The 57,032-nt window shown below is 59.9% G+C and carries 54 protein-coding genes and 1 rRNA gene; 17 read left to right on the top strand and 38 right to left on the bottom strand.

The window, feature by feature from the left end; all coding sequences use genetic code 11:
• Positions 1-37: 37 nt before the first annotated feature.
• From OP494_RS02975 to gorA, 7 genes are all read right to left on the bottom strand, one after another.
• Positions 38-1,000: an alpha-L-glutamate ligase-like protein gene (locus OP494_RS02975; RefSeq protein WP_246921929.1), complete on the bottom strand. Its 963-nt coding sequence runs from the start codon at positions 998-1,000 to the stop codon at positions 38-40.
• 1 nt (position 1,001) lies between these two features.
• Positions 1,002-2,510 (bottom strand): inactive transglutaminase family protein, encoded by a 1,509-nt coding sequence (locus OP494_RS02970; protein WP_280539235.1) that lies wholly within the window; start codon positions 2,508-2,510, stop codon positions 1,002-1,004.
• Between the two features lie 79 nt (positions 2,511-2,589).
• Positions 2,590-3,426 (bottom strand): ATP-dependent zinc protease, encoded by an 837-nt coding sequence (locus tag OP494_RS02965; protein ID WP_280539234.1) that lies wholly within the window; start codon positions 3,424-3,426, stop codon positions 2,590-2,592.
• Positions 3,427-3,773: 347 nt separating this feature from the next.
• On the bottom strand, positions 3,774-4,169 hold the full coding sequence (locus OP494_RS02960) for an ectoine synthase (RefSeq protein WP_246895256.1): 396 nt from the start codon (positions 4,167-4,169) through the stop codon (positions 3,774-3,776).
• Between the two features lie 114 nt (positions 4,170-4,283).
• Positions 4,284-5,555 (bottom strand): diaminobutyrate--2-oxoglutarate transaminase, encoded by a 1,272-nt coding sequence (gene ectB / locus OP494_RS02955; RefSeq protein ID WP_280539232.1) that lies wholly within the window; start codon positions 5,553-5,555, stop codon positions 4,284-4,286.
• Positions 5,556-5,575: 20 nt separating this feature from the next.
• Positions 5,576-6,154 (bottom strand): diaminobutyrate acetyltransferase, encoded by a 579-nt coding sequence (gene ectA / locus OP494_RS02950; protein ID WP_040241148.1) that lies wholly within the window; start codon positions 6,152-6,154, stop codon positions 5,576-5,578.
• A 284-nt stretch (positions 6,155-6,438) separates the two neighbouring features.
• The gene (gorA, locus tag OP494_RS02945) at positions 6,439-7,803 is read right to left on the bottom strand and encodes a glutathione-disulfide reductase (RefSeq protein WP_280539231.1); all 1,365 of its coding nucleotides are present in this window, start codon (positions 7,801-7,803) and stop codon (positions 6,439-6,441) included.
• 128 nt (positions 7,804-7,931) lie between these two features.
• Between gorA and can the strand changes: the two genes are divergently transcribed.
• From can to OP494_RS02905, 8 genes are all read left to right on the top strand, one after another.
• Positions 7,932-8,570: a carbonate dehydratase gene (gene can / locus OP494_RS02940; protein ID WP_280539230.1), complete on the top strand. Its 639-nt coding sequence runs from the start codon at positions 7,932-7,934 to the stop codon at positions 8,568-8,570.
• A gap of 148 nt (positions 8,571-8,718) precedes the next feature.
• The gene (locus tag OP494_RS02935) at positions 8,719-10,305 is read left to right on the top strand and encodes an ABC transporter substrate-binding protein (RefSeq protein WP_280539229.1); all 1,587 of its coding nucleotides are present in this window, start codon (positions 8,719-8,721) and stop codon (positions 10,303-10,305) included.
• Between the two features lie 121 nt (positions 10,306-10,426).
• On the top strand, positions 10,427-11,476 hold the full coding sequence (locus OP494_RS02930; protein WP_280539228.1) for an ABC transporter permease: 1,050 nt from the start codon (positions 10,427-10,429) through the stop codon (positions 11,474-11,476).
• A complete protein-coding gene (locus tag OP494_RS02925) occupies positions 11,473-12,414 on the top strand; it encodes an ABC transporter permease (protein WP_280539226.1) in 942 nt (313 codons plus the stop codon). Before OP494_RS02930 ends, OP494_RS02925 begins: the two co-directional genes overlap by 4 nt.
• 5 nt (positions 12,415-12,419) lie before the next feature.
• The gene (locus OP494_RS02920) at positions 12,420-13,421 is read left to right on the top strand and encodes an ABC transporter ATP-binding protein (RefSeq protein WP_040241137.1); all 1,002 of its coding nucleotides are present in this window, start codon (positions 12,420-12,422) and stop codon (positions 13,419-13,421) included.
• Positions 13,418-14,482: an oligopeptide/dipeptide ABC transporter ATP-binding protein gene (locus OP494_RS02915; RefSeq protein ID WP_280539225.1), complete on the top strand. Its 1,065-nt coding sequence runs from the start codon at positions 13,418-13,420 to the stop codon at positions 14,480-14,482. The genes OP494_RS02920 and OP494_RS02915 overlap by 4 nt, the downstream gene beginning before the upstream one ends.
• A gap of 121 nt (positions 14,483-14,603) precedes the next feature.
• The gene (locus OP494_RS02910) at positions 14,604-15,521 is read left to right on the top strand and encodes a LysR family transcriptional regulator (protein ID WP_247621390.1); all 918 of its coding nucleotides are present in this window, start codon (positions 14,604-14,606) and stop codon (positions 15,519-15,521) included.
• Positions 15,522-15,605: 84 nt separating this feature from the next.
• Positions 15,606-16,634 (top strand): hydrolase, encoded by a 1,029-nt coding sequence (locus tag OP494_RS02905; protein WP_178998661.1) that lies wholly within the window; start codon positions 15,606-15,608, stop codon positions 16,632-16,634.
• A 24-nt stretch (positions 16,635-16,658) separates the two neighbouring features.
• Here OP494_RS02905 and msrA read toward each other — a convergent pair whose 3' ends face one another.
• A complete protein-coding gene (gene msrA, locus OP494_RS02900) occupies positions 16,659-17,294 on the bottom strand; it encodes a peptide-methionine (S)-S-oxide reductase MsrA (RefSeq protein ID WP_280539224.1) in 636 nt (211 codons plus the stop codon).
• Between the two features lie 14 nt (positions 17,295-17,308).
• On the opposite strand from msrA, the gene OP494_RS02895 reads away from it, so the two are divergent.
• Positions 17,309-17,788, top strand: coding sequence for a YchJ family metal-binding protein (locus tag OP494_RS02895; RefSeq protein WP_280539223.1), 480 nt, complete (start codon positions 17,309-17,311; stop codon positions 17,786-17,788).
• Here OP494_RS02895 and OP494_RS02890 read toward each other — a convergent pair.
• From OP494_RS02890 to OP494_RS02880, 3 genes are all read right to left on the bottom strand, one after another.
• The gene (locus OP494_RS02890) at positions 17,757-21,770 is read right to left on the bottom strand and encodes a translocation/assembly module TamB domain-containing protein (protein ID WP_280539222.1); all 4,014 of its coding nucleotides are present in this window, start codon (positions 21,768-21,770) and stop codon (positions 17,757-17,759) included. The two genes, OP494_RS02895 and OP494_RS02890, sit on opposite strands and share 32 nt — an antisense overlap.
• A complete protein-coding gene (locus OP494_RS02885) occupies positions 21,734-23,560 on the bottom strand; it encodes an autotransporter assembly complex family protein (RefSeq protein WP_280539221.1) in 1,827 nt (608 codons plus the stop codon). The genes OP494_RS02890 and OP494_RS02885 overlap by 37 nt, the downstream gene beginning before the upstream one ends.
• Before the next feature lie 135 nt (positions 23,561-23,695).
• Positions 23,696-24,520 carry a hypothetical protein gene (locus OP494_RS02880; protein WP_280539220.1) on the bottom strand — a complete coding sequence of 275 codons (825 nt, stop codon included), beginning with the start codon at positions 24,518-24,520 and terminating at the stop codon, positions 23,696-23,698.
• Between the two features lie 156 nt (positions 24,521-24,676).
• On the opposite strand from OP494_RS02880, the gene OP494_RS02875 reads away from it, so the two are divergent.
• On the top strand, positions 24,677-25,258 hold the full coding sequence (locus OP494_RS02875) for a Fe-Mn family superoxide dismutase (RefSeq protein ID WP_280539219.1): 582 nt from the start codon (positions 24,677-24,679) through the stop codon (positions 25,256-25,258).
• A gap of 69 nt (positions 25,259-25,327) precedes the next feature.
• Here the strand turns inward: OP494_RS02875 and OP494_RS02870 are convergent, their stop codons facing one another.
• Positions 25,328-26,620 carry a nucleotide sugar dehydrogenase gene (locus OP494_RS02870; RefSeq protein ID WP_280539218.1) on the bottom strand — a complete coding sequence of 431 codons (1,293 nt, stop codon included), beginning with the start codon at positions 26,618-26,620 and terminating at the stop codon, positions 25,328-25,330.
• 4 nt (positions 26,621-26,624) lie between these two features.
• Positions 26,625-27,512: a UTP--glucose-1-phosphate uridylyltransferase GalU gene (gene galU, locus OP494_RS02865; protein ID WP_280539216.1), complete on the bottom strand. Its 888-nt coding sequence runs from the start codon at positions 27,510-27,512 to the stop codon at positions 26,625-26,627.
• 280 nt (positions 27,513-27,792) lie between these two features.
• On the opposite strand from galU, the gene ubiG reads away from it, so the two are divergent.
• Positions 27,793-28,530, top strand: a complete 738-nt coding sequence (gene ubiG / locus OP494_RS02860) for a bifunctional 2-polyprenyl-6-hydroxyphenol methylase/3-demethylubiquinol 3-O-methyltransferase UbiG (RefSeq protein WP_280539215.1) — start codon at positions 27,793-27,795, stop codon at positions 28,528-28,530.
• Positions 28,527-29,216, top strand: a complete 690-nt coding sequence (locus OP494_RS02855; protein WP_280539214.1) for an HAD-IA family hydrolase — start codon at positions 28,527-28,529, stop codon at positions 29,214-29,216. Before ubiG ends, OP494_RS02855 begins: the two co-directional genes overlap by 4 nt.
• Before the next feature lie 9 nt (positions 29,217-29,225).
• Here the strand turns inward: OP494_RS02855 and OP494_RS02850 are convergent, their stop codons facing one another.
• The 14 genes from OP494_RS02850 to OP494_RS02785 all read right to left on the bottom strand — a co-directional run bounded on the left by OP494_RS02850 (position 29,226) and on the right by OP494_RS02785 (position 40,612).
• Positions 29,226-30,005, bottom strand: coding sequence for a YciK family oxidoreductase (locus OP494_RS02850; protein ID WP_280539213.1), 780 nt, complete (start codon positions 30,003-30,005; stop codon positions 29,226-29,228).
• 24 nt (positions 30,006-30,029) lie between these two features.
• The gene (ybgF, locus tag OP494_RS02845; protein WP_280539212.1) at positions 30,030-30,830 is read right to left on the bottom strand and encodes a tol-pal system protein YbgF; all 801 of its coding nucleotides are present in this window, start codon (positions 30,828-30,830) and stop codon (positions 30,030-30,032) included.
• Between the two features lie 18 nt (positions 30,831-30,848).
• Positions 30,849-31,382 carry a peptidoglycan-associated lipoprotein Pal gene (gene pal / locus OP494_RS02840; RefSeq protein ID WP_280539211.1) on the bottom strand — a complete coding sequence of 178 codons (534 nt, stop codon included), beginning with the start codon at positions 31,380-31,382 and terminating at the stop codon, positions 30,849-30,851.
• Between the two features lie 41 nt (positions 31,383-31,423).
• Positions 31,424-32,710 carry a Tol-Pal system beta propeller repeat protein TolB gene (gene tolB / locus OP494_RS02835; RefSeq protein WP_280539210.1) on the bottom strand — a complete coding sequence of 429 codons (1,287 nt, stop codon included), beginning with the start codon at positions 32,708-32,710 and terminating at the stop codon, positions 31,424-31,426.
• Positions 32,710-33,744, bottom strand: coding sequence for a cell envelope integrity protein TolA (gene tolA / locus OP494_RS02830; protein WP_280539209.1), 1,035 nt, complete (start codon positions 33,742-33,744; stop codon positions 32,710-32,712). Before tolA ends, tolB begins: the two co-directional genes overlap by 1 nt.
• 9 nt (positions 33,745-33,753) lie before the next feature.
• The gene (tolR, locus tag OP494_RS02825) at positions 33,754-34,194 is read right to left on the bottom strand and encodes a protein TolR (protein WP_075369320.1); all 441 of its coding nucleotides are present in this window, start codon (positions 34,192-34,194) and stop codon (positions 33,754-33,756) included.
• Positions 34,195-34,204: 10 nt separating this feature from the next.
• A complete protein-coding gene (tolQ, locus tag OP494_RS02820; protein ID WP_075369321.1) occupies positions 34,205-34,894 on the bottom strand; it encodes a protein TolQ in 690 nt (229 codons plus the stop codon).
• Between the two features lie 39 nt (positions 34,895-34,933).
• Positions 34,934-35,329, bottom strand: a complete 396-nt coding sequence (ybgC, locus tag OP494_RS02815; protein ID WP_280539208.1) for a tol-pal system-associated acyl-CoA thioesterase — start codon at positions 35,327-35,329, stop codon at positions 34,934-34,936.
• Positions 35,326-36,381, bottom strand: a complete 1,056-nt coding sequence (gene ruvB / locus OP494_RS02810) for a Holliday junction branch migration DNA helicase RuvB (protein WP_280539207.1) — start codon at positions 36,379-36,381, stop codon at positions 35,326-35,328. Before ruvB ends, ybgC begins: the two co-directional genes overlap by 4 nt.
• A 9-nt stretch (positions 36,382-36,390) precedes the next feature.
• Positions 36,391-37,005 carry a Holliday junction branch migration protein RuvA gene (gene ruvA / locus OP494_RS02805; protein ID WP_040241095.1) on the bottom strand — a complete coding sequence of 205 codons (615 nt, stop codon included), beginning with the start codon at positions 37,003-37,005 and terminating at the stop codon, positions 36,391-36,393.
• 80 nt (positions 37,006-37,085) lie between these two features.
• Positions 37,086-37,625, bottom strand: a complete 540-nt coding sequence (gene ruvC / locus OP494_RS02800; protein ID WP_280539206.1) for a crossover junction endodeoxyribonuclease RuvC — start codon at positions 37,623-37,625, stop codon at positions 37,086-37,088.
• Positions 37,626-37,668: 43 nt separating this feature from the next.
• A complete protein-coding gene (locus tag OP494_RS02795; RefSeq protein ID WP_280539205.1) occupies positions 37,669-38,418 on the bottom strand; it encodes a YebC/PmpR family DNA-binding transcriptional regulator in 750 nt (249 codons plus the stop codon).
• 85 nt (positions 38,419-38,503) lie between these two features.
• A complete protein-coding gene (gene aspS, locus OP494_RS02790) occupies positions 38,504-40,288 on the bottom strand; it encodes an aspartate--tRNA ligase (RefSeq protein ID WP_280539204.1) in 1,785 nt (594 codons plus the stop codon).
• Between the two features lie 66 nt (positions 40,289-40,354).
• On the bottom strand, positions 40,355-40,612 hold the full coding sequence (locus OP494_RS02785) for a zinc ribbon domain-containing protein (RefSeq protein ID WP_040241082.1): 258 nt from the start codon (positions 40,610-40,612) through the stop codon (positions 40,355-40,357).
• A 217-nt stretch (positions 40,613-40,829) separates the two neighbouring features.
• Between OP494_RS02785 and OP494_RS02780 the strand changes: the two genes are divergently transcribed.
• From OP494_RS02780 to OP494_RS02770, 3 genes are read left to right on the top strand one after another with little or no spacing between them, the layout of a single operon-like run.
• Positions 40,830-41,771 carry a D-2-hydroxyacid dehydrogenase gene (locus OP494_RS02780; RefSeq protein ID WP_280539203.1) on the top strand — a complete coding sequence of 314 codons (942 nt, stop codon included), beginning with the start codon at positions 40,830-40,832 and terminating at the stop codon, positions 41,769-41,771.
• A 28-nt stretch (positions 41,772-41,799) separates the two neighbouring features.
• Positions 41,800-42,720 (top strand): ribokinase, encoded by a 921-nt coding sequence (locus tag OP494_RS02775; RefSeq protein ID WP_280539202.1) that lies wholly within the window; start codon positions 41,800-41,802, stop codon positions 42,718-42,720.
• Between the two features lie 54 nt (positions 42,721-42,774).
• A complete protein-coding gene (locus OP494_RS02770; protein ID WP_280539201.1) occupies positions 42,775-43,719 on the top strand; it encodes a nucleoside hydrolase in 945 nt (314 codons plus the stop codon).
• A 52-nt stretch (positions 43,720-43,771) separates the two neighbouring features.
• On the opposite strand, the gene OP494_RS02765 is transcribed toward OP494_RS02770, so the two are convergent.
• Both OP494_RS02765 and OP494_RS02760 read right to left on the bottom strand, forming a co-directional pair.
• Positions 43,772-44,044 (bottom strand): acylphosphatase, encoded by a 273-nt coding sequence (locus OP494_RS02765; RefSeq protein WP_280539200.1) that lies wholly within the window; start codon positions 44,042-44,044, stop codon positions 43,772-43,774.
• Positions 44,037-45,002 carry a YihY/virulence factor BrkB family protein gene (locus OP494_RS02760; RefSeq protein ID WP_280539199.1) on the bottom strand — a complete coding sequence of 322 codons (966 nt, stop codon included), beginning with the start codon at positions 45,000-45,002 and terminating at the stop codon, positions 44,037-44,039. Before OP494_RS02760 ends, OP494_RS02765 begins: the two co-directional genes overlap by 8 nt.
• 134 nt (positions 45,003-45,136) lie before the next feature.
• On the opposite strand from OP494_RS02760, the gene OP494_RS02755 reads away from it, so the two are divergent.
• Entirely contained in the window at positions 45,137-46,240 is a 1,104-nt protein-coding gene (locus OP494_RS02755; protein WP_280539198.1) for a bifunctional nicotinamide-nucleotide adenylyltransferase/Nudix hydroxylase, read from the top strand.
• 20 nt (positions 46,241-46,260) lie between these two features.
• Here OP494_RS02755 and OP494_RS02750 read toward each other — a convergent pair whose 3' ends face one another.
• From OP494_RS02750 to OP494_RS02725, 6 genes are all read right to left on the bottom strand, one after another.
• On the bottom strand, positions 46,261-47,178 hold the full coding sequence (locus OP494_RS02750; RefSeq protein WP_040241071.1) for a LysR substrate-binding domain-containing protein: 918 nt from the start codon (positions 47,176-47,178) through the stop codon (positions 46,261-46,263).
• Between the two features lie 78 nt (positions 47,179-47,256).
• Positions 47,257-48,681, bottom strand: a complete 1,425-nt coding sequence (cls, locus tag OP494_RS02745) for a cardiolipin synthase (protein WP_280539196.1) — start codon at positions 48,679-48,681, stop codon at positions 47,257-47,259.
• Positions 48,682-48,770: 89 nt separating this feature from the next.
• Complete coding sequence (locus OP494_RS02740; protein ID WP_280539195.1) at positions 48,771-50,276, bottom strand: fumarate hydratase; 1,506 nt, start codon at positions 50,274-50,276, stop codon at positions 48,771-48,773.
• 183 nt (positions 50,277-50,459) lie between these two features.
• Positions 50,460-52,490, bottom strand: a complete 2,031-nt coding sequence (gene uvrB, locus OP494_RS02735) for an excinuclease ABC subunit UvrB (RefSeq protein WP_280539194.1) — start codon at positions 52,488-52,490, stop codon at positions 50,460-50,462.
• Between the two features lie 54 nt (positions 52,491-52,544).
• Positions 52,545-52,946, bottom strand: coding sequence for an OsmC family protein (locus tag OP494_RS02730; protein ID WP_280539193.1), 402 nt, complete (start codon positions 52,944-52,946; stop codon positions 52,545-52,547).
• Between the two features lie 21 nt (positions 52,947-52,967).
• Positions 52,968-53,159: a hypothetical protein gene (locus OP494_RS02725; protein WP_280539192.1), complete on the bottom strand. Its 192-nt coding sequence runs from the start codon at positions 53,157-53,159 to the stop codon at positions 52,968-52,970.
• Positions 53,160-53,318: 159 nt separating this feature from the next.
• On the opposite strand from OP494_RS02725, the gene OP494_RS02720 reads away from it, so the two are divergent.
• On the top strand, positions 53,319-54,365 hold the full coding sequence (locus tag OP494_RS02720; RefSeq protein ID WP_280539191.1) for a folate-binding protein: 1,047 nt from the start codon (positions 53,319-53,321) through the stop codon (positions 54,363-54,365).
• Here OP494_RS02720 and OP494_RS02715 read toward each other — a convergent pair.
• The 3 genes from OP494_RS02715 to rrf form a co-directional block, all read right to left on the bottom strand.
• Positions 54,356-55,135 carry a TatD family hydrolase gene (locus OP494_RS02715; RefSeq protein ID WP_280539190.1) on the bottom strand — a complete coding sequence of 260 codons (780 nt, stop codon included), beginning with the start codon at positions 55,133-55,135 and terminating at the stop codon, positions 54,356-54,358. The two genes, OP494_RS02720 and OP494_RS02715, sit on opposite strands and share 10 nt — an antisense overlap.
• 40 nt (positions 55,136-55,175) lie before the next feature.
• Positions 55,176-56,765 carry a peptide chain release factor 3 gene (gene prfC / locus OP494_RS02710; protein ID WP_280539189.1) on the bottom strand — a complete coding sequence of 530 codons (1,590 nt, stop codon included), beginning with the start codon at positions 56,763-56,765 and terminating at the stop codon, positions 55,176-55,178.
• A 160-nt stretch (positions 56,766-56,925) separates the two neighbouring features.
• Positions 56,926-57,032 (bottom strand): 5S ribosomal RNA (gene rrf, locus OP494_RS02705); the annotation flags it as partial.

Below are 57,032 nucleotides of genomic sequence, written 5' to 3'. Positions count from 1 at the left end.
CCGGACGGGGCCAGACGCACCCGGCCTTCCGCTCCGGTCATGCGGAACTGGCTAGCTCCCCCTCGCGCGCGAAATGCCGCTGCGCGAAAGCGACGCGTGCCTCGACCGAGCGTGTCTCGGCTTGCTTTTCGATCAGATCCAGCCGCCGCCGTAACCCTTCGCCATTGGCCATCTGGATGGCTAAGCCCGGGCGGGCGTTGAGCTCGAGGAGCATCGGGCCGTGGTGGCGATCGAGCACCATGTCGGTGCCCAAGTAACCGAGTCCGGTCATTTCATAGCAGCTGGCTGCCAGGTGGAGCAGGGCATCCCAACCTGGAACGTACAAGGAGGCCAGGCCGTGGCCGGTGTCGGGATGGTCTTCGCGGGGGCGATTGAACTGCACGCCTCGCAAGGCCGCCCCCGTGGTGATGTCGAGCCCTACGCCGACCGCGCCCTGGTGCAGGTTTGCCTTGCCATCCGACGCCGCCGTGGAAAGGCGCATCATCGCCATGACCGGATACCCGCGGAAGATGATGACGCGAATATCGGGCACGCCTTCGTAGGTATACGCGGCGAAGACTTCGTCGAAGGCGATCAAGGACTCGATCACGGCGACATCGGGCGTGCCGCCCAGCGAATAAAGCCCGGACAGGATATTGGAGACGTGACGTTCCAGATCCACGCGCTCGATGCGCGCACCACTGGGCTTGACGTACCCGCCATCCTGCTGACGTTCGACGACGAGAATGCCCTTGCCGCCACTGCCCTTGGCGGGCTTGATGACGAAGCCGGGTGCGTCTTTCACCATCTCGACGACGTGCTTCACGTCGAACTGCGTGCTCACGGTACCGATCAAGTCCGGCGTCGTGATGCCGTGGCGCTTGGCCAGGAGCTTGGTCTGTAGCTTGTCGTCGACGAGAGGATAGAGCCGGCGATCGTTATAGCGGCCGATATAGCGAATGTTGCGGCGGTTCATGCCGATGACGCCCTTGGCTTGCAACCTGGCTGGAGTCGCCCACATGTCAGTCATCCTTCGCCAGGGGCTGGAAGCGTCGCAACTCCAGCAAACGGTACCCGGTATAATTCCCCAGCAGCAGAATCATGGCCATGAGAATCAGTTGCACGCCCAGGAAGTTGAAGGTGATGTGGCGTACCCAGGGGTTGTTCATGGCCAGATAGGCCAGCACGGCGGTCAGCAGGCTGCCGAATCCCTGCTTGAGGACTTCTCTGGGGCCTTCTTCCTCCCATAGGATCGACATCCGCTCAATGGTCCAGGAGAGAATGATCATCGGGAAGAAGGTGATGGTCAGCCCCGCATTGAGGCCGAAGCGATAGGCCATGACCGAGAATAACGAAATGATGGCGATGACCGTGATGATCACCGCCGACACTCGCGCCACCAGTAATAGATTGAGCCGCGATAGATAGCTGCGAATCACCAGACCCACGGCGACGACGAGCAGGAAGCCGACCAAGCCGGTGACCAAGGTCGTTTGAATGAAGGCCAGAGCGATCAATACCGGCATGAAAGTACCGGAGGTCTCGAGCCCCACGAGAACGCGCAGCAGCACGACGACCAGCGCCCCGATGGGAATCAACAGGATCGTCTTGAAGAGCGCCTGTTCTTCGATGGGCAAGCTATGAATGGAGAAGTTGAGCAGGGTGTCGTCGGCAAACTGATTGCGCACCGCAACTGATGCCGGTTCGTTATGACGCAACATCGAGAAGCTCACGCGAGAGTCGCTGCCCCCCTGAACTTCGAGCACGGCATTGCCGTTACGCTCCCACAGCAAGAGGTCATCCGGCTTGCCTTGATCGCCCGTCCGGGGATTGATCAGTACCCATTTCTCGTTTTCGAATACTTGCAGCCACGGGGTCAGCGACTGTCGACGACGGCCATCTTCCAGCCTCAAGCCATTGACGATCCGAGCGTGAACATCGGCTTGATTGAGCAAGCGGGTCAGCAAGACAGGGCGCTCGTATTGAGAAAGCAGGAGCCGGGCGTTTTCCCCCTGACGTTGATCGGTGAACACCTTGATCAACTCACGCGTGAACGTGAAGGCATCCGCCGAGCGTTCATGTGCCTGGCCGATGACTTCTCTGGCAGCCGTATCGTAGGGCCGCTCCCAGCCGATATCGCGTTGCAATGCCGGGGGCTCGGCTAGAAACTCCTCCTCGCCATCGGTCACCAGCAGCTGAGCCGAGTAATAAAGCTGCTGAGGCCCATTGGCTTGCCGGATTGCCCACTGCGCATGGCGTGCCTTGTCGTCACGCAGATATGACAGTCCGAATCCCGAGGAGGCGGTGTTTTCCGTCAGTAGACGAAAGCCGGGCTGGTTGGAGGGCAGGGCAAGATCGACCCTGACGGGGCCGTTCTCGGCATCGAAATTGACCTGTGCCTCGACTTCCCATATCTGGCGTTGCTCGCCTGGCATGAAGGGAACGTCGTAATGGAAATGTCGGAAGATGGTCAAGATGATACCAATGACCAGCAAGGCGCCGACCAACAGGTAAAAAGGCACTCGAGACATGCATTGTCCTTGTCGACAAGGCGGCGCCGCCGTGACGCCGTCCACTTAAGGTTATCGAGATGCGCCATGGGGCGCCGGCTCAGCGAGTTTCTTCCTCGCTATCGTTGTCTTGCTGATCCTTTTCCGCCTCTGACGCGCTCTTGCCACCGGGAAATTCCGGCCGCGGATGGATGTAGGCCTGGCTGACATCGATCAGCGCTATATCCATGAAGAAACGCCGTCCCAGCAAGACGGGGTAATCGAGATGCGAGCGATCGTTGAGCGTGAACTCGACGCGCTGCTTTAGAGGGCCCAGGGTCATCAGCAGGCTGATCACGGGACGACTATCGGTACCCGATGCTTGAATGATCTTGACGCGGCGTGTCACCGGCGCCTCGATCACGTTGTCACGCATGCCGTCGACGGCTGGTTCGTCATCCTCGAGTGCCAACTTGAAACGCACCCAGCTTTCGCCATCGCGTTCGAACTCCGTCACTTCATGCGCCGAGAGCGAGGATGTATTTGCACCGGAGTCCACACGCGCCTTGAGGTAGGTGCCAACCGTGGGAAAGCCGACCCATTCATTGCGCCCGAGCATTTCCTTGCTGGCTGTATCGTTGCGCTCTATGGGACACGTGGTCACCACGCGAGGTTCTTGACCGATATTCTCCACATCGGCGCGTAAGTGACGTAGCAGTTTGCCATTGGCCCGCACATTGTCACCGATACGCTGCGCACGCTCGGCTTGAACGCGTAACAGCTCGGTTTGAGTCGAGCAGCGTAGCGCCAGGTTGTTTTCTAGGCTCTCCAGACGTTGATTGAAAGCCGTCTCAGTCAAATCGTCGGTGTTGTGATGTGTCGCCTGTGGTACGGCGCAACCTGCGAGTGTCAGTACACCAACGCACAAAGCGGAAAGAAATAACGAGCGGGAGCGCATAGCATATTCCTGTCGAGGGCCATCTTGGCAACGCATTGAAAACGAAACGAGAGGGCGTGGGGCTCAGGCACCTGAACAAAATCGCGCTTGATCATACGGAGTTGGTTGCTGGGATGTCCATTACTGACACAAGATAAAACATATAATTTAACATAATATATATTATGCGAACCAGAGGGTGGGCAATATGGATACAATCACAAGCGCTATCCATTGGCTATTAACGCCATCCATCATGGTGTCGAGCGACGCCCTCGCTGGTTGCACCGCTAACTCACGCACACACGCACAAAAGAAAACGCTGCCGGATAAGGCAGCGTTTTTGCGGGCGTGCTCGACGCTAGCGTCTATTCATCAACCGGTGCGTAAGAGCCGTCTTCACGGTGAACCTCACGCCCGGTCAGCGCAGGATTGAACACGCATGCCACGGTCATGCCTTTTTCTTTGCCGCGTAGCAAATGCTCATCGTGCTGATCGAGCAGATACATATCGCCAGCCTTGATGGGATGGATCTTGCCATCGGCCAGCGTTTCGACTTCACCTTCACCTTCGTAGCAAAACACGGCTTCGAAGTGATGCTTGTAATGAATGTGGGTCTCAGTGCCCGGATGAATACGGGTAATGTTGAACGAGAAGCCAACGTTGTCGTCGGCCAGCACCAGGCGCGTGCTGTCCCAGTTACCGTTATCGGCTTCAACGAAGCGCTCGGTCTTGCGGCACTCTTCCAGGTTACGAACGATCATGTAGCGCAATCCTCCATGGGGCTCAATAAAGGGCCCGCGATCTCGCGGGCCACATCCGAAGTCCACTGTAACGCATGTGACGATAGTAACTTAGTGGACTAACGAATAGCGCGTTCAGGCTTGACTAAAGACTTCCTTGACGCTTCGCTCAAGAATATCCAGACCTTCATTGAGGTCTTCGTCGGAGATGGTCAGCGGACACAGGCATTTGACGACCTGGCCGGAGTGCCCCGACGTCTCGATGATCAAGCCGTTCTTGAAGGCCTGAGCGGTGATCTTGTCGGCCATATCGCCGTCGACGACATCCAGGCCGCGCATCAGGCCACGGCCACGCTCGCTGGCTTTGTGTCCTTTCTCGGTCATGAAGGTAGCGATTTTCTGGAAACGCTCTTCAACGATACCGCCTTTGCGTTGCACATCACGCTCGAAGGTATCGTCGCTCCAGAAGTGGCGCATGGCGGCGGCGGCCGTCACGAGAGCAAGGCTGAAGCCACGGAACGTGCCGTTGTATTGGCCAGGCTTCCAGATATCCAGCTCCGGACGCATCAGCACGTGAGCGAACGGTAGTCCGTAGCCTGATAGCGATTTGGAGTTGGTAACGATGTCCGGCTGGATGTCGGCATGCTCGAAGCTGAAGAACTTGCCGGTACGACCGCAGCCTGCCTGGATGTCATCGATGATCAGCAGGATGTCATGGGCGCGGCAGATTTTCTCCAGGCGTTGTAGCCACGGAATGCTGGCCGGATTGATACCGCCCTCGCCCTGCACCGTTTCGACGATCACGGCGGCGGGAATATCGAGGCCGCTGGAGTTGTCGCCCAGCAGCTTTTCGAAATAGCCCAGGGTGTCGGTACCTTCGCCCATGTAACCATCGAAGGGCATGAAGCTTCCGCCCTGCATCGGGATGCCGCCGGTGGCTTCACGGAACTTGCGATTACCGGTGGTGGCCAGCGCCCCCATGGTGACCCCATGGAAACCATTGGTGAAGGCGACGATGTTATGACGCCCTTTGGCATTGCGCGCTATGCGGATGGCGGCTTCCACGGCATTGGTACCCGTCGGCCCCGGCAACTGAACCTTGTAGTTCAGACCGCGCGGCTTGAGGATTACCTCTTCGAGGGTCTCCAGATATTCGCGCTTGGCCTTGCTCCACATGTCGAGGCCATGAACGATGCCGTCGGACGCGATGTAATCCACCAACGCCTGCTTGATATGGGGATTGTTGTGCCCGTAGTTCAGCGTACCGGCGCCCGCGAGAAAGTCGATGTACTGCTTACCGTCTTCAGAGTGCAGACGGGCACCCTTGGCTTCGGTGAAAACGGTCGGAAACGAACGCGAATAGGTCCGAACTTCAGATTCCATACGTTCGAGAATCTCGGTCTGCATAGATTGCCTCTTTAAGCGGGTCAAATTCGTTGCGGCTCGAACGGGCCGATTCGGACGAGATTTTCCGGATCGTGCTCGCCACCCAGCTGCCCCGTGGAGAAATACTCACGGCTATTCAGCGGTGCCTGCCAACGGTCGGCAAGACGCTTGAACAGCCCCCACGATGCCTCATTATCGGGTGTGATGGTAGTTTCGAGATGGCGGACACCGCTCATCCCGGAGCGCATCAGTACGGCTTCGACGAGACGCCGTGCCAATCCCGTTCCGCGAGCTTTATCACCCACGGCCACTTGCCACAGGAAATAGGTATCCGGCGCGTTGCGCTTCACGTAACCGGAGACGAAACCGACGATCTCCCCTTCTTCGTCCGTGGCGACGGCACAGGTATCGCGAAACTGCGTCGCGAGCAATAGATAGGCGTATCCCGAGTTGACATCCAAGGGGGGGCACGCCTTGACGAGCTCGTAGATTCCCCACCCATCGTCGGTCGTGGGCTTACGGATGAAAAGAGTCTTCTGTGCACTGCCAATCACGGTATCGGCGACGCTAGGACGCGCCAGATCGGCGGAAGGCGTGAAGTTCTCGGTCGTGGGTGTCATATCCATTTTTCGCTAATGGCGAATGTGTTCGCAATAATAACAGCGGCTTATGCATTGATCAAATAAGCCATTATCGTCATGTCGCTATCACATAAACACACATTATAGTCTGACATGCGCATATGGAATGCGCTGCTAACCTGAGCTTATGTAACCACGACTGCTCTCAGTTTAGTCAATCATGAGTCGTATGCATGCATTGCGTGGAGATGCCTCGCGGTCGGGTATCAACGCAAACGGGCCACCGAGGTGGCCCGTTTGCTATTCGAAACTTCATCATATCGCTAGCGACGTGACAAGGAGCGCATTGTGACGAACTCTTCAGCACTAGTGGGGTGAATGCCCACCGTGGCATCAAAGTCGGTCTTGGTCAGGCGTGCACGCACGGCGATGGCGATCCCCTGAATGAGTTCGCCGGCATCGTCGCCCACCATGTGAGCGCCGACCACACGATCGGTTGCGTCATCAACGACTAGCTTCATCAGGCAACGTTCCTGGCTACCCGAGAGCGTGTGCTTCATGGGGCGGAAGTCAGCGCGATAGATGCGCACTCCAGCCTCGCACTGCTCGCGCGCTTCTTCTTCGCTCAGGCCGACGGTGCCGATATTGGGGTGACAGAAGACTGCCGTGGCGATGTCCTGGTAATCCAAGGGCCCCGGCGTTGCATCCCCGTAGTGGTGTTGAACGAGGTGCATGGCCTCGGCAAGTGCCACGGGGGTAAGCTCGGGACCTCCGGTCACGTCGCCCAGCGCCAGGATCGACGGTTCTGAGGTCTGATAACGCTCGTCGACCTTCACGGTACCATTGGGATTGAGCGCGATATCCAGCTCATCGAGCCCCAGACCGGTAAGGTTGGGGCGGCGTCCAGTGGCCGCCAGTACGACGTCCACTTCCAGTGTTTCGCCGTTAGTCAGGCTCACGCGGTAGGCATCGCCGACCGGCTCGATACGCTCGATGGTGGTTTCGAAATGCAGGTTGACGCCCTTCTTCTGCATCTCGTCGCGGGTGAACTCCCGTACTTCACGGTCGAAGCCGCGCAGGAAAAGCTCGCCGCGGTAGACCAAGTGCGCGTCACTGCCGAGTCCATTGAAGATGCTGGCGAACTCGACCGCGATATAACCGCCGCCGAGCACCAGGAAGCGCTCGGGAAAGCTCTCCAGGTCGAAGACGCGATTGGAGTCCACGGCGTGTTCCGCACCCTCGATGTCGGGAACCCAGGGCCAGCCGCCTGTCGCTACCAGAATCTTCTCGGCGGAGACCGTCTCGCCGTTGATCTCGACGCTATGAGGCCCGGCAATCCGGGCGCGACCATTGAGCAGCATGACGTCGGCACCTTCGAGCAAACGCCCGTAGATACCGTTGAGGCGCTTGATCTCCTCGATCTTGTTGTCACGCAGCGTAGCCCAGTCAAAGCTCGGTGCCTCGGGCAACGTCCAACCGAAGCCGGCACTATCCTCGAAGGCATCATGGAAATGCGCCGCATAGGAATAAAGCTTCTTGGGCACACACCCGACATTCACACAGGTGCCCCCCAGATAGCGGTCCTCGGCAATGGCGACGCGCGCCCCCGTAGCAGCCGCCGTGCGTGCGGCGCGTACTCCACCGGAGCCTGCGCCGATGACAAATAGGTCGTAATCGTACTGAGCCACGTCGATCTCCTGACTTTTCGATGCGCAGATGATAACAGTCCGGCGAACGCTCAGGGAGGGGCTAGATTGACGCTTGGTAGCACAGGGGGTAAAAGTTGCTTGGATACCCCCTGCATGAAGAGATTTACATGAGCGATATCAAGAAGCTGTTGGAACAGAACCGCCAGTGGGCCGCCAGCGTACGTGAGCGTGACCCGGACTTCTTCGAGCGCTTGTCGCATCAGCAGAATCCAGATTATCTGTGGATCGGGTGCTCGGACAGCCGCGTGCCGGCGAACCAGATCATCGATTTGCCCCCGGGCGAGGTGTTCGTACATCGCAACGTGGCCAATCTGCTGTATCACAACGACATGAATGCGCTGTCGGTGGTGCAATTCGCGGTTGATGTGCTGCAGGTCGAACACATCATGGTGGTCGGCCACTATGGCTGCGGTGGCGTGCGGGCCGCTATCGCCGATGGCGATAATGGCATGATCGATTACTGGCTACACAGCGTTCGCGAGATTTACAGCATCAACCGTGAGGCGCTGGAGCCATTGTCGCTCGACGAGAAGGTCGATCGAATGTGCGAACTCAACGTGCGTGCACAAGTCGCCAACCTGTGTCGTACCAAGGTCGTGCAGCGAGCCTGGCAGCGGGGACAAAAACTATCGGTGCATGGTTGGGTCTACGGCTTGTCCGATGGCTGTGTGACCGATCTTGAGTGCACGGTATCGCAGCTCGACGAAGCCTCGCACATCCATCGCTTCGACCGCGTCGAGCGCTGATATCGACCACGCGCTGGAAGCTGCCAGGACGCTGTTATTCATCTGACGAATGGCGACCATCAAGATTTCGATTGTCGTCTTCACACAAAGCTCTTTATGTTGAAGCTGACGATTCTCGTCGCATAACAATACACAATAGGGCTTCAACATGATCGATAAGAAGACTCTCCTGGCCTCGTTGCTCGGCGCTTCCGTCGTGCTTCCGCTGCCTGCGCTGGCGCAAGACTCGGCCAGCGATAGCGATCCCGTGACATTACGCATGGCGTATGATGCCGACCCGGTGTCGTTGGACATCCATGAGCAGCTCTCCGGCGGCATCTTGCAGCTTTCGCACCTGACGCACGACCCCCTCGTACGCTGGACGAAGGACGTCAAGTTTGAGCCGCGCCTGGCGGCGGACTGGGAACGCATCGATGACAAGACGATGCGTTTCACGCTGCGTGATGGCGTCAAGTTCCATACCGGTAACGACTTCACGGCCAAGGACGTGGTCTGGACCATCAACCGCCTGAAGCGTAGTGCCGATTTCAAGGCGATCTTCGATCCCATCGCTTCGGCAACCGCCATCGACGAGCACACCGTCGAAATAAAGACGCATAAGCCCTACCCGCTCGTTCTCAACCTCGCGACCTATATCTTCCCCATGGATAGCGAGTACTACTCAGGCGAGACGGAAGACGGCGATCCCAAGGATGAAATCGTCAAGAATGGCGATTCCTTCGCATCACGGCACTCGTCGGGTACCGGCCCCTACGAGGTCGTGTCCCGCCAGCAAGGCGTCAAAGTCGAGTTCGAACGCTTTGATGACTACTGGGACAAAGACTCCCCGGGCAATGTCGACCGTCTCGTGCTGACGCCGATCGGCGAGAACGCCACGCGTGTATCGGCATTGCTGTCCGGTGATGTCGATTTCATAGCGCCCGTACCGCCCAATGATCTGGACCGCGTCAGAGCCGACAAGAATGTCGAGCTGACCACCATGTCGGGCACCCGCATCATCCTCATGCAGCTCAACCAGAAGCGTGTGGAAGCGTTCGAGGATCCACGTGTCCGCAAGGCCTTCAACTACGCAGTGAATCAGCAGGCCATCGCCGACCGGTTGATGAAAGGCTTTGCGACCCCCGCGGCGCAACTCTCTCCCAAGGGCTACGACGGTTACAACGACAGCCTGGAACCGCGCTACGACGTTGAGAAAGCCAAGGAACTAATGAAAGAAGCCGGCTACGAAGATGGCTTCTCGGTCTCCATGATGGCGCCCAACAACCGCTATGTGAACGACGCCAAGATCGCCCAAGCGGTGGCCACGATGTTGTCGCGCATCAATGTCGACGTGGACCTCAAGACGCTACCCAAAGCTCAGTATTGGGGAGAGTTCGACGACCGCGCCGCGGATATCATGATGATCGGTTGGCATGCCGATACCGAAGACTCCGCCAACCTGTTCCAGTATCTCACCGAGTGCCCGGACCCCGAGACGGGAGCCGGCCAGTACAACGCGGCTAACTACTGTAACCCAGAGCTCGACGAGAAAGTCGCGCAGGCGAATGTCGAGACCGATCGTGACAAGCGCGCGAAGATGCTGCAGGCGGTCGAGAAAGCGCTGTATGACGACGCCGCTTTCATGCCGTTGCACTGGCAGGATCTCGCTTGGGCGGCGAAGAAAAACGTCAAGCTCGAGCCCGTGGTGAACGTCATGAATTTCCCGTATCTCGGGGATCTCGTGGTCGAGCAATAAGAGCGCGACCATGCAATGCCGCCATTGGGCGGCATTGCCCTATTCCCATCCACGATGTTTCTCCGGCCCGGCCCACTCAGGGCACGGGACGGAGATGCCCGTTTAACAGGACACGCCATCCATGATCGCTTTTCTGATCAAGCGACTGATGCATGCCTTCGTGGTCATGTTCGTCATCAGCGTTATCAGTTTCGCCATCCAGAGCAATCTGGGCGATCCCATCCAGCAGATGGTGGGACAGTCCGTGCCGGAGAGCCAACGGGCCGAACTGCGAGAAGAGCTGGGGCTCAACGACTCCTTCCTCGTGCAGTACGGTCGCTTCGCGACCAATGCCCTGCAAGGCGATTTCGGTTACTCGTATTTTTTCAACGAGCCGACGACAGAGGTCATCCAGCGCCATTTACCGGCGACGCTGGAACTGGTAATTGCCGCGACAATCATCATCGTGGTGTTCTCGGTACCCATCGGGGTCTACTGTGCGATACGCCCGCGATCGGCCCTGTCACGCTTTTTCATGAGCGTATCCATCATCGGTATTTCGATCCCCGTTTTCCTGACGGCCATCATGTTGATTCAACTCTTCGCGATCGGCGTCGACTTCTCCCCGTTTCCGGTGGATACGGGATGGGGACAGTGGCTCAACGGTGTGCTGTCCACTGAGGGCGGAATGCCGTCATACGGGCGCGGCAACGACTTGACGCATCTCTTCGGCACCTGGGATAGCAACTTCTTCTCCCTCGATGGCCTGACGTATCTGGTGTTGCCCGCCGTTTCGTTGGCATCGATCATGCTGCCGCTTTTCATTCGACTGATACGTGCCGAAATGCTCGAGGTTCTGCAGTCGGAATACGTCAAGTTCGCCACGGCCAAAGGGATCTCGCTCAAGCGCATCTACTTCGTGCATGCGCTCAAGAACACCATGTTGCCGGTCATTACCGTTGGCGGCGTTCAGCTCGGCACCATGGTGGCCTACACCATCCTGACCGAGACCGTCTTCCAGTGGCCGGGCATGGGGCTCATGTTCCTCGAAGCCATCCAGCGCTCGGATATCCCGCTCATCGTGACCTACTTGATGATTGTCGGCTTGATCTTCGTGGTCACCAACACGCTGGTTGATCTGATCTACGGGCTGGTCAATCCGACAGTGAAACTGACAGGGAAGCCGGCATGACGACAACGACTGCAACAACGCCTTCCCGCTGGAAGCGTTTCCGTAATTCCTACCTGGTCTACAGCTTCAAGCGTGATTGGATCGCGCAATTCTGTCTGGCCATTTTCCTGTGCATTCTCCTGGGGGCGGTTTGCGCGCCGTGGCTCGCACCGATGAACCCCTACGATCTCACCCAGATCAATATCCTTAACTCCGAGCTTCCTCCCATATGGGTCGACGGGGCTGATGCTCTTTTCCCCTTGGGCACCGATGCCCAGGGGCGTGATCTGCTGTCGACGATCCTCTATGGCGCGCGCGTCTCGCTGATCATCGGCTTCGGCGCGGTGATGCTCCAGGCGCTGATCGGCGTCACCGTGGGGCTGTTGGCCGGTTATCTGGGCGGCCGGATCGATGCGTTTCTGATGCGTCTGGCGGACATTCAGCTATCGTTCTCGACATTGATGGTCGCCATCATCGTCGGGGCGTTGATCAAGGCCGTCTTCGGCGGTGCCGTGTATAGCGATTACGCCGTCTGGCTGCTGGTGTTGATCATCGGGCTTGCTGAATGGCCGCAATACGCCCGCACGGTGCGCGCGTCGGTGCTGGCCGAGCGTTCCAAGGAATACGTGGATGCCGCTCGCGTCATGGGCTATCGCGACCGCCGGGTCATGTTCCGCCATATCCTGCCCAACACGCTCTCGCCGATCTTCGTTATATCGACCGTGCAGATCGCCAACGCCATCATCTCCGAGGCCGCCCTTTCCTTCCTAGGCCTGGGCATGCCGGAAACCCAGCCTTCTCTGGGTTCGTTGATCAAGTCCGGCTTTGATTATCTGCAGTCCGGGTCCTGGTGGATCACGCTGATCCCCGGCGCAGTCCTCGTGGTGCTGGTGCTGGTAGTCAACTTGCTTGGCGACTGGCTGCGCGACGTCATGAATCCTCGGCTCTACAAGGGGTAACGCACATGGCTTTACTCGAAGTTTCCAATCTCGATGTGCGCTTCGCCCTGCGCCAAGGTGAGGTACGCGCCTTGCGCGACGTTAGCTTCACGCTGGATCGCGGCGAGCGTCTGGGCATTGTCGGCGAGTCCGGCGCGGGCAAATCGGTCGCCGCGTTCACATTGCTCAACCTTATCGCCAAGCCGGGGTATATCGCCGACGGCAGCATTCGCTTCGAGGGTAACGATCTGGCGCGAATGTCGGCACGCGAGCTGCGTCGCGTACGCGGCAACCGGATCTCGATGATCTTTCAGGATCCGATGATGACGCTCAACCCCGTGCTGTCCATTGGCGAGCAGATGGTCGAGAGCCTGAAGGCGCATCGACGTATCTCGACGCGTGAAGCGCGCGCCATCGCCCTGCACAAGCTCAAGCAGGTTTATATCCCCTCGCCGGAAACACGCCTGGATCAGTATCCTCACGAACTCTCAGGGGGCATGCGCCAGCGCATCATCATTGCGATCGCGCTCCTGCTGGACCCGGATATCATCGTCGCCGACGAACCAACCACGGCGTTGGATGTGACGATTCAAGCCGAGATCATGACGCTCCTGCGCGAGCTGTGCGAGAAGCACAATGTGGGGCTGGTGTTGATCACCCATGACTTGGGAGTAGTTAGCCAGATGACGCAGCGTACGCTGGTCATGTACGCCGGACGCGTCATCGAGCAGGGACCGACGCGCGAAATCATCAACGATGCCCAGCACCCCTACACCCAGGGGTTGCTCAACGCCCTGCCCCAGATGACCACGCCCGGTAGCCGGCTCAACCAAATTCCTGGCTCGATGCCATCACTAGCCAATACGCCGAGCGGTTGCGCATTCCATCCGCGTTGCCAATATCGTTACGACGCTTCGGGGCAGCCGCGCCGCGATTGCCTCGAAGAGGTCCCTGAGTTCGTCACCTCGGGAAATTGCGACGTCGCGTGCCACATGGTGCGTGACATGCTCGCCAAGGAGGCCTCATGAACGCCGTTGCCGCCCAAGCATCACCCGTGACCACGTCACAGAACCACGCCGAGGCCGAGTCCCTGCTGGAGATTCGGGGAATGTACAAGCATTTCCCGTTGGCCGACGGATTTCTCGAACAGTTGCACTTCGAAAAAGGCCGCCTGGTGCGGCGCAATGAGCAAGTGCATGCCATCAACGGTGTGGACCTCACCGTTCGCCGGGGCGAGGCTTTGTGCGTGGTCGGGGAGTCCGGCTGTGGCAAATCCACCGTGGCGCGCCTGGTCATGGGGTTGCTGTCTCCCAGCGCGGGGGAAATTAGGTATGACGGCCAGCGCATCGATAATATGCGTGGTAAACGGCTACTGCCTTATCGTCAGCGCATGCAGATGATCTTTCAGAATCCGTATGCCTCGCTTAACCCACGCATGACGATCCAACAGACGCTGGAAGAACCATTGCGTTTTCATCACCCGGACTGGACGACACCGCAGGTCCAGGACAAGGTGGACGACGTGATGGCGTCGGTGGGCATCGATCCGGAATGGGGCAAGCGCTTCGGGCACGAGTTTTCCGGCGGTCAACGCCAACGGATCGCAATTGCCCGGGCGTTGGCAGTCGACCCCGAGTTCATCGTCGCCGACGAACCGATCTCGGCGCTCGATGTGTCGATCCAGGCCCAGGTGCTCAACCTGCTGATGGACGCACAGGCCGAACGCCACCTGACGTATCTCTTCATTACCCATGACTTGGCCGTGGTCGAGCATTTTGGTACGCGGGTGGCGGTCATGTATCTGGGGACGGTGTGTGAACTAGCCGATACGCGCTCACTGTTCGCGAGGCCTAAGCATCCCTATACGCAAGCGCTGCTCTCGGCGATTCCCCGCCTCGAAGACGACCGCCCCGAGCATGTACGCCTTTCCGGCGAAGTCCCCACGCCGGTTCACCTTCCCTCGGGCTGTGTCTTTCATGGTCGGTGTCCGCATGCCATGGAGCGCTGCCGCCAGGAAGTACCGCAGCTCATCGTCACCGACGACGGTAACCAGGTGGCGTGTCATGCGGTCGAGGAAGGCCGTATCTGAGCGTATCGTGGAGCAACATACTTGCAGCGCCCCCTCCATCTGTACGTGACGGGGCGTTGCCATGCGACGCTGCACGCTTCGGCTGGCGTGCGGCGTTAACGATGATGGATGGCGTCTGAAAATGGAAATTCGCTGGCTCGAAGACTTCATCGTGCTGGCCAGGGAACGCCATTTTTCCCGGGCCGCCGATGCCCAGAACGTGACCCAACCGACCTTCTCGCGGCGTATCAAGCTGCTCGAGGAGGAAATGGGAACCACCTTGATCAACCGCCAAACGTTGCCGTTGAGTCTGACGCCGGCTGGCGAGGAGTTTCTAGCGCTTTGCGAGCAGATCACCGAGCGCGTGCGATTGACGCGTGACCGTTTACAGTCGATTGCCACCGACGAGGCCAGACGCATCCTACTGGCCGCGCCACAGAGTTTGGTGTCGAATTTTTTGCCAGGCTGGCTCGAACAGCATGCTCTTACACCGGCGATATCGCCCTATTTGCGTGCTACGAGCTGGCTGATCGGCGATTATCTACATGGACTGGAACGCAGCGAATGTGATTTAGCGCTATTGTACTGGCCACGCGGGCGGATAGCCCTCGATCTGGAAATGAGCGAGCTTAAATACCTAAGCCTAGGCGAAGAGCGGCTCGTTCCGGTCAGCGCCCCCGATGCCGAGGGGCGCTCACGCTTCTCGTTACCGGGAACGCGCCGCCAGCCTCAACCGCTGATCGCCTTTCATCCACGAGGGTTGATGGCGGCCGCGCTCGAGGCGCATCTCGGCCGCCAGCCGGATGCCGTCTACCTGAATACGCTCAATGAAAGTGTGCAGGCCACCAATATTCGCGAGCTGGTGGTACAAGGCTACGGGCTTGGATGGCTGCCGCAGCGCAGTGTCACCACCCCGATGGCCAATGGCGAACTGGTGCGCGCTGGCGATGAGCGTTGGGATGTCCCGCTGGATCTGCGCTTGTACGCGCGCAAGGATTCACGTCACCCCGGTTTGCCCGGTTTATGGCAACAACTCGAGGCAACGTACGGCAATGCCTGATGAGTACCTGCCAAGCAAGCGCAAAACGTTAGGCATTGTCTGAAAAGTGCCTAAGCTACAGATAGATTCGCAAGAGCCGCACCGATGTCACGCACGCTGTTTTCCGCCGATTTTTGCGCGCCAAGAGGCTTGGGTAATCGCCATGTGCAGACCCTGTTGCCTCGCTTTCTCCCGTTGCCCTCGCTGGCGCGAGAAACGGAAATCATTAACCTACCCGATGGCGACTTCGTCGAGCTTGCCTGGGCCCTGCCGGCCCCCACGCGAGCGGACGCGCCGGTGTTCGTACTGTTTCATGGCTTGGAAGGCTCATTCGACTCCCCGTATGCACGCGAGTTGATGCGTGCGGCGAGTGAGATGGGCTGGCGGGCGGTACTGATGCACTTTCGTGGCTGTGGTCAGGCGCCTAATCGGCTGGCCCGGGCCTATCACTCGGGCGATACGGCGGATGCCTATTGGGTCATTGGGCAGTTGGCGCTACGTTATCCACGCGCCATCAAGGTGGCGGCCGGTGTGTCGTTGGGAGGCAACATGCTTGTCAAGTTAGTCGCCGAGCAAGGCGGTGACGGCCTCGATCTCGCCGGGGCCATTGCCATCAGTGCGCCACTCGATCTGGCGGCCAGCGCCGATGCGCTCAACCGCGGTTTTTCTCGTGTCTATCAGCGTCATCTGCTCCACGCTCTCAAACGCAAGGTCACCACCAAGTTGGCGGCCGGCCCCCTCCCGATCACACTCAGCGCGCGACAGCTCGAGGGCCTGGAGACGTTCTGGGCATACGACAACGCGGTCACAGCTCCCTTGCATGGTTTTCAGTCGGCCAGTGACTATTATCAGCGCGCGTCCGCCGGTCGGCTGTTGGGTGACATAGAATTGCCGACCCTGCTCCTACACGCCGCGGATGATCCCTTCATGCCCGCCGATCTGTTCTCCCGGCTGCCGGCCCCGGCCGATGCCGTGCGACTAGAAATCGCCCGCCAGGGTGGGCATGTCGGCTTCGTTGAGTCACGCCAGGGCCGACTCGGCTCCTGGTTGGCACGGCGTGTTGCGTGGCAATTGGAATGCTGGGCCGCGCATCTGGCCCCGCATCACTCGCTGGCGGCGGGGCCCAACGGTTAATGACCCAGTAAGAAATCTAGTGCTTCACGTCACCGGACAGGCCACTCCCGTGCCCTTGAGGCCGCAATATCCCGCCGGATTTTTGGCCAAATACTGCTGGTGATACTCTTCCGCATAGTAGAAGGCTTCGAGCGGTGCCACTTCCGTCGTAACGTGGCCACGGTCCTGCTGGCGCAGGGCCTGGTCGTATTCTTGCCAGCTCTTGTCGACCAGTGGGCGCTGTAGCTCATCCGTGGTGTAGATGACGCTCCGATACTGGCTGCCGATGTCGTTGCCTTGCCGCATGCCTTGCGTCGGGTCGTGCGCCTCCCAGAAAGCACGCAGCAATTCGGGCAGCCCGATTTCGGTAGGATCGAACACGACGTGGACCACCTCGGCGTGTCCGGTATGCCCAGTACACGTTTCCTCGTAGGTCGGGTTGGGCGTATAGCCGCCAGCGTACCCCACGGCTGTTACGTAAACACCTGGCATTTCCCAGAACAGACGCTCTGCACCCCAGAAACAGCCAAGCCCTAGCACGATTTCCTCATGCCCTTCTGGGAATGGCGACAACATCGAGCGGCCGTTGACATAATGAGTGCCGCTGATACGTATGGGCGTATCACGCCCCTTGAGTGCCGTTTCCGGCGTGGGAAGCTCGAGCGATTCTTGTGGCCACATAGGGAAAATCTCGCATGACGATGAGTAAAAAAGCGTCCGACACCTGCCCCTGCGGGCAACCACGGCGCTTCGATGAATGCTGCGCGCCGATCCATGAGGATCCGCGCCGCGCGCGGACACCCGAGGCGCTGATGCGAGCACGCTATAGCGCCTTCGCGCGCGATGCGTACGACGCGTTGATCGCTACCTGGGATCCCGCCACATGCCCCACCCGCGACTCACTGGCCACGAACACAGCACGTTGGCTTAAGCTGATCGTCCATGACAGCACCCAACAAGGCGAGAAAGGCACGGTGACGTTCAGTGCCGATTTCATCGACACCGATGGCTTTCAGCGCCTTACCGAGATCAGCCGCTTCCGGTTCGTCACTCATGCCGACCAGTGGTTCTATGTCGACGGCGACGCCCAGTGGCGCCGCCTCGACATCGGCCGCAATGCCGCGTGTCCCTGCGGCAGTGGCCTCAAGGCGAAGCGCTGCTGCGCCCGAGGCTGAAGGTATAGATCAAATCGATTGCCTGAGCCGCGCCGGATACCGCTTCTAGGTACAGGTTCTGAATCAGACGATAGCGCAGTGTCAGCTCGGCGATGGGGGAGAAAATGCCAACGCCGTAGCCAACTTTCAAGTCATCGAAGACATAGCCGCTGACGACGACCTGACTATCCTCGCCCGAGCCCGAGGTGTCGAGACTTAAATCGTCGACCCCGAATGCCTGACCGAGCTGGCCCACGGCGCGTCCGCTTTGCGACAGCGAGAGCCCGATCAGCGCCGAGGTCAGTGCCCCATCGCCGCCGGCATCACCCGGTGCTCGGCCTCTAAGCAGATAGGAAAGGGCCCGGCTTTCCGACATCGCAGGTTCCGAGAAGATGCTCAGTTGCGGGTTCTCCGCACGGCCCGTGACGCGTAACCCTGCGGTCACGTCGTCCTCGATGGTGTCGGGATTGCGAATCGCCTCGAATTGCAGACGCGGCTGTGACGCCGGGCCGCTGAACAGAATCTGTCCCTGGCGAATGATCAAGTCCTGCCCGAATGCAGTGTAACTACCGTCAACCAAGTTGACATCGCCGAACAACTGCACGGGGCCACTGCTCTGGCGTACTTCGAGTTGGCCTTCCAACTGTGACTCGAGGCCATAGGCTTCGAGGCTCATGTCCGGACCGAGATGCAGCATGACGCTGATATCCAGTGCCATGCCGGCATCTGAGAGCGCTTGGGCCGCGGCTTTTTCCTGGGCGGCATCCTCCTCACGCGTGATGATGACCTCGTCGCTGCTAGGTGCCACGGCGGAAGGCGGAATCTTACCTACTTCCAGGCGCGCCCAGGGCACATCGACATCGCCGCGGACTTGCAAGCGGTCTGGATTGGCATCGACACGCAGATCCGGGGCAACACGCAAACGCCCGAAGTTCGGCAGGCTGACCTCCAGCGGATCGTCCTGCCCCTCGATGCCTAGACGTGCCTGCCAGGCCGAGGGATCCTGCCAGTCGGCCTCGCCATCCAGGTTGAGCCGCCCTTTCTCACCGGCCACAAACCCTTCGATGTCGGCGCGTTGTCCAGCAAAGTCGATGCCCAGGCGGGCATCGCGTATCGCGACGGGAAGGGCTGCGCCACGCGCTTTTACGCCTTCGGCTGTTAGCTCGCCATCGAGGTCGGGCTGGCGTAACGTCCCCGCGAAGGTGATATCGCCGGCGAGCGATCCTTCGAGCTCGGACAAGCCTTCGACGAGGGCACGGTACGGGGCGAAAGCGATGTCGGTGACTTGCAGGCGCCCTTCCAAGGCGGCTTCGCCAAGCGGATCGTCGATACCCAGCGTCAGCGCCAATTGCCCGGTGTCGCCCTGATCGAGTGTCAGTCGTGTATCGGCGCGAGATGGCGTGGCATCGAACGTTGCCGCGAGGCGGCTGTCCGGCAGTTCCCAGGGATTGCCACGCGCATCTTCGCCGGTGACGTCCAGTTGGCTATCGATCTGCCCCTCGGCATGCCACTGCTGGCCCGCCTGTTGCCAGCTCAGATTGGCCTCGCCCTGGGTCTTGCCGTCCACGCGCCAGCCCGACGGTAGTTTGTCGGCAAGCAGGTCCATGGGAATGTCGCGCAAGGCCAGTGATGCGTCGCCGGTATCGGCGGAGAGCCGTGCCTGTTCGACGAGACACGCCTCGCCGCCCTGCTGGCGAACCAGGCAGAACGGCGAGAGCGTCACACGTTGGGCGGCGATATCGGCATCGAAGTCCAGGGCGTCACCGAGCGCGATATCGCCGTATTCGGTCGCCAGCTCGAGAGGCGCCAGCGACCCGCGATAGCGCTGCGCGTCTGCGTCGTACTGGCCGTCAAGTGTGAGACTCGCGCGTGAGAGCGGCAGGCCGCTTCCCAGCTGCGCATCGAGCTCCAGCGTGTGCTGGGAGAGACGCCCCGTCAGCGCGACGCTCAGAGCGTCGACACGCTGACCGCCGGCCTCGAGCCCTTCGATAGACAGGTCGGCATTCACGCGCGGGTCGTCGACCCCTTCGCTCTGCGCCTTCAGCGACAGGGACTGGAGCTGTTGCGTCTGATAGCGCAGCGCCTCGCCGGTCATGTCGAGGTCGAGACGTGGTGATTTGAGGGAGCCTTGGGCATTGAGATCGCCCTGCAAGGCGCCTCCGAGCCCGGGCCAAAGCGTAGAGAGTCGCGGCGCCTCGATACGACTGCGCAGATCCAAACGTTGCCCGATGTTGCCTTCCGCGGTGATGCGGTTATCGCCCTGACGCAGGTCGAGCTGGTCGATCGCCCATTGCATCTGGCTATTGCCACTGAGTTTGGCGTTCAAGCGTAGGGCCCTGTCTTGCAAGGTGCCATCGATGGCCAACTGCGGTATGCGCAGCCGCCAGCCTTGAGGCTGCATGTCGAAGCCGATGCGCGCCTTGCCGTTGAGCGTCCCGTCGACGGCCCCGGTGAAGGCGCCCACGGGCAGCTTGTCGAATTGGAGATCGCTTTCCACCGATAGCGCCGAGGCCCAGTCCACTTGGCCACGACCGCTCAAGGTACCGCCTTCGGCCTGGAGCGTGAGCGGTGACCAGGCGAAGTGCGACGCGTCGCCACGGCCATCAAGCGTCAACCGGCTTTCGGGGAGCCCGTCCCCACGCGCCGTCAAGTCGAGTGCGACACGATAATCCTCCAGAGAGCCATCGGCGTCGAGATGGAGGGTGTCGAGCCGATAGGCTGGCTTGCCTGCGCCCACGTGCTGCGATGCCGATACTGCGGCGGCATCCAGGCGGCTCTGCACAGCGAGCTCAGGCGCGGTGAGCGTGCCCGCCAGCGGCCAGGTGATGTCGTTGGCATCGAGCGATAAGGAGAATGGCAAGGTCGGCGCCAGTGCATCGACCGTACCTTTCAGCGTAGCCGTGACGGGGCCACTGGCGTCGAGGTCGAGCGCCAGATCGGCCAGGGAGCCATCCAACGTCAACTCGGCCCGCTGACCGGCCAACGGAGCACGCGCGATATGCGCTTCCAAGTTGCCATGGAGGGGGTAGTCGCCGCTCAGAGTCGTCTGCAGGGCCAGTTCCGCCTCACCGTCATCGCTGCGCACGTGCAGCCGATGAATGGCGACATCGCTACCTTCGGTGGAAAGCGACAGCGTGGCTTGCATCAGATGGTAGGACGTTGCACCACGCAACTGGAAGTCGTCGATCACTAGACTCGGAGCGCGAATATCGAGAGGCAAGTCGATCTCGGGCAAGGCCAAGCGTTGTTGTTCGGCGTCGGTATCGGATGTCCTACTACCCACCGCAGACGCCTCATTGACCGCAGATGCTTTATCGGTTGCGGAGGCCTCGGCAGAGCTCCCCGCTGCCTGTGAGGCTGCATCGATAGCACCTGCCGGAATGCTCGGCGATGCCATCCCTTGGGTCAGGCGCTGCCCTTCGCTCATCGGCAGGTACAGTTGCGTCCCCTCCAGGCGGGTGGGCAGTAATGTGAGGTCGTTGCCGGAGATGCGCGCGCCGGTGGTGAAATCATCCCATTGCAACTGCGTACCATCGGCCAACTCGACGCGTACGTCCTCGAGCCCGAGGGCGCGTATCTCGATGGGAAACGGAAACCAGAGCGCGGGCATGCCCCCGCCTGGCGCTGCATCAGGCTGAGCATCGTCACTAGCATTGCCGGACGCCAAGACGATGTGCGCCCCCTCGACTTGCAGCCCCTGAAGACAGAGTTTGCCGTCCAGCAGACAATCGTCGGCCCAGCTCAGATGCAAGCGCTCGACATCGAGGGTGAGAGAGCCGATATCGAGATGCAGGCCGCGTAGCGTCAGCGTGTCCAGCGGTGCTCCTTCTACCTCTTCGACCTCGTACCAGCCGCGTGACTGACCTTGATCGGTCAACCATGCGGTCCCCCAGGGCGACAAGGCCACCCCGAGCAACAACAACACCAGTCCCAAGAGCCACAGCGGTACGTAAATCAGTGTACGGATCAGAATTCCGGTCCGATGGCGAAGTGCAGACGCCACGCGTCCTCCTCATTGTCGAAAGGATGGGCGATATCGAAACGTACGGGGCCTACGGGCGAAATCCATCGCACACCGATACCCGCACCGGTCTTGAGTTCTTCGGGCCACCATTCATCGAAGGCATTGCCGGTGTCGATGAATGTTGCTCCCCACCAGTTGCCGGTGACTCGCCGCTGATACTCGGCGCTGGCGGTCAGCATGTGCTGGCCCCCGAGCAGCTCGCCGTCATCGTTCTCCGGCGACAGGCTCTCGTAGCCGTAGCCGCGCACGCTTTGATCGCCCCCGGCGAAGAAACGCAGTGATGGAGGAATCTTGTCGAAGGTGTCGGTCGCCATGGCGCCACCACCCACACGACCGACGAATCGGTTGTCCTGCCCCAGCGAGCGAATCCATTGCGAGTCGAACGTAGTGCGCAAGAAGCGCGCGTCCGACCCCCACGTGGGATCGGAGACCTCCAACGCCAGCCGTTGCCGATCCCCCCACATGGGGAAATTGGGTTGCCGCGTGCGCGTACGGGTCCAACTGATGCCTGGATAAAGCAGCAAGACTTGTTCGTCCTGATCCGCCTGGGTGAAATCCTCGTATGTGGTACGAAAATAGAGTTCTTGCACCCAGTCGTTGTCGAATTTCCAGCGCCGTGCCAGCTCGACCGAACTCTCCAGGCTTTGGGTGTCCTCGTTGTCGAGTTTACGTAGACCATAGCCGAGGCGGTAGCTATCGCGCAGCGGGTTTGCCAGCGGCATCAAATACTCACCGTCGAAGCGCTGCTCGGGCCCCGAGAGATACAAGGCATTCGAGAGGCTGTGGCCACGCTCATTGAGCCAGGGCATGTCCCAACTGAATTGAACGCGTGGCCCCACATCGGTGGCATAGCCGATCCCGGTTTCGAACTGGTGGCGGTCGGCGGGAATGACAGTGACGTCGACCGGCACGTCGGTGGGCTGCTGACCATGGAGTTGGCGCACGGCGGCGAGGCCCGGGCCACTCATCAAGGGGGGCCTACGCCCGGTGGCTTCTTGCCACCATTGCCCGCTATTCGCGCCACGCCCGCCGCTATCGATGCGTGGGCGTACGGCGATGCCGCGAAACCAGTCGGTTTCCCCCAGACGCTGGTTGTACTCGGCTAGTTGCCCGGCCAGATAGGGATCGCCGTCTTCAAACGGCAGCATGCGACGCAGGCGGGCTTCTTCGATCTGGCTTCCCGAGAAACGAATGTTGCCGAAATGATAACGCGGCCCACTATCCATTCTCAGGAAAATACGGGCACTGGCCTCCCAGGGGCGCACTTCCATCCGCCGTTGTGTAAAGCCGGCATCGAAATAGCCACGTTCGAGCGCCAGCGTGGAAAAGCGGCTCTTGGTGCTTTCATAACGATCATGGCGTAATGCATCGCCTTCCTTGAGCGCCACTTGACTGAGTGCGCGCTGAAAGGCGCTGTCCTCGTGGGCCTCACCATCGATGCCCACGTCGAGCTGGGTGATATGTGTCTGGGGGCCGGGGTCGATGGTGATGACGGCGTCGGCATCGAACGTGCCGTCGGGATACGCCGTTTCAATCTCAGGTGAGTAATAGCCGAAGGCACGCAATGCCCGTTGGGTGCGATCGCGGACCTCGCTATCCAGACGCTCCTCGCTGATGTTCTGGGTATCGACCGCGCGCAGAAACGTGACGACATTGTCGGCGGCGGGGCCTTCGAGCCCCTCAACGGACGCGTCCAATGCATAGGCACTGGACGTAACGACACTCAATGCCGCTCCCCACAGAATGCGCCGTGTCATGGAGTGGCGCATCGACGTCAGCCTCCCCAGCGTTGCTGATCGACAACGTCCACCAGTGAAGGGGCGATAAAACCCGGGCGTTGATCTCGGCTGATTTCCAATGACTCAATCCTTGTCGTGAGATCGCGTGATTAGCCGATGGCGGCATTACTGAGAAGCGGAAAGTGCTTCCACATTGGCATTGAGAGCCAATTGTCCCTGGCGAAGTTCCCGTAGATCGTCCTGAATGCTAGCGACCTCATTGGCGACTTCATCGTGATCGCCGGATAGTGACGCGACCCGAGCGCTCAGATCGTCGAGGTTCTCTTGCAGGTCGTCAAGCGTTTCGCCACGGGCCTGACGTGTGCCGGCCAGCTCCTCGAGACGCTGTGTCAGCGTCTCGAGCCCACCGCCCTGCTCTTCCTGGCGCGAGGAGAGAGACTCCAAGCGTGACGACAAGGTGGCACGCGCATCCTCGCCGGTGCTTTCCAGGGCCTTGAGTGAGGATTGCTGGGCGGCAATGAGCGTTTGCTGCATGTCTTGCGTCTCGCGCAAGTCCTCCAGGACACGGCTCGATCCCGTACCTTCTTCCAGTTCGCTAACCTTGTTTTCCAGGTTGCCGATCACGGCCCGGGAGGCGTCCAATTCGGAACGTAGCCGGTCCAGTTCATCGCGCAGGCTGTCCCCGGAGGCATCCAGCGAGCTGCCCGTGGCGTCGAGGCGATCGGTCAAGGTGTTTTGCCGTGCTTCGAGGTTGGAAAGCCGCACCTGCCAGGCTTGACGGTCTTGCCAGTAAAAACTCGCAACCCCCGCCAGGGCCGCGATGAGAAGTAACGTCAGGCACCACAGTGGCCAGACGCGTGAGCGCCGACGCCGCGTACCGTTGCTGCCACGGCGTGGACGGCTGTCGAGGCGCCCCTCGGCAATGGGATCGGTATCGCGCTCGGGCACGATACGCGGTTCCTGACGTGTTCCTTCCGATCGTTCAGACATGCTCGGCTCTCGTCTCGACTACGTTATTTATCAATACCCTGGCGCATCACACTCGTGTGGCGAAATTGGCGCTTACCGGGGCCAGTGCTAAGATACCGGGCGCCGCTGAGAACGCAGATGCTTGGTATTGTAAGGTTTTTAAGTGAGGAGAACATCATGGCATTCGAACTGCCCGCCCTGCCGTACGAGAAAAACGCGCTCGAACCGCATATCTCCGCCGAAACACTGGAATATCACTACGGCAAGCACCATCAAGCCTACGTGAGCAAGCTCAATGAGCTGACCCAGGGCACTGCCGACGCGGATAAGTCACTCGAAGAGATCATTCAATCGGCTTCCGGCGTCATGTTCAATCAAGCGGCCCAAGTATGGAACCATACTTTCTACTGGCACTGTCTGTCTCCGCAGGGGGGCGGCGAACCCAAGGGCGCGTTAGGCGATGCGATCAAAGCGGCGTTCGGTTCCTTCGAGCAGTTCAAGGAAGCGTTCAATGCCAAAGCGGCGGGTAATTTCGGCTCTGGCTGGACCTGGTTGATCAAGACCGCCGACGGCGGCGTGGACATCAGCAACACCGACGATGCCGACTGCCCCATCGCACACGGCCAAACGCCTCTGCTGACCATTGATGTCTGGGAGCATGCCTACTACATCGATTATCGCAATGCGCGTCCAAAATATCTGGACGCCGTGTGGAATGTCATCAACTGGGACTTCATCTCCCAAAACTTCAATGATTGATCGCCCGTCGAGATAAGCAGTGTATCGACGCGTATCGTGCACGCCCCGCTTCGACGAGGCGTGCATCGTTCAGGCGTTGGTCGGATCCGCTCGCCGACCGATACCGCGATAAATCAAGCCACGTGACGCGACATAATCGGGATCGAAGATGTTGCGGCCATCAAGAATCAATGGCGTGGTCATGAGTTCGCTTAGGCGGCGCCAATTGGGATTCCAGTAGCATTTCCACTCGGTGACCAGCATCAGAGCATCCGCGCCTTCACAAGCGGCGTAGAAATCATCATCGCAAAAGCGTACGCGAGGATGCTGCTCGTAGAGCTCACGCAGTGCTGGTAACGCCTCGGGATCGTGAATGCTGACGTTGACGCCCTGCGCCAACAACGCATCGATCAAGGTGAGCACCGGCGCTTGATCGATGCGGGTGGTGCCAGGCTTGAACGCCGCTCCCCAGATAGCGACGCGTCGCTCGAAAAGCTGGCCATGGAAGTGGTGCCAGAATTTGCGGAACAGCGTCTCCTTCTTCTGCTCATTGATGTCGAGGACATGCTCGAGCAGCAACGACTCGCGTCCCGATGCATGCTGGACATCGGCCAGCCGCATGAGGTCGCGCGAGAAGCTGGGACCGCCGAAACCGCAACCGGGATACAGGTACTCGAAACCGATACGGCTATCGGCGCCCATGCCCAGGCGGACATGTTCGACATCGACATCCAGCGAGTCGGCCAGGCCCGCCAACTCGTTCATATAGCTTATGCGTGTCGCCAGCATGCCGATGATCGCCAGCTTGGCGAGCTCCGCGGCGCGGCGCGGCATGAGCTGGAACACATCCTGGCGACGATTGAAGGCACGTAGCAGCTCGCGTACCTGAGCGGTGGCCTGGCTATCTTCGCTTCCGAGCAACCAGCGTGCTGGGCGGGTGAAGGTCTCCCAGGCACGGCCTTCTTCCAGCATGTCCGGTAAGGCGACGGCCGCTTGGCCGGTGTGGCCAAGCAACGCCTCGAGGCGTTCGGTGTGGCCGACCGGAAACGTCGAATTATTGACGATCACCAGCGGGATGCTTTGTGCCGCGGGAATATCGGCCACATAGGCTTCCGCGGATTCACGCTGGTCCGGGGCCAGCGCCAGCCAATGAATCTCGACATCTTCCCGCGTGGGCGTATCGCTCAGGCGTAGCAGACCCGAACAACAACCCGCATCGATCTGGGACTTGAGCCCCGGTTCGCGAAGCAGCCATTCGGCGTGTTCCAGGCGTTGCCAGGGCACCTCAGGATGCGGGCACCAATCGACCTGGTGCCCCACCGAGGAAAGCGCTGCCGCTGCCACGGCCGCCGATAGCTCGCTTCCATACACGTTCACGCGCATGGCATCAGCCCTCGTTTGCGTAACGGCTCAACAGGGAGCGGAAGCCTTCGCCATACTGCGGATGGCGCTTGGCGAGTGCCAGCGTGGCTTCCAGGTAGCCTAATTGGTGCCCGCAATCGTAGGTATTACCGCGCATGCGATAAGCTTCGGCGCCCTGCTGCTGGCGCAGGGTCTCGAGGGCATCGGTAAGCTGGATCTCATTTCCCGCGCCGGGCTTGGTTTCGGCCAGCAACGGGAAGATGGCGGCCGGCAGCAAATAACGCCCGATCACTGCCAGGCTGGAAGGCGCCTCCTCCACCTTGGGTTTTTCGACCATGCCCGTCAGTGGGGCACTATCGCCGGGGGCCGGTGCCTCGCCCTCGAGCGCGACGATCCCATACTTGTGGGTCATCTCTTGCGGCACGTTCTCGACCATGATCTGCGCCTGACCGCTCTTGTCATAAGCCTCGATCATGCCGGCCAGATCGTTCTGCAATAGCTCGCCAGCATCTACCAGCACATCGGGAAGCAGGACGGCAAAGGGATCGTCACCAATCACCGACTGCGCGCACAGTACCGCGTGCCCAAGTCCTAGAGCGACTGGCTGGCGCACGGCGATGATGCTCACATCCTCGGGGACGATGTTGCGCACTTCCGCGAGCAATTCATCCTTGCCCTTTGCCTCGAGCATCGCTTCGAGCTCGAAGTTCTTGTCGAAATGGTTTTCGATGGCGCTTTTGCTGGAGTGCGTCACCAACACGATTTCCTTGATACCGGCGGCCACCGCCTCTTCGACGACGTACTGAATGACCGGCTTGTCGACGATAGTGATCATTTCCTTGGGAATGGCCTTGGAGGCTGGTAGGCAACGCGTACCGAGTCCAGCGACGGGGAGTACGGCCTTCTTGATCATGAGGAATCCTTCCTTAGCGTTCTAGGGTCGAGTGTCGGCAGTATGCCATAGTGAAAAGCGCGACGGCGCCAACGATTCGGCATTCCTTTGATGGTATTCAGGCAAAGAGGTTCGCGCTGTCTTGCATTGTCGAGATTCGCAGAATGCGCCCCTCAACATCCGCGCGTAACATTGTAGAATGTGCATTATTAGCGTGCCGGCACGTGACGACACATAAAGACATAGATTTCGATACGTATGCCGCAGCATCGGTCCGATCATTTCTCCAAGAGGAAGCCCCATGAGCGAGACGTTCGGTAACAACGTTGATCACGCCGAGATCGCCAAGTTCGAAGCGCTTGCCAGCCGCTGGTGGGATCCTGAAAGCGAGTTCAAGCCACTGCATGAGATTAACCCGCTGCGCCTGAACTTCATCGATGAGCAGGCCAATCTGGCGGGCAAGACCGCCATCGATGTGGGATGCGGTGGCGGCATTCTTAGCGAGGCAATGGCCCATCGCGGCGCTCGAGTCACGGGCATCGACATGGGAGAAGCGCCGCTCGCTGTCGCGCGTTTGCACCAGCAGGAAAGCGAGGTGACGGTCGACTACCGTCAGATCAGTGCCGAGGAAATGGCCGCCCAGCACCCTGGTGAGTTCGATGTCGTCACCTGCCTGGAGATGCTCGAGCATGTCCCGGACCCTGCGGCGGTCGTGCGGGCATGCGCGACTCTGGTCAAACCTGGCGGCCACTTGTTTTTCTCGACCATCAACCGCAATCCCAAGGCGTATATGTTCGCCATTCTAGGCGCCGAGTACGTGTTGCAGCTATTGCCCCGCGGGACGCACACCTACAACAAGTTCATTCGCCCGGCGGAGTTGTCGGCCTGGTGCCGTGACGCCGGCTTACGCGTGCGTCGTCAGACCGGACTGACCTATAACCCCGTGACCAAGCGCTATCGCCTAGTGGCCAACGATGTGTCCGTGAATTACATGATGCATTGCACGCCGGAATGGACGGGCAATGGAGAGGCGCAATGAGCGACGCCCGGCCGGCGGCGCTGCTTTTCGATCTCGACGGCACGCTAGTCGACACGGCGCCCGATCTGGCGCAAGCCACTAATGCCTTGCGAACACATCACGGACTCGCGCCCTTGCCTTATGAGACTATCCGCGCCCAGGTCTCGAACGGCGGCAGCGCCCTGGTAGAACTGGCGCTGGGCTTGGCACCTACTCATGCCGATCATGGCGAGGCGAGGCGCTTTCTGCTTGAGGCCTACGGGCGTGATGTGGCGCGACACAGCCACGTGTTTCCCGGGCTGGAGCCGTTGTTGAACGCATGGGATAACGCACATCGCCCCTGGGGGATCGTGACCAACAAACCGCGTGCCTATGCTGCGCCGCTGGTCGAAGCACTGAATCTGACGCACGGCGTATTGCTGGCTGCAGATGACCTGCCGCTCAAGAAGCCCGACCCCGCACCGCTACTCGAGGCGGCGCGACGTCTCGGTGTCGCGCCCATCGATTGCTGGTACATCGGTGACCATCTACGTGACATGCAAGCGGCGCGGGCGGCAGGCATGCACGCCATCGCGGTACGCTATGGTTATATCGGCGCCGAGGAAGCCCCGGACACCTGGCCGGTAGATCGTTGGTTCGAAACACCGGAAAGCTTGACGCAGGCGCTTTGGCCCAGCGAAGGCGACATGGCTGTGCCCACCGGCTGACGACCCCGCCTACGCGGAAGCCGGCGCCACACCCTTGGGTGGCTGGGCGTCGAATGCCTGCCCCGTACGTCCCTGGCTGGCGGGGCCCATCAACCACAAGTAAGTCGGCATGATATCCAGCGGCGTGCGTAACGTCGCCGGATCCTCGTCAGGATACGCCCCTTGTCGCATGGCCGTGCGCGTCGCCCCTGGATTGAGGGTGTTCACGCGTACCGACGAAGTGGGCTCGAGTTCATCGGCCAGCATCTGCATGAACCCTTCTGTTGCGAACTTCGAAACCGAATAAGCGCCCCAACGCGCGCGGCCTTTACGCCCAACGCTCGAGGAGGTCAGCACCACCGAGGCATCGCGCGACGCCTCGAGCAATGGCAGTAACGCCTGCGTCATCCACACCGGGCCGGTGACATTGACCTGCATCACCCGCTCCCAGAGTTCCGGGTCGTAGTGCGCGAAAGACGTCAACTCCCCAAGCAGGCCGGCGTTGTGAAGGAGGCCGTCGAGGCGACCGAACTCTCGTTCCAGTGTCTCGGCTAGATCGCGATATTCCTTGAGTGTCGCCCCCTCGAAGTTGAGTGGGAAAATCGCGGGTTGCGGGCCGCCGGCGGTTTCGATCTCATCGTAGACCGCTTCGAGCTTGGCCAGGGTACGCCCGACCAGTATCAGCGTGGCACCATGCTCGGCAAAAGACCGCGCGGCGGCACGCCCGATGCCCGATCCCGCGCCGGTCACGAGGACGACACGCCCCTCGAGCAGGTTTGCTGGCGGGTGATAATCAATATGACATTCCATGACGCCTCCCTCGTTCAGCGTCAATCAGTCTGACTGGTTAAGGAAATCCTCGGCCATGTCAGCCGCGTTACTATCAGGGTAGTCGTCGCGGACGCGTTCGAGGAGCTTCGTGCTTTCATCGGGATGGCCTTGGCGTGCCTTGAGCAATCCCAGCTTGTAGAGCGCATCCGAGACCTTGTTGCTGCCGGGATAGTCATCGATGACCGTCTGGAAAGACTCGGCAGCCGCGTCCAATTGCGATTGCGCGGAATACAACTCGCCTAGCCAGTAATGCGCGTTAGGGCGTAAATCGGAATTCGGGTATGCACCGATGAAATCTTCGAAGGCCTGGATTGCCTGATCGAACTCACGCGCCTGCACCTTCTGGAAAGCCGCCTGATAATCTTCGCGTCCCTGGTCGCCAGACGTGCCCCCTTGAGCGCTACCTGTTTGCGATGCGTTGGTAGCGGCGTTACCGGAGACCGACTCGGCGGCATCGCTATCGACGCCGGAAGAATTCCTAGAGGAGGCAGAGCGCGATGCCATGTCATCGATGCGCTTTTCAAGATCCAGAAAACGTTCTTGCGAAAGCTTCTTCTGCTGTTCGAGCTGGTAACGCAATTCCTCGAGCTGGCCGCGCAGTTGCTTGATTGCGCGCTGGCTGTCCTGCAACTGATTGAACAAGGCCAGATTGCCACCACCGCCGCTCGACGCTTCACGCACGGCGGTCTGGCTATAGATGCTGCTGGACTGGTCGGTCAAGTCATCGACCGAGGGCTGAGCCCATACGGACAGCGGGAGCACCAGGGCTCCCGCGCCGCACAGTCTTTTCAGACCGTGTTTCATACCTGACTCCGGCGACGTTTAGTAGGAAAAGACGACGCGGCGATTCTGGGCGTACGACTCTTCATCGTGACCGCGTACCGCAGGACGCTCTTCACCGTAGCTGACGATTTCGACCTGTGAGGATGAGACACCTTCCACGCTCAGATATTGCTCGACGGCTTGCGCACGACGCTCGCCCAACCCCAGGTTGTACTCGCGGGTGCCGCGCTCATCGGCATGCCCTTCCAGAACGACATCGGTGTTGGGATGGTTCTTGAGGTATCGAGCATGCGCTGCGAGGACAGACTCGAATTCCGGACGAATGGTGTCGCGGTCGAACGCAAAGTAGATGGTGCGCTCTTCGGGGATGGCATTGCGGTCGCCCATCTCGCTGCCCGTGGTGCCTTGGCCACTTTCCATGCCTTGGCTGGAGGCGGAGCCTGAGCCACCGGCGCCTGTTCCGGACATGCCGTCCATGCTGCCGTCTTGGGTGCCGCCAGTGCTGGAACAGCCTGCGAGAACGGCGAGTGAAATGGCGACGGCGAGGCCTTGGGCATACGGTTTGAATTGCATTGTTTTCTCCTTGCTTGGAAGTCTAATGACGCTATCGCGGTTTAGTCTAAAAAGGGTGACCATGCGGGTTCGCGCACGTCCCCTTGCGGCGATGGCAGCCGGAAGGTAGCACTGCCATCGTCCGATACAGCCCCCAATACACCGCGGGTCCCTTCTTGCGTGGCGAAGATTACCATGGTGCCATTCGGCGCGACACTGGGAGATTCATCCCAGTTGGAATCGGTGAGGATCGTCATGCGATCGGTATCCAGATCCTGGCGAGCAATGTGGAAACCATCGTCGTCGCGGGTCACCATAAATATCGCATCACCCTCCGGGTTGAAACGGCCACGTGAATTATAGCTGCCGGTAAAGGTAATCCGTTGGGCCTGCTCATCGCCCAAGTTGTAACGATAGATCTGTGGGTTGCCACTACGGTCGGAGGTAAAAATCAGGCTGCGACCGTTCGGTGCCCACTCGGGTTCGGTGTCGATCGCATCACTATGCGTGAGGCGCGTGAGGTCACGCGAGCCGAGATCCATGACGTAGATCTCCGGCTGGCCATCCTTGGAAAGCGACATCGCTAGCTTGCGTCCATCTGGTGACCACGCCGGTGCGCCGTTGATTCCTTCGAAAGAGGTCAGCCGGACACGCTGTCCAGTCGAAAGATTCTGGACATAGATGGAGGGTCGTCCTGTCTCGAACGAGACATAGGCCAGCTTGCGACCGTCGGGCGACCACGCCGGCGACATGATGGGCTCATCCGAGGAGAGAATTTCCTGATTGTTGTGCCCGTCGGAATCGGCGATGTTCAAAGTATATTTGATGTTGTCATCGACGCCATTGGCCGTGACATAAGCGATGCTCGTCGAGAAGGCACCACGAATGCCAGTGATCTCTTCAAAGATCTGATCACTGATATAGTGCGCGCTGTCGCGGAGCTGATCGCGGCTGGAGGTGACGACCTCGCCGAGCATACGGTCTTCGCCATTGACGTCCAGAAGCTCATACTGAATGCGGTATTGTCCCCCCTGGTTCTCGACCTTGCCCACTACCAGGTAGTCGCTATCCAACTGCTGCCAATCCTGATAATAAACATCATCGCTGCTACTGGGCCGAGAGATCAGCGAATTTTGCGACAATGGCTCGAAACGACCGCTGCGTTCCAGGTCGTTGCTGACAATACGCGAGACCTCTTGCGGTAGTTCATTCCCGCCTTCCATTGGCACGATGGCAATGGGAATGGCCTGATCGCTGCCCTTGGTGATTTCGATGGTCAGCTCGGCATGCGCCATCCCGGCGCACAACATCAGCAGCAGCGCGGCTGTCCAAAGATTGAGTCGTTTCATCAGCGGATGTCCTCTGGGTTGAAGTCCAGATTGAATTCACGGAACCGACCTTTTACCGAAGCGTCGAGTTCGCGCATCTCACGGAATGGCGCCGCCTTTTCGACGGCACTGATCACGGAATGATCGAAGGCGGAATTGCCACTGCTTTGTGTGATCGTGGCGCTTACCAGCTCGCCAGTGGGCAGTAATTGGATTCGCACGATAGCGCGTAACTCCGAAGACGCATTGGAAGGTACATTCCAGCTTTGTTCGACGTATCGGCGAACCAGGTTCTTGAAGCCATTGGCGGCTTCGTTGGCCTGCTTGGCGTTAGCAATGGATTGTTCTTCATCACTGATCATGCTGTCCAGTGATGAATTATTGGCCTGAGCCGCCCGTTCGGCGAGCTCTTGCTGACGTTTCCGTTCGGCCTCTGCCTGACGCTTCTTCTCGGCCTCAGCTTCTGCTTGGCGCTTTCTTTCTGCCTCGGCCTCTGCTTGACGCTTCCGCTCGGCTTCGGCTTCGGCTTCTGCCTGACGCTTTTTCTCGGCTGCGGCTTCTGCTTGGCGCTTCTTCTTGGCCTCGGCTTCTGCCTGACGCTTTCGTTCGGCCTCAGCCTCGGCCTGACGCTTTTTCTCGGCCTCGGCTTCTGCCTGGCGTCTTTTCTCCGCTTTGGCGCGTTGCTCCGCTGCGCGTTGTGCTTCTTCCTGCAAGCGTTGCGCTTCGGCTTTGGCTTCTTCCACCGCGCTATCCGTTACCTCGGCGTCGCTATCGGGCGCTGGTTCTTCGGACGATTCCGCAGGTGCCGATTCTTCGGGTTCCTGCGCGCCCTCTTCTTCCGGCTGAGAAGCGGGCGGAGCGGAATCTTCGGTCTGCTGGGGTTGGTCCGTCGCCGTTTCAGCGCGGACGAGCGTCGCCTGAACCACCGATGAAGAGGTTGGGTCGGGCTCGCTTTCAGGCCATTTGATGATGGTGAGCATCAGCGCCGCGATATGCACGCCAATGGCCAGCAGCACTGGCCAGCCATAGCCTACACGGCGTTCACGTTTCGCCATGTCGATGCCTCACTCTTCACCGCCGGAAGGGGGTTCGGAGATAAGTCCGACGTTACCCACTCCCGAACCTTGCAGCGTACTCATCAATGTCACGATCTGACCGTAGGCGACATTGCGATCGCCACGCACCATGACCGGCGTATCCGCGTTGCGGCTCAGCATGGCCTTGACCTTTTCCCCGAGCTCATCAAGGGCGACGGGGGTCTCTTCGTCCCCCAGGGAAATGTAGTACTGCCCTTCACGATCCACCGATACGATCAGTGGCTCTTGCTCCTCGGTATCGATGGGATCGGACGACACTTGTGGCAGTTCGACATCGACGCCCTGACTGAGCATGGGGGCGGTGATCATGAAGATCACCAACAGCACCAGCATCACATCGATGAACGGCACGACATTGATCTCACCCATCGGCTTGCGCCGCTGGCGATGATGATAGGATCCGTACATGCTTCCTCCCTCAGGATGCCTCGCGTTCGCTGCGCCCCTGCAGATTACGGTGCAGGATGGCGTGGAATTCCTCGGCGAAGTTTTCGTATTTGCCGAGCAAGCGTCCCGCATGGGCGGATAGTCGGTTATAGAAGATCACCGCAGGAATAGCTGCAAACAACCCCATGGCCGTGGCGACCAACGCCTCAGCGATCCAGGGCGCGACAGTGGACAGCGTCGCCTGCTGTGCCATCGACAAGCTTTGGAACGACCCCATGATGCCCCACACGGTACCGAACAAGCCGATATAAGGGCTTGCCGAAGCGACCGTGGCGAGGAAAGTGAGATGCAACTGCAGGCGGTCTTCTTCACGCGAAAGCGCGACGCGCTGGCCCCGCTGAACGCCTTCGAGCACCGCATCGGTGCTTTGGGTCTTGGGCATCAGACGATTGAACTCACGAAAACCGGAACGAAAAACGTGCTCCGCACCCAGCGATTCCTGTTCGGCGGGCAGGTCACGATAGAGTTCATTGAGATCGACGCCGGACCAAAAGCGGTCCTCGAAATCTCGATACGACTTTTCGGCGCGGCGCAGCGCGATGCTGCGTTGGAAAATGATGATCCATGAGGCTATTGAGGCAGCCAGGAGCAGGAGCATGACCAGTTGAACGATCAGGCTGGCGTTCATGATCAGGTGCGGAATGGACATGGAGTCGTTCACGGCAGTCCTCGTGTCGCTTGAGAGTTCGTTTCGCTTGGTTTATCCGTGCATTAGTGGCTGCAGTGCATCCGGCCAACGCACGGGTTTAAGCCGAGAAGCCTCGAGGCAGACGATGTCCACCCGGGCCTCGCACAGTCGTTCCCCGCGACGTGTCACTGTCTGGGCGAAGGTCGCGCGGCAGGCAGTGGATTCGACGACGTCCGCCGTGATGTGCAGCTCGTCGTCGAGGTGGGCGGGCTTGGCATAACGGCATTCCAGGTGATGTACGACCAGTTGGATACCCTGTGCGAGCAAGTCGCGCTGGGCCAGGCCGTGATGGTTTAGCCACTCGCTGCGTGCCCGCTCCATGTATTTGAGATAATTGACGTAATAGACGATACCGCCGGCATCGGTGTCTTCGATGTAGACCTTGACCGTATGCGTGAAATCGCTCATGCATCGCCCTCCTGTCGCTTGTCATCAAGCGACGGCGCCGCGACAACGGCATCGGACGGTGTCAGGCCGAAGTGTTCGTAAGCCAGACGTGTGACCACACGTCCACGCGCGGTGCGCATCATGAACCCCTGCTGGATCAGGTACGGTTCTAGGACATCCTCGATCGTGTCGCGTTCCTCGCTGATCGCGGCCGCCAGGCTGTCGACGCCGACCGGGCCGCCATCGAACTTCTCGATCATCGCCATCAACAGGCGTCGGTCCATATGGTCGAGGCCATGGCGGTCGACATGCAGCATGTTGAGGGCTTGATCGGCTATTGCTTCGTTCAGGCGACCATCGCCACGCACTTCGGCGAAGTCGCGCACGCGCCGCAGCAGACGATTGGCGATGCGTGGCGTGCCACGCGCGCGGCGGGCAATTTCGGCCGCACCGTCACGGTCGGCCTCGACCCCCAACAAATGCGCCGAACGCACCACGATCTCGGTCAACTCGTCGACCGCATAGAATTCCAGCCGTTGCACGATACCGAAACGATCGCGCAGCGGCGATGTGAGCAGCCCCGCACGCGTAGTAGCGCCCACTAGGGTGAAGGCAGGCAGATCGAGTTTGATGGAACGCGCGGCGGGCCCCTCGCCGATCATGATGTCGAGCTGATAGTCCTCCATCGCCGGATACAGCACCTCTTCCACCGAGGCGGGAAGGCGATGTATCTCGTCGATGAATAGCACGTCACCGGCTTGCAGGTTGGTGAGCATGGCGGCGAGGTCACCGGCGCGCTCGAGCACAGGGCCGGAGGTCGATTTGATATCGACCTCCATCTCGGCGGCGATGATATTGGCCAACGTCGTCTTGCCAAGGCCAGGCGGTCCGAAGATCAGGGTATGATCGAGGCTATCGCTGCGCTGACGGGCCGCGCTGATGAAGATATCCATCTGCTCGCGCACGCGAGGCTGACCGATGTATTCGGTCAGCCGCTGCGGACGGATGGCATGATCCACATGTACCTCGCTTCCCTGAGGTTGTGCCGCGATTAGACGGTCGGTATCGATCATTCGCGGTCCTTAACCTGCCATCTTGCGTGTCAGGGCGGCTTTGATCAGGCCTTCCGTGGAGAGGCTATCATCCAGCCCGGACAGCATGCGCGAGGCTTCGGTAGGTTTGTAGCCCAAGGCGACGAGGGCCGATTCCGCATCGGCGAAAGGATCGGCCGCAGGCGCTGCGGGTGAAGCACCCAGCTCAAGAGCATGCAGTCCGTTTTCCTGCTCGAGCTGCCAATGGGGGAAGCGGTCACGCATTTCCACGACCAAGCGGTCGGCGGTTTTCTTGCCGACGCCGGGGAGGCGCGTCAGCGCCTTGCTGTCGTCTTCCATGACGCAGCGGATGAAGGCTTCCTGATCCATGCCGGAGAGAATCGCCAAGGCGAGCTTGGGCCCTACCCCGTTGACCTTGATCAAGGCGCGAAACAATTGGCGTTCCTCGCCGCGTGCGAAGCCATACAGTAGATGCGCGTCCTCGCGCACTGCCATATGTGTGTGAAGTTGCACCTCTTCGCCCACCGCCGGCAATGCCAGCAAGGTGGTCATGGAGGTCTCCAACTCATAGCCGACGCCGCCGACATCGACGACGATCCACGGCGGTTGCTTTTCCAGCAGGGTGCCACGCAAGCGTCCAATCATGCACATCGAGTCCTTCGATTGACTGGGTTGACACTATACTGATCCGCCTCGCAACTGACCAGCACCCGACATGCGGCGCCTCACTCGGGGCGGAAGTCGCGCCAACGCTGACGGGAACCGCTTCGCCGCCGCCCGCGCGTCGCTGACAACGAGCGGCCCTGGCGCGCATAGGCATGCGTCAAAGCGATGGCCAGTGCGTCGGCGGCATCGGCTTGTGGCGTGCCGTCGAGCCCCAGAATCGCCGTCACCATATGTTGTACTTGATCCTTGGTCGCCGCGCCGGTACCGGTGACGGCTTGTTTGATCTGGGTGGGCGCGTACTCGAAGACCTCGAGGCCGTGATTGGCAGCGCAGACGATGGCCGTGCCGCGTGCCTGTCCCAGCTTGAGTGCGGAGTCGGCATTCTTGGACATGAAGACCTGCTCGATGGCGACTTCATGCGGACGATGCACGCCGATCAACTCGCCGATGCCGGCATACACCTGGGCGAGCTTTTGGGCCAACTGATCGCTCTTGATGCGGATGCAGCCGCTGGCTATGTAACGCGGCGTCGCCGAGGCGACATCGACGACGCCGTAACCGGTGATACGCGACCCGGGATCGATTCCCAGCAGGATCATCGCCGCATCATCTCCGTGGCACTACTCACTCGCGTCATGCCACTCACTCGAGTTCCGCCATGACGGCATCGGAGAAGTCGGCGTTGGAATAGACATTCTGCACGTCGTCGAGGTCTTCGAGCATGTCGAATAACTTGAGGACCTTGCGCGCCGTATCGACGTCGTCGATGGGGGAGTAGTTATCGGGATAGGACCCGACATCGCTCGCGGAGGGCTCGATGCCCGCCTCGATGAGTGCATCCTTGACCGCACCGAAGCCTTCCACGGACGTCACGATCTCGAGCGTTCCGTCGTCCTGAGTGACGATGTCCTCGGGTTCGGCGGCCAGTGTAGCCTCCATGGCGGCCTCCTCGGAGGTGCCTTCCGGCAGCGTCAACCGCCCTTGCTTATGGAACATGAAGGCGACGGACCCGGACGTGCCCAGATTACCGCCGTTCTTGTTGAAGGCGTGGCGTACCTCGGAGACCGTACGATTGCGGTTGTCGGTCATGCACTCGACCATCACGGCGACGCCTTCGGGGCCATAACCCTCGTAGACGGTTTCCTCCATCTCGTCGCCGTCGGCATTGCCGGCGCCACGCTCGATGGCACGCTGGATGGTGTCCTTGGTCATGTTGTTGGCCAGCGCCTTGTCGATAGCGGCGCGCAGGCGCGGGTTATCCGCTACTTCGCCACCACCCTGGCGGGAGGCAACGGTCAACTCACGAATGAGCTTGCTGAAAATCTTGCCGCGTTTGGCGTCCTGGGCGGCTTTGCGGTGCTTGATGTTCGCCCATTTACTATGGCCTGCCATATCGACGTCACTCCTTAAAAAACAGGCGTTCGCGTTTGCAGGACACCCGGCGCCGAGGCGACGCCGGGGAAACGAGAGGCGCTCGTCAGAGCTCGCCGTTACCGCCTTGCTGTGCCTTCTGGCGCAAGCGAATGTTGAGCTCCTTGAGCTGCTCGGCGCTGACCTCGCCCGGCGCGTCGGTCATCAGGCAGGCGGCACTCTGCGTCTTGGGAAACGCGATGACTTCGCGAATGGTCTTGGCGCCGCTCATCAGCATGACCAGACGGTCGAGGCCGAAGGCCAGCCCGCCATGGGGGGGGGCGCCGAACCGGAGAGCGTCGAGCAGGAAGCCAAACTTTTCCTCGGCTTCTTCCTCACCGATACCCAGCACGTCGAAGACCGTACGCTGCATGGCCTGATCGTGGATACGGATCGAGCCGCCACCCAGCTCAGTGCCGTTGAGCACCATATCGTAGGCGCGTGACAACGCTTTGGCCGGCTCTGCCTTGAGAGCTTCCGGCGAGCACGACGGTGCGGTAAACGGATGGTGCAAGGCCGCCAGGCGGCCGGCATCGTCGGCTTCGAACATGGGGAAGTCCACGACCCACAGCGGCGCCCACGCTTGGGTATAAAGATCGAGATCTTCGCCAAGTTTGACGCGCAACGCGCCCAGGGCTTCATTGACGATGCGTGCCTTGTCGGCACCGAAGAAGATAATGTCGCCATCTTGAGCGTCGACACGCGTAAGCAGCTCGTCGACCACGCCGTCCATGAACTTGACGATGGGCGACTGCAGCCCTTCGATGCCCTTGGCGCGCTCGTTGACCTTGATCCAGGCCAGCCCCTTGGCACCGTAGATGTTGACGAAATCGGTGTAGGCATCGATTTCCTTGCGCGACAACTTGGCGCCACCGGTGACCTTGAGCGCTGCCACGCGCCCGTCATCAGCCTTGGCCGGACCGGAGAACACCTTGAAGTCGACATCACGCATCAGATCGTTGACATCGACCAGCTCGAGCGGGATACGCAGGTCGGGCTTGTCCGAACCATAGCGATTCATCGCTTCGCTGTACGGCATCTTGGGGAATGCCGGCAGGCTGACATCGAGCACGTCCCGGAACAGCTGACGGATCATGTCTTCGGTCAAGGACATGATGTCGCTTTCTTCGACGAACGAGGCCTCGAGGTCGATCTGGGTGAACTCGGGCTGGCGATCGGCACGCAAGTCTTCGTCACGGAAGCACTTTGCGATCTGGTAGTAACGGTCGAAGCCCGACACCATCAATAACTGCTTGAACAGCTGCGGTGACTGCGGCAAGGCAAAGAACTCACCCGGATGCGTACGGCTCGGCACCAGGTAATCGCGAGCGCCTTCCGGCGTGGCGCGCGTCAGAATCGGTGTCTCGATATCCAGAAAGCCTTGGGCTTCGAGATACGCGCGGACGCTATGCGTGATCCGCGAACGCAGCCGCAGCTTGTCGATCATCTCCGGGCGACGCAGGTCGATGTAACGGTGCTTGAGACGCGTCTCCTCGCCGACCTTGCCATGCTCGTCGAGCTGGAACGGTGGTGTGGCCGCTGTATTGAGCACTTCGACGTTTGATGCCAGCACCTCGATCATACCGGTGGGCATGTTGGGGTTCTGGGTGCCTTCAGGGCGCAGGCGAATGCGTCCGCGAATGCGCAGTACAAACTCGTTGCGGGCACGATCGGCATTGGCGAATGCCTCGGGAGTATCGGGATCGACCACGACCTGGGCGATACCATCGCGGTCGCGCAAATCGAGGAAAATCACTCCCCCGTGATCGCGCCGACGATGTATCCAGCCGCAGAGCGCGACTTCCTGATCCACCTGGGTTTCGTTCAATTGACCGCAATAGTGACTGCGCATGTCTTATCCTGTTTCGTTGCGTATTTCATGGGGCGATTCGGCGCCGCCCGAACGGCGCCGAACACGTCAGGCGGGCGTCTTGTTGCCGGTCTCGGTAGACGTGGAGGGCGCGGAAGCCTCTCCCGCGAGATTGCGTTTTTGCCCCGATTTGAAGTCGGTTTCATACCATCCGCCGCCGGCCAGGCGAAAGCCCGCCGCGGAGATCAAGCGTGATAATTCCGCGCGCTCGCAGCGTGGACAATCGGTCAGCGCTGCCGCGCTGACTTTCTGCAGCTTTTCCAGGCGATGGCCGCAGGCCTTGCACTCATACTCGTAGATGGGCATGGTTCTCACCATTCATGTCATCAAGAAGCGCCCGCGCGACGCTCGCGCGGTGGCAGGGATATAGGGCCGGAGATCGCACTTTCCAAGCCTTTTCCGAAAGCCGCTCATTATAGCGCGTTGCGCCACCCAGCGGGCAAGCGTATCGGGGCTCGATATCATGCAGCTTGCCGCCACGATGCCAGACTCACTTCACTTCGTTAAAAGAAAAGGATGTCGCATGAAAGCCGTGATTCTCGATGCCGCCAGCCTCGGCGACGATATTGATCTCTCGCCGTTGCACGCGGCGGTCGATACCCTCGAAGTCCATGCGCATACCGCCATCGATGAGCGCCAGCCGCGTCTCGACAACGCCGATATCGCCATCACCAATAAGGTGGTACTGGACGGCGATTTGCTCGCGTCCCTGCCCGACCTTAAATTGATCTGCGTGTTAGCGACGGGCACCAACAATATCGACATGCAAGCCGCTCGAGATCGCGGCATTGAGGTACGTAACGTTTCCGCCTACGGCACGGCGAGCGTGGCTCAACATACCCTGATGTTGATGCTTGCCCTCGCCAATCGCCTGCCGCTTTACATGCGCGATGTGGCCGCCGGTCGCTGGAATGAAAGTGCATTGTTCTGCTTGCTCGATCATCGCACTCTGCAACTGGCCGACAAGCATCTCGTTATCGTTGGTCATGGCGAGCTCGGTCGCGCCGTGTCGCGCTTGGCCGAGGCCTTCGGCATGCGCGTCACTTTTGCCGCGCGCCCCGGCAACGAAGCCCAGGATTCGCGCCCTTCCCTAGCGTCACTGGCGAGCGAGCTCGATGTATTGAGCCTACACTGCCCGCTGACCGAGCAGACACGGCATCTCGTCGACGCCGAGATGCTAACCCGTTTCAAGCCCGGCGCCTTGCTGGTCAATTGCGCACGGGGCGGTATCATAGACGAAGAGGCAGCGTTGGAAGCGCTGCGGGGCGGATCGATTGGCGGGCTCGGCGTCGATAGCCTACCTCAAGAGCCGCCACGTCAGGGGCATGCGCTCATCGAGGCCATGGATGAGCCACTCAACCTCATCGTTACCCCGCACAGCGCTTGGATCTCGCCGGAAGCTCGCACCAACGTCGTCAGCCTGACGCGCGACAACCTGCATCAATGGCTCGCCTCGCGCGCTTAATACATAAGCTTTAAAGCCGGGAGCTTGCATGCTTTACAACTACGGTTCCATCAATATCGATTATGTCTACCGCGTCAGTCATCTGGTGCGTCCCGGCGAAACATTGTCCAGCCAGAGTTTTACGCAGGTACTGGGCGGTAAAGGCGCCAATCAGTCACTGGCCATGGCGCGTGCAGGCGGTGACGTCACGCATTGGGGGCGTGTGTCTCAGAACGACCGCTGGGTGTTGGAAATCCTCACCCAGGCGGGCGTCAATACATCCCTGATCGAACTTACTGCCGACGCTAGCGGGCATGCCGTCATTCAGGTCGACGACCACGCCGAAAACGCCATTATTCTCAGCCCTGGGGCTAACCATGGCTTCAAGGAACGTCATCTCGACGCCCTGATGACCTCGGTAACCGCGGACGATTGGCTCTTGTTGCAAAACGAGTGCAATGCGCTCGAGAGCGTCATGACGCTTGCCGCACGCCATGGCATGCAGATCGCTTTCAACCCCGCGCCTCTAGGCGCCAATGTGCACGCGTTGCCGCTCGAATTGTGCCAGATACTATTCCTCAATCGTGGCGAGGCCGCGGCCCTGGCGGGGCTCGACGAACACGCTGGGGTCGCCGAACTCATGGATGCCCTCTATCAACGGCTGCCCGAGGTCGAGCTGGTGTTAACGCTAGGACGCGACGGCGTACGTTATCAGCATGGTGCCCAGCGCCTCGAGCTTCCGGCGTTCCCTGTTGAAGCCGTGGACACGACCGCAGCCGGCGATACCTTCATCGGTTACTTCATGGCCGCACGCCAACGGGAGGCCCCCATCGAAACCTGCCTGCACGAAGCGAGCGCCGCCGCGGCCTTGTGCGTACAACGCAGCGGCGCAGCGCCCAGCATCCCGCTCGCCAGCGAAGTTGCGGCGACTTCTCGTGACTGGCCAGCACGCGATGTCTTGCGCCACTGATCACCTTCGACACCGTTTGCTGATTACTTGTCCGTTATTTGACACAGGATTTTCATGACCACACCTCTTATTTTCGATACCGATCCTGGCGTAGACGACGCCCAAGCCATTGCCATCGCCCTCGCGCATCCCGAGATCGAATTGCTCGGCATGACCACGACCTACGGCAATGTCGATATCGAGACCGCCACCACCAATGCGCTGCTGCTCGCGGAGCTCGCCGACCAACGCATCCCCGTCGCACAAGGCGCCGCGGCGCCCCTGGTCAAGCTCAAACATCCGGCGCCGGCGCATATCCACGGCGACAACGGGCTGGGCAATCATCCCTTGCCGGCTCCGAGCCATCGCGCCGAAACGATCAGTGCACCCCAGTTCATCGTCGAGCAGGTCAATGCCCGCCCCGGCGAGGTCACGCTGGTCGCTGTTGGCCCGCTGGGCAATCTCGCCGCCGCCCTGCAGCTTGACCCGGGCATCGTCGATCGTGTCAAACAGGTCGTCGTCATGGGTGGGTCGATTCGCGAGGGCGGCAACGTCACGCCCGTCGCCGAGGCCAATATCTTCAATGACCCGCATGCCGCCGCACGCGTATTGACGGCGGGCTGGCCACTGACCCTGGTGGGGCTCGATGCGACGCATCGCTGCGTGCTGGGCCCTGCACAGATGGACAAGATAGCCGCGGCCCAAGGCAAGCTGGGCGAAGTCTTGGCCGGCAGCTATGCGTTTTATCGCGCATTCTACCGCACGGCGCTGGATATCGATGGCTGTTGCCCACACGACAGCTGTGCCTTGGCATGGTTGATGCGTCCAGAACTCTTCACGACCGTACGCGGACACTTGAATGTCGTCACAGAGGGCGACGCCGAAGGCCAGACGCTGTTTGCGCCACAAGAGCGCGCCTTCATTGATCCGCGTTGGGCACGTACGCCGCTCGTCGATGTGTGCATGAGCGCCGAGGGGGAAGCCGTCGTGAATTGGATCGTCGAGACACTGACCCGCTGAGGGCAATTGCCCCCGCCTTCTCGGCCCATACCGGAGCAGTGCGGGGGCAGTTTTAACTAGGCTCGAAGGTATTCGGGGGCGTGGCGTCGACCTTTTCACACTCGACATGAGTAACGCGCGACGCCGGTGGCCCTTGCCACAGCCAGCGCACGACACGGTCGACAGCCGACCGCTCGCCGCATAGCAGCACTTCGACGCGACCATCGCCGAGGTTCCTGGCATGCCCCGTGAGCTCTTCCTTTAACGCTTGCTCGCGTGACGCGGCACGAAATCCGACGCCTTGCACGCGGCCGGTGACCCAGGCCTTGAGACAATATTCATGCATGGCCCTCTCCTTTGCTTGCGGACGTCGCTTGGGTAGCGGAGTGTTCAGGCGAATCCACGAATTCGCGCTTGACCGAGACTGCAGAGTTGCGAGGTACGATACGCTTGCCACGCGCTTCGAGATGAGTGCGGGTGAAGGCGGCGCCATACAGCAGAATCAGTGAGCTGTAGTAAACCCACAGCAATACCAGAACGACCGATCCCGCCGCGCCGTATGTCGACGCCGTGGCGGTATAGGCTAGATACGCGGCGATGGCGTAGCGCCCGATCGCAAACAGCACCGCCGTCACGATCGCGCCGACCATAACATCTCTCCAACTCACCACGACATCCGGCAACACCTTGAAAATAGCGGCGAAAAACAGTGCAATCACCGCCAGCGAGACGAGGAATTCGGCACTACCCAAGAGCGCGTTGACACCCGGCAGCCAGTCGCTTGCATACCTGAAAAAGGCACGCAGCATCACGCTCAGCACCAACGACACCATGAGGATGAAGCCCACCGCCAGCACCACGGTCAGCGACAGCAGACGCTTCTTGATGAAAAGCCAAAGCCCGTTGCGATCGGGACGCGCTGTCACGCCCCACAGCGTATTGAGGGAAAATTGCATCTGCGCGAAGACGGTCGTGGCCCCGACCACCAGCGCGCCAAAGCCAAGTAAAGTCGGCAAGATGCCGGAGCTTTCGATGCGCGACTGCGCCACCGCTTGCTGAATCGCCATGGCGGCGTCCTGACCCATGGTGTCCTGCAACTGCGCCACGATCTGGCCTTGCGCGGCGTCTTCCCCAAGAACCAGCCCAATCACGGTGACCGCGATGATGATCGTCGGCGCCAGTGAAAACAGGGTGTAAAACGCCAGGGAACCCGCGAAGCTGAACGCATTGTGTTCCAGCCATAAGGTCGCGGCGTTGACGACGATGCGATACCAATAGCGCGGCGAAAGATTGATCACGGACACTCCTTGTCGGAAATGATGAATGATGGGCTCAACGAAGCTTGGTCTCAGGATAGCGCAGATGCCCCGGCCACTGCTTATATTGCAGAGCCTCGAGTGGCTGCTCATAATGGCCCGGCCCTGCTGACGGAGCCTTCATGTCCAACGCCATCACGTCCTCTCCCTCCTCCGATACGCCCTATGCCTTCGATTGCCTGGTCTTCATTGGGCGTTTCCAACCGCCGCATCGAGGGCATATCAGCGTCATACGCGAGGCGTTGAGGCAGGCACGGCAGGTGATCGTGATGGTAGGATCCGCCTGGCAGGCTCGCTCACTGCGCAACCCCTGGCGCTTCGAAGAGCGCCGCGACATGCTGCGCGAATGCTTCGACGCTGATGACAACGCGCGTCTCGAAATCACGCCGTTACTGGATGCACTCTACAATAACGATGTCTGGGTACGCGATGTGCAGCGTCGGGTGCGCGATGTGGTCGTTCCCCAACAAGGCCGGTTACCCCGAATCGGTTTGATCGGTGCCAGTCGCGGTCAGTCGAGCTACTACCTCACGCTGTTTCCGCAGTGGGAGTCGGTCAGCGTCCCTCTCGTCAGCGATGTCTCGGCCAACCGAATTCGCGAGGCGTTGTTCGGCCAACCGGCATTGGCAGGCGATTACTTGGCGCGTGATGAAAGCAGCGGCCTTTCGGCGCCGGTCCGCGATGTGCTACGGCGCTTTCTCGAAACACCCGAATGCGCGCAATTGTGGGAAGAACAGCATCTGCTCGAGGAGTATCGTAAGGCCTGGGCGCAGGCACCCTATCCTCCGGTTTTTGTGACCGTCGATGCCGTTGTGGTGCAATCCGGGCATGTGCTGCTGGTGGAGCGTCGAGCGGCACCCGGTAAGGGACTGCTCGCCTTGCCGGGAGGCTTCATCCAGCCCCAGGAGCGTTTGCTGGATGCCTGCTTGCGCGAGCTGCGTGAGCGGGTGCGCCTCAAGATTCCCGAAGCCGTGCTCAAAGGTTCGCTGCGTGGCCAGCGCTTGTTCGATGACCCCCATCGCAGCTGGCGCGGGCGCACCTTGGCGCAGGCTTTCTATTTTGCCCTGCGGCCCGAACAGCAACTCCCCCAGCTCAAGCCTTCGCGCAGTGGTGAGCAAGCCCATTGGGTCGCACTGGCCGACCTCGACCCTGAAGCGTTGTTCGAGGATCATTTCTTCATCATTCAGAACTTCCTAGGCTTGCCGGCCGGCATGGCCACGCCATGACGCGAGTCGCTGTCGCATATTCATGCCTGCAGGAAGTCGCGCGGTAACTTCATCATCTGCCGCCAGAGCTTCTCGACGCCGGGCTTGTGCACCAACGAACATCGGTACAGACGAATCTCCAGGGGAATATCCCATTGCGGGTCTCCCGCGCGGACCAGGCGCCCTGCAGCGAGCTCTTCGCGGATGCAGAAATCGGGAATCCACGCCATGCCGACTCCCTGAAGGGCCATCCCCTTGAGGCCTTCCGCCATGGCAGTCTCATAGACGGTCTTGAGGCGCATGCGTAGCGGATCGTTCTTGAGCAGCATGCGTACGCTACGTCCCAGAAAGGCGCCTTGGGTATAGGCGAGAAATGGGATACCCGCCTCGTCGTCCAGTGCAAAGCGTGGGGTGCCATCGGCGTTAGGCACGCAAACCGGCAGCATTTTCACCTGACCGATGGAAAATGAAGGGAAGGCCTCGCCATCTAGCTGCATGCTGGCATAGGGATCGTAATAGGCCAGCATCAGGTCGCAGTTGCCTTCGCGCAACACATGAATGGCATCCCCGACGTTCATGGCTACCAACCGCGTCGGAAGTTCACCCACGCCCTTTTGTAAGCGTGAAATCCAACGCGGGAAAAACGTCAACGCCAGCGAATGCGCGGCGACGATATCGAGTGCTTCGTTGGCCATCGACAGGCCACGCAAATGGGCAAGGCATTCGCTCAACTGCTCGACCATGCTACGTGCCGTGACCAGGAACAACTGCCCTTCCGGGGTCAACCCGATAGGCGTCGTGGAACGGTCGACCAGGGTGGCACCCACGGCTTGTTCCAAGGAGCGGATGCGTCGGCTGAAAGCAGGCTGGGTGACGTGCCGTTGTCTCGCCGACGCGGAAAAACTGCGTGTATTGGCGAGGGCAACGAAATCTTCGAGCCACTTGGTTTCAAGATTCACCGGCACTCCTGGTGGTCACGCAGTAAATGTACGACAGTCGCGAGCATGTGGACCTCGCGTCTCGACACGCAACGGATGTCATTGTATGGGCGCTAGCAGATAGGCCGCCCGTGAGACGAGCTTACGCCAGATGGGACGGTTGTTGAGTTCGTCCAGCGATACCTCTCGGCATGCCGCAAAGTCTCGACGTAGCATGCCCTCTACCTGGCCGGCAAACGTCGCATCGGGTACATACGCGGTAATCTCGAAATTGAGTCGAAACGAGCGGTTATCGAGATTGACCGATCCGACCAGCGCCGTCTCGTCATCGACCAGGACGACTTTCTGGTGCAAGAACCCCGGCTGATAGCGAAAAATGCGCACACCGTGGCGAATCATCTCGGGCAAGAAGGAAAAAGCCGAGAGGAAGACCAGCAAGTGATCGGGGCGCTCGGGAATCATCACGCGCACATCGACACCTCGCAAGGCGGCCAGCTTCAAGGCATCTTGCACCCCTTGATCCGGAACGAAGTACGGGCTGGTCACCCAAAGTCGTTCATGGGCGCCGTGAATGACATGCTGAATCAGCAGGCTTGCCGTCTCGCAGTTATCAGCCGGCCCGGAGGGTACGATCACCACATGCTGGCACTCATCGCAGGTGATCGACGGTTCCCAGTTAAGGGACAGGATCTCTTCAGTGGCCCAGTACCAGTCCTCCCAGAAAGCTTCCTGCAACCCCATGACGCTCGGTCCGGTGAGCTTGAGATGAGTATCGCGCCAGGGGCCATAACGCGCCACCCGCCCTAAATATTCATCGGCCACGTTGAAGCCACCCGTCCACCCCTCACGCCCATCGACGACCACGATCTTGCGATGATTGCGGAAATTGATCTGGAAACGGTGCCGCCAGCCGCGTGACGAGTTGAAGGCCGTGACCTCGATGCCCGCTTCCGATAACTCGTGCAAGTAGTCATTGGGTAAACTGCGGCTTCCGATTTCGTCGTAAAGCAAGCACACCCGCACCCCCTGCTCTGCCCGACGCATCAAGTGCTGCTTGAACAAGGTGCCTATTTCATCGGCGCGGAAAATGAAGAACTGCACGAGGATATATTCGCGTGCGGCATCGATTCCCTCTAGTAAGCTCTGGAAGGTTTCTTCCCCATCGATGAGCAGTTCGGCGCGATTGCCCGTGCTCATGGGCATCATGGCCAGACGCTCGACGGCCTGAATGCGCGTGGTGTCAAACGAGGGGCGAGAAAAGAAGGGCTCGAGCCGAGGCCTGAAACGCAATAGGACTTGGCGTAGTACGGTATCGCGTTCGCCTCGCGCGGAGGTGTATCCGTAGAAACGCGGACGTCCGAAGATCCAGTAGATGGGAACGGCCAGGTAGGGAAAGGTCAGAAGCGTCACGATCCAGGCAACCGCCCCTTGCGAGGTACGACTCGACATCAATGCCATGACGGCGGACAACGCGCCCAACACATGGATCGTCACGATCAGGATACCGATCAGTTCGGATGTCATGTCGGTTCCTCCCTGAAACCTTCGAAGCGCACGCTGGTTAAAAATCAGGCCCCGCGTGGACGGGGCCTGAGGCGACGATCATCGCATGATCATGCACTCGCGGCGATAATCTCTTTCCATTTCGCCGGACCGATCTGGTGGACCGATTCGCCTTGACTGTCGACGGCAACGGTCACCGGCATGTCTTCGACATCGAACTCATAAATCGCTTCCATCCCGAGATCCTCGAAAGCGACCACGCGGGATTTCTTGATCGCTTGTGCCACCAAGTACGCAGCACCTCCCACTGCCATCAGGTAAACGGCCCCGTTATCACGGATTGCCTCGATCGCCATGGGTCCCCGTTCGGCTTTGCCGACCATCCCCTGTAGACCGGTCTGCTCGAGCATGGTCCGCGTGAACTTGTCCATACGCGTAGCGGTTGTGGGGCCGGCAGGACCGACGACTTCGTCGCCAACCGGATCGACAGGCCCTACGTAATAGATGAAGCGCCCACGCAGGTCGACCGGCAGGGACTCGCCTTTGGCTAGCATATCGACCATGCGTTTGTGCGCGGCATCACGCCCGGTCAGCAGCTTCCCATTGAGCAGCAGCGTATCGCCCGGCTGCCAGGAAGCCGCCTCCTCCGCCGTGACTGTATCCAGGTTCACTCGCTTGACGTCGTCACCCGCTTCACGCGTGATTTGCGGCCAGTCTTCCAGCCTCGGGACCGGCAGCGACGCTGTACCGCTGCCATCCAGCGTGAAGTGAACATGCCGCGTGGCCGCGCAGTTGGGAATGATAGCGACCGGCTTGTTGGCCGCATGGGTGGGATAATCCTTGACCTTGATATCGAGCACGGTGGTCAGCCCACCCAACCCTTGCGCGCCGATACCGGTGCGATTGACTTGCTCGAAGAGCTCGAGACGCAGTTCCTCGGCACGGTTCTCGGCACCACGGGCCTTGAGATCCTGAATGTCGATGGGATCGAGCAAGGCTTCCTTGGCGAGCTCCATGGCTTTTTCGGCGGTGCCGCCAATGCCGATACCAAGCATGCCCGGCGGGCACCACCCTGCCCCCATCTTGGGCAACTGCTCCAGGACCCACTCGGCGACATTGTCGGAAGGGTTGAGCATCGCGAACTTGGACTTGGCCTCGCTGCCGCCCCCTTTTGCCGCGACGTGGACTTCGACCTTGTCACCGGGAACCAGCTTGTGATGGATGACTGCTGGCGTATTGTCGCCGGTATTCTGGCGCTTGCCGTCAGGATCGGCCAGCACCGAAGCACGCAACACATTATCGGGCAGCTTGTACGCCTGGCGGACACCCTCGTTGATCATGTCATCGAGGCTCATGTCGGCTTCCCAGCGGACGTCCATACCGATCTCGACGAATACTGTCACGATGCCTGTATCCTGACAGATCGGTCGATGGCCTTCGGCACACATTCGAGAGTTGATCAGGATCTGAGCGATGGCATCGTGAGCGGCGGGATTTTCCTCACGTTGATACGCCTCGTGCATGGCGTCGATGAAGTCTTTGGGATGGTAGTAAGAAATAAACTGCAAGGCATCGGCCACGCTCTGGATTACATCATCCTGGCGTATCACGGTCATGAAAGAGGCTCCTTATTATGGGTAACGCCCCGCGAAGTACCTCGCGAGAAACACAAACAACGGATTATACCGAAAATGGGCGATCACGCCTGAAGTGATCGCCCAAAGTCTATCTAAAAGTGCATCTCTCGTTTGAGATTATCCCTCAATGGAAGATAACGGTATAAAGTACAAGCTTGTCATTTAACCCAATTCAAGCAGCCGTGCTTTCAAGGATTGCAACTGATCACGTAGCCGCGTGGCTTCTTCGAATTCCAGGTTCTGCGCAGCTTCATGCATGGCGTCCTCGAGCTTGCCAATTTCCCGGGTCAGGCCCGCAGCATCCATCTGATTGAGCTGCTCGGCGCTGTAATCACCCGGAGCTTCGGCAACACGCTTGTCGGGGCGTTTGTGCCCTACCTTCTTGCCTGGTGTCTGAGCCCCTTCCATGATATCGGCCACCGACTTCGTCACCGTCTTGGGCGTGATGCCATGCTCTTCGTTGAACGCGATCTGCTTATTACGACGGCGCTCGGTTTCGTCCATCGCTCGACGCATCGAATCCGTTATCCGATCACCGTAGAGAATCGCCTTGCCATGTGCGTTACGCGCCGCACGCCCGATAGTCTGGACCAGTGAGCGCTCGGCGCGCAGGAAGCCTTCCTTGTCGGCATCAAGAATCGCCACCAGCGAGACTTCCGGTATATCCAGCCCTTCACGCAGCAAGTTGATGCCTACGAGTACATCGAATTTCCCCAGCCGCAGATCGCGAATGATCTCTATGCGCTCGACGGTATCGATATCGGAGTGCAGGTAGCGGACGCGGATATCGTGCTCGCCGAGATATTCGGTGAGATCCTCGGCCATGCGCTTGGTCAACGTGGTGACCAGAACGCGCTCCCCCACCTCAGTGCGCAGCCGAATCTCGGAGAGCAGATCGTCTACCTGTGTACCCGCCGGCCGTACTTCGATTTCGGGGTCGACCAAGCCGGTAGGACGCACGACCTGTTCAACGACCTGGCCGGCATGTTCGGCCTCATACTTGCCCGGCGTCGCGGAGACGAAGGTTGCCTGCGGACAGATACGCTCCCATTCCTCGAACTTCATGGGGCGGTTATCCAGCGCCGAGGGCAACCGGAACCCGTATTCGACCAACGTTTCCTTGCGTGAACGGTCGCCCTTGTACATACCGCCTACCTGGGGAACGCTGACGTGGGATTCATCGATGAACAACAGCGCGTCATCCGGGAGGTAATCGAAGAACGTCGGGGGTGGCTCGCCGGGAGCGCGGCCCGAGAGATAGCGCGAGTAATTCTCGATGCCATTGCAGTACCCCAGTTCGAGCATCATTTCGATGTCATAGAGCGTGCGCTGCTCGAGACGCTGCGCCTCGACGAGCTTGTCGTTCTTGCGCAACCAGTCCAACCGCTCGGCCAACTCGGCCTTGATGTCGTCCACGGCGCCGAGAATCGTCTCGCGCGGTGTCACATAGTGGCTTTTGGGATAAATCGTCATGCGCGGCACCTTGCCACGCACTTCGCCGGTCAGCGGATCGAACAGGCTGATGGTCTCGATCTCATCGTCGAACAGCTCCACTCGCACCGCTTCGTCTTCCGAATCCGCCGGGAAGACGTCGATGACATCGCCTCGAACCCGATAAGTACCGCGACGGAAATCCATGTCGTTGCGGGTATATTGCAGTTCGGCGAGGCGCCGCAAGAAGGTGCGTTGATCGATCAGCTCGCCACGATTGAAGTGCAGGCGCATCTTCAGATACTGGTCGGGATCCCCCAAGCCGTAAATGGCCGAGACGGAGACTACGATCAGCGAGTCACGACGCTCCAGAAGCGCTTTGGTCGCCGAGAGACGCATCTGCTCGATATGATCGTTGACCGAGGCATCTTTCTCGATGAAGGTGTCCGACGACGGTACATAGGCTTCCGGCTGATAGTAATCGTAATACGACACGAAATACTCGACCGCGTTATCGGGAAAGAAGCTCTTGAACTCACCGTAAAGCTGGGCAGCCAACGTCTTGTTCGGGGCCATGACGATGGTCGGACGCTGTAGGCGCTCTACCACGTTGGCCATGGTGAACGTTTTCCCCGACCCGGTGACACCGAGTAACGTTTGATGCGCAAGCCCGGCGTTGTAGCCATGTATCAAGCCTTCGATAGCCGTCGGCTGATCGCCCGCAGGCTGGAATTGCGACTGAATGCGAAAGGGTTTGCTCATGAGTCTCACATAAGGGCGAGGTAAGGGCCGTTCAAGTCTCGACCGCACTCGCGGTCAGGCCGGACGCGTAGTGATATCCACGTCGCTGACGGTCATCAGGCGTTGTATCGGGCAGCGATCGGCAATCTCGAGCAGACGGTTCAGCGTCTCGGGATCATTGATGCCCTCGAACGCTAGCGTCACGGTCAGCCGGTAATGGCCTCGCGCCTCCTCGCTGGCGTCGCGCTCGACGGTCGCAGTGATCGTCTCCACGGGCAAATGCTTGCGCCGGGCGTACATCAGCGCCGTCATGGCCTTGCACGCGCCGAGCGACAGATCGAAATAGTCATGCGGATCAGGAGCGCTTTCATCCCCTCCCACCTCTCGCGGGGCATCCACAGTCAACGCCGAAAATTCCCTTACCGTCGCCTGTTGGCGAAGCGAGCCATCGCGCTGCGTAATAACCGTGATTGTCATAGCTTCTCTCCCGTGTGGCAATCAATGTGCCTTGTACCCCAGCGCCCGGACGGTTTGCAGCAATGCCTCGCGCCGCACGCGCCCTTCTACGTCGGCACCATGACGACCGACTTCGGCCTCCTCGACGCCGTCCATCTCCATCAGAGCCGTGGTAATGCGATTGACATCCTCGGCACTGTCGACTTGTTCGAAGGTCAGTGCTATATGCGCCATGGGGGCTTCTCCATCCGTTCATTCATTTGCCGGTGGGAGTTTATCATGGCACAACGGCGGCGCCGCGATGGTTGGAAAATCCCTTGCCTGCCCTGATATTCGAGTGTGACATTTGAATACGGTCGAGCGACCGTCGCGTTCGCGATACGGAGTTATTCCATGAACGATTGGATCAGGCATCTTGAAACGCAAGGGCTAGTGCGCGCAGCGGAGAATGAGTGGCACTTCGGCGAAGTCCTGTCCCAGGCTCGCGTGCCCTTGTCGTCTACGGCAATTGCGCCGTTGCCGCAGTACTCGATCATGGAAATTGCCGGTCTCGATGCCGAACGTTTCCTCCAGGGCCAAACCAGCGCCCAGGTGACACTAGCCGATGGCGAGTTCGCGCCTTTGACGGCATTTTGCTCTCCGAAGGGACGTGTGCTGGCCAACGGCCAATTGATGCGTGTGGACGAGACACGCTATTGGCTCCTGCTGGATATCGGCGTGGCCGACCCGCTGCACGCGCATCTCGCGAAATACGCGCCCTTTTACAAGGTCGAGATCACGCAGCCAGCGACCCGGATATTCGGTGTTGTGGGCGAGGACGCGGCTGCTCAGGTCGAGGCGCAACTCGATGTCACGGCCCCTGCCGCATGGGCCATGGCGCAAAACGAGGCAACGGTCATCCTTCACCATCCAGGCCCGACTCCAAGGTTCATGGTCGTCGCCCCGGAGGACGCAGCCCTATCCGCCTGGAAGGCTCTCGAAGGCATTGCAACGCCCGTCGGCAACGCCGTATGGCGTCTGCAGGATATCCAGGCCGGTCTCGCCTGGCTGGGGGATGCGCAACGTGACAGCTACCTTCCCCAGATGATCAATTGGGAGGCCTTGGGCGGTATCAGCTTCCGCAAGGGCTGCTACACCGGACAAGAAGTGGTCGCGCGGGCGCATTTCCGTGGCCAGGTCAAGAAACGCCTGCTGCGTGCTCAGTTGGAAAACGACACGTTACCAGCGCAGGGAACGCCCGTACACGACGCTAACGGCAAGTCTCAAGGCGACGTCGTGTGTGCCGCCCTGAACGCTGATGGTAAAGCCGAGGTGCTCGCTATCATCACGCAGCGCGACGAGCCCCGCGAGCTCAACGTCGATGGCGTTCCACTTAAGCGCTTGGCGTTACCCTATGCGATCGAACGCGTCGACCCGGAAAGCATGTCGCTTCAGGCTTGATGCGACGCCAATCTGAATAAACGACGTGCGGTGGCGGTGCTCTGCATCGCTATCGCGGCATAGGGCTGTTCTCGGAGGTCGGCGACCGTCTCACAGACAGCACGAACTTGAGACGGCTCATTGCGTTGCCCCTGCGCGCCGGACAACGGCATATCCGGGCTATCGGTCTCGAGCACGTAGCCATCCTCGGGCAGCGAACGTATAGCACGCCGTAGGCGTTTGGCACGTGTATAGGTCGCCCCCCCGCCGAGCCCCAGAACGAAGCCCAACTCCAGAAAGCCCCGAGCTTGCTCCGGGCTTCCCGAGAACGCATGTATCAGGCCACCGGCGGGCAATGCGAGCTGACGCAAGCGCTTTGTTACCTGGTCGTTGGCCTGGACACAGTGAATCACAACCGGCAGGTGGCGCCGCTTCGCGATGCGCAATTGCACATCGAAGAGTTGCCATTGGCGCTCGAGGTCATCAAGACGCGCATCGATGCCACATTCGCCAACGGCGACGGTCTCGGGATGAGCGTCGAGCTGGGCCTCCAAAGCGTAGATATCTCCCGACGCGTGGGCCGAAAGAAAGTAGGGATGCAGTCCATAGCAGACGCTGATCTCCGAACGTCGCCCAAGATCGGCCACATGGGGCCAACGCTCACGCGTAGTCCCCGGAACGATGTAATGCCCCACTCCAGCCTTGGTCGCACGCGCCAGTACAGCGTCACGGTCTTCATCGAAGGCATCGAAGTCGAGATGACAATGGGCATCAATCAGCGTCGCAGACATGGCATGCCTCTCGCCGACGTTTCAAATAGCGCTTAGGGCTTCAGTGTTCACGCGTGGCTCGGAATTGGACATCTGGCCAACGCTCTTGCGTCATTTGTAGATTGACGCGCGTCGGTGCCAGGTAGGTGAGATAGTCTCCACCGTCCCAGGCAAGATTGGTACTGGCTTTGCGCTTTAGCTCATCAAGCATCTTGGCGTCGTTGCAATACACCCACCGTGCCGTTTGCACATTGACTGGCTCATAAAGACAATCAACTTTGTATTCCTGCTTCAGGCGATGAGCGACGACATCGAACTGCAGCGACCCTACGGCACCGACAATCAGGTCGTTGTTGTCCATCGGCATGAACACCTGCGTCGCCCCCTCCTCCGAGAGCTGCTTCAACCCTTTTTGCAGGGCCTTCATCTTGAGTGGATCACGCAATCGCACACGCTTGAATAGCTCGGGTGCAAAATGCGGGATACCCGTGAAGCGCATATCCTCGTTCAGCGTGAAGGTATCGCCGATCTGAATCGTGCCATGGTTGTGCAGGCCGATAATGTCGCCGGGCCAGGCTTCTTCGACATGCGAGCGGTCGGATGCCATGAAAGTCAGTGCATCGGCAATCTTGACGTCCTTGCCAATGCGTACGTGGCGCATCTTCATGTTCTTGTCGTACTTGCCCGAACACACCCGCAAGAAGGCAACACGGTCACGGTGCTTGGGATCCATATTGGCCTGGATCTTGAAGACGAAACCGGTGAAACGTTCGTCGCTTGCTTCTACGGTGCGCTTATCGGTATCGCGCGCTAACGGTGAGGGCGCATATTCGACGAAGCCGTCGAGCATTTCACGCACCCCGAAATTCCCCATCGCCGTTCCAAAATACACCGGCGTGAGGTCGCCGCGGCGGTATGCATCAAGATCGAAAGTATGAGACGCACCACGGACCAGTTCGACTTCCGCCCGTAATTCCTCCGCAGCATCCTTACCCAACGTTTCCTCGACCTCGGGGCTATCGAGCCCTTCGATGCGTAGATCTTCCGGGATCCGGTTGCCCTGGCCCTGCTTGTAAAGGTGAATGACATCATTGTAGAGATGATAGACACCACGAAAATGGCGTCCCATCCCCACCGGCCAAGTCATCGGGGCACATTGAATGTTCAGTACCGTTTCGACTTCATCCATTACCTCGACAGGATCACGGATGTCACGATCCATCTTGTTGATGAATGTCAGAATAGGCGTCGTGCGCAAACGACAGACATCCATCAACTTGATGGTGCGGTCCTCGACCCCTTTAGCGCCATCGATCACCATCAGCGCCGAATCCACGGCCGTCAGCGTGCGGTAGGTGTCCTCGGAAAAGTCTTCGTGGCCAGGTGTATCGAGCAGATTGACGATTCTACCGTTGTACGGGAACTGCATCACGGAGGTCGTCACCGAGATGCCACGTTCCTGCTCCATCTTCATCCAATCGGAGGTCGCATGACGTTCATCGCGCTTGCTTTTGACCGAGCCGGCAAGCTGAATAGCGTTGCCGAACAGCAGCATTTTTTCGGTAATGGTGGTCTTGCCGGCGTCGGGGTGCGAGATGATGGCGAAGGTCCGGCGTAATTCTGCTTCTTTAGCCACTTGAGTGTCTGACATCGATATACTTCGCTGATTTGCGGCAGTCGGTGCTGATCAAGCATCTGACTGAAAAGAATGGATTCTTGCCGCGAATTGTACTGCTTAGACGTGCATGTGGGTAGAGCCCCCCAAACGACAAAACCCCCGCTTCAGTCGAAGCGGGGGTTTTAGAAGAAATGCCTGACGATGACCTACTCTCGCATGGGGAAGCCCCACACTACCATCGGCGCTAAGCGGTTTCACTGCTGAGTTCGGCATGGGATCAGGTGGGACACGCTCGCTATG

This window comes from Chromohalobacter sp. 11-W (assembly GCF_029889905.1).
Taxonomy (GTDB): Bacteria; Pseudomonadota; Gammaproteobacteria; order Pseudomonadales; family Halomonadaceae; genus Chromohalobacter.
The sequence above is the reverse complement of the archived record's forward strand: the minus strand, read 5'-3'. Positions and strand labels throughout refer to the sequence as shown.

Bases quoted from the DNA above. Each gene is read 5' to 3' on its own strand.
- OP494_RS02975 (WP_246921929.1), bottom strand. From the start codon at position 1,000: ATGTGGGCGACTCCAGCCAGGTTGCAAGCCAAGGGCGTCATCGGCATG.
- OP494_RS02970 (WP_280539235.1), bottom strand. From the start codon at position 2,510: ATGTCTCGAGTGCCTTTTTACCTGTTGGTCGGCGCCTTGCTGGTCATT.
- OP494_RS02965 (WP_280539234.1), bottom strand. From the start codon at position 3,426: ATGCGCTCCCGCTCGTTATTTCTTTCCGCTTTGTGCGTTGGTGTACTG.
- OP494_RS02960 (WP_246895256.1), bottom strand. From the start codon at position 4,169: ATGATCGTTCGTAACCTGGAAGAGTGCCGCAAGACCGAGCGCTTCGTT.
- ectB (WP_280539232.1), bottom strand. From the start codon at position 5,555: ATGCAGACCGAGATTCTCGAACGTATGGAATCTGAAGTTCGGACCTAT.
- ectA (WP_040241148.1), bottom strand. From the start codon at position 6,154: ATGACACCCACGACCGAGAACTTCACGCCTTCCGCCGATCTGGCGCGT.
- can (WP_280539230.1), top strand. From the start codon at position 7,932: ATGAGCGATATCAAGAAGCTGTTGGAACAGAACCGCCAGTGGGCCGCC.
- OP494_RS02935 (WP_280539229.1), top strand. From the start codon at position 8,719: ATGATCGATAAGAAGACTCTCCTGGCCTCGTTGCTCGGCGCTTCCGTC.
- OP494_RS02930 (WP_280539228.1), top strand. From the start codon at position 10,427: ATGATCGCTTTTCTGATCAAGCGACTGATGCATGCCTTCGTGGTCATG.
- OP494_RS02925 (WP_280539226.1), top strand. From the start codon at position 11,473: ATGACGACAACGACTGCAACAACGCCTTCCCGCTGGAAGCGTTTCCGT.
- OP494_RS02920 (WP_040241137.1), top strand. From the start codon at position 12,420: ATGGCTTTACTCGAAGTTTCCAATCTCGATGTGCGCTTCGCCCTGCGC.
- OP494_RS02915 (WP_280539225.1), top strand. From the start codon at position 13,418: ATGAACGCCGTTGCCGCCCAAGCATCACCCGTGACCACGTCACAGAAC.
- OP494_RS02910 (WP_247621390.1), top strand. From the start codon at position 14,604: ATGGAAATTCGCTGGCTCGAAGACTTCATCGTGCTGGCCAGGGAACGC.
- OP494_RS02905 (WP_178998661.1), top strand. From the start codon at position 15,606: ATGTCACGCACGCTGTTTTCCGCCGATTTTTGCGCGCCAAGAGGCTTG.
- msrA (WP_280539224.1), bottom strand. From the start codon at position 17,294: ATGTGGCCACAAGAATCGCTCGAGCTTCCCACGCCGGAAACGGCACTC.
- OP494_RS02895 (WP_280539223.1), top strand. From the start codon at position 17,309: ATGACGATGAGTAAAAAAGCGTCCGACACCTGCCCCTGCGGGCAACCA.
- OP494_RS02885 (WP_280539221.1), bottom strand. From the start codon at position 23,560: ATGCGCCACTCCATGACACGGCGCATTCTGTGGGGAGCGGCATTGAGT.
- OP494_RS02880 (WP_280539220.1), bottom strand. From the start codon at position 24,520: ATGTCTGAACGATCGGAAGGAACACGTCAGGAACCGCGTATCGTGCCC.
- OP494_RS02875 (WP_280539219.1), top strand. From the start codon at position 24,677: ATGGCATTCGAACTGCCCGCCCTGCCGTACGAGAAAAACGCGCTCGAA.
- OP494_RS02870 (WP_280539218.1), bottom strand. From the start codon at position 26,620: ATGCGCGTGAACGTGTATGGAAGCGAGCTATCGGCGGCCGTGGCAGCG.
- galU (WP_280539216.1), bottom strand. From the start codon at position 27,512: ATGATCAAGAAGGCCGTACTCCCCGTCGCTGGACTCGGTACGCGTTGC.
- ubiG (WP_280539215.1), top strand. From the start codon at position 27,793: ATGAGCGAGACGTTCGGTAACAACGTTGATCACGCCGAGATCGCCAAG.
- OP494_RS02855 (WP_280539214.1), top strand. From the start codon at position 28,527: ATGAGCGACGCCCGGCCGGCGGCGCTGCTTTTCGATCTCGACGGCACG.
- OP494_RS02850 (WP_280539213.1), bottom strand. From the start codon at position 30,005: ATGGAATGTCATATTGATTATCACCCGCCAGCAAACCTGCTCGAGGGG.
- ybgF (WP_280539212.1), bottom strand. From the start codon at position 30,830: ATGAAACACGGTCTGAAAAGACTGTGCGGCGCGGGAGCCCTGGTGCTC.
- pal (WP_280539211.1), bottom strand. From the start codon at position 31,382: ATGCAATTCAAACCGTATGCCCAAGGCCTCGCCGTCGCCATTTCACTC.
- tolB (WP_280539210.1), bottom strand. From the start codon at position 32,710: ATGAAACGACTCAATCTTTGGACAGCCGCGCTGCTGCTGATGTTGTGC.
- tolA (WP_280539209.1), bottom strand. From the start codon at position 33,744: ATGGCGAAACGTGAACGCCGTGTAGGCTATGGCTGGCCAGTGCTGCTG.
- tolR (WP_075369320.1), bottom strand. From the start codon at position 34,194: ATGTACGGATCCTATCATCATCGCCAGCGGCGCAAGCCGATGGGTGAG.
- ybgC (WP_280539208.1), bottom strand. From the start codon at position 35,329: ATGAGCGATTTCACGCATACGGTCAAGGTCTACATCGAAGACACCGAT.
- ruvB (WP_280539207.1), bottom strand. From the start codon at position 36,381: ATGATCGATACCGACCGTCTAATCGCGGCACAACCTCAGGGAAGCGAG.
- ruvA (WP_040241095.1), bottom strand. From the start codon at position 37,005: ATGATTGGACGCTTGCGTGGCACCCTGCTGGAAAAGCAACCGCCGTGG.
- ruvC (WP_280539206.1), bottom strand. From the start codon at position 37,625: ATGATCCTGCTGGGAATCGATCCCGGGTCGCGTATCACCGGTTACGGC.
- OP494_RS02795 (WP_280539205.1), bottom strand. From the start codon at position 38,418: ATGGCAGGCCATAGTAAATGGGCGAACATCAAGCACCGCAAAGCCGCC.
- aspS (WP_280539204.1), bottom strand. From the start codon at position 40,288: ATGCGCAGTCACTATTGCGGTCAATTGAACGAAACCCAGGTGGATCAG.
- OP494_RS02785 (WP_040241082.1), bottom strand. From the start codon at position 40,612: ATGCCCATCTACGAGTATGAGTGCAAGGCCTGCGGCCATCGCCTGGAA.
- OP494_RS02780 (WP_280539203.1), top strand. From the start codon at position 40,830: ATGAAAGCCGTGATTCTCGATGCCGCCAGCCTCGGCGACGATATTGAT.
- OP494_RS02775 (WP_280539202.1), top strand. From the start codon at position 41,800: ATGCTTTACAACTACGGTTCCATCAATATCGATTATGTCTACCGCGTC.
- OP494_RS02770 (WP_280539201.1), top strand. From the start codon at position 42,775: ATGACCACACCTCTTATTTTCGATACCGATCCTGGCGTAGACGACGCC.
- OP494_RS02765 (WP_280539200.1), bottom strand. From the start codon at position 44,044: ATGCATGAATATTGTCTCAAGGCCTGGGTCACCGGCCGCGTGCAAGGC.
- OP494_RS02755 (WP_280539198.1), top strand. From the start codon at position 45,137: ATGTCCAACGCCATCACGTCCTCTCCCTCCTCCGATACGCCCTATGCC.
- cls (WP_280539196.1), bottom strand. From the start codon at position 48,681: ATGACATCCGAACTGATCGGTATCCTGATCGTGACGATCCATGTGTTG.
- OP494_RS02740 (WP_280539195.1), bottom strand. From the start codon at position 50,276: ATGACCGTGATACGCCAGGATGATGTAATCCAGAGCGTGGCCGATGCC.
- uvrB (WP_280539194.1), bottom strand. From the start codon at position 52,490: ATGAGCAAACCCTTTCGCATTCAGTCGCAATTCCAGCCTGCGGGCGAT.
- OP494_RS02730 (WP_280539193.1), bottom strand. From the start codon at position 52,946: ATGACAATCACGGTTATTACGCAGCGCGATGGCTCGCTTCGCCAACAG.
- OP494_RS02725 (WP_280539192.1), bottom strand. From the start codon at position 53,159: ATGGCGCATATAGCACTGACCTTCGAACAAGTCGACAGTGCCGAGGAT.
- OP494_RS02720 (WP_280539191.1), top strand. From the start codon at position 53,319: ATGAACGATTGGATCAGGCATCTTGAAACGCAAGGGCTAGTGCGCGCA.
- OP494_RS02715 (WP_280539190.1), bottom strand. From the start codon at position 55,135: ATGTCTGCGACGCTGATTGATGCCCATTGTCATCTCGACTTCGATGCC.
- prfC (WP_280539189.1), bottom strand. From the start codon at position 56,765: ATGTCAGACACTCAAGTGGCTAAAGAAGCAGAATTACGCCGGACCTTC.